General features: G+C 38.5%; 39 protein-coding genes and 1 tRNA gene (1 of these 40 running past the window's edge). 13 read left to right on the forward strand and 27 right to left on the reverse strand.

Annotation, left to right across the window (positions count from 1 at the left end; translation table 11 throughout):
* From LVD51_RS14455 to LVD51_RS14470, 4 genes are all read right to left on the reverse strand, one after another.
* A partial coding sequence (locus LVD51_RS14455) for a dienelactone hydrolase family protein (RefSeq protein ID WP_236972108.1) occupies window positions 1–866 on the reverse strand: 866 nt, incomplete at its 3' end.
* On the reverse strand, window positions 866–2,632 hold the full coding sequence (locus LVD51_RS14460) for a RagB/SusD family nutrient uptake outer membrane protein (protein WP_236972109.1): 1,767 nt from the start codon (window positions 2,630–2,632) through the stop codon (window positions 866–868). The genes LVD51_RS14455 and LVD51_RS14460, both read right to left, overlap by 1 nt.
* A 35-nt stretch (window positions 2,633–2,667) precedes the next feature.
* Window positions 2,668–6,078 carry a SusC/RagA family TonB-linked outer membrane protein gene (locus tag LVD51_RS14465; RefSeq protein ID WP_236972110.1) on the reverse strand — a complete coding sequence of 1,137 codons (3,411 nt, stop codon included), beginning with the start codon at window positions 6,076–6,078 and terminating at the stop codon, window positions 2,668–2,670.
* Between the two features lie 100 nt (window positions 6,079–6,178).
* Complete coding sequence (locus LVD51_RS14470) at window positions 6,179–7,171, reverse strand: FecR family protein (RefSeq protein ID WP_236972111.1); 993 nt, start codon at window positions 7,169–7,171, stop codon at window positions 6,179–6,181.
* 296 nt (window positions 7,172–7,467) lie between these two features.
* Here LVD51_RS14470 and LVD51_RS14475 point away from each other — a divergent pair, with 296 nt between their 5' ends.
* Complete coding sequence (locus LVD51_RS14475; protein WP_236972112.1) at window positions 7,468–7,782, forward strand: transposase; 315 nt, start codon at window positions 7,468–7,470, stop codon at window positions 7,780–7,782.
* Window positions 7,783–10,035: 2,253 nt separating this feature from the next.
* On the opposite strand, the gene LVD51_RS14480 is transcribed toward LVD51_RS14475, so the two are convergent.
* The 5 genes from LVD51_RS14480 to LVD51_RS14500 form a co-directional block, all read right to left on the reverse strand.
* Window positions 10,036–11,838, reverse strand: a complete 1,803-nt coding sequence (locus tag LVD51_RS14480) for a RagB/SusD family nutrient uptake outer membrane protein (protein ID WP_236972113.1) — start codon at window positions 11,836–11,838, stop codon at window positions 10,036–10,038.
* A 23-nt stretch (window positions 11,839–11,861) separates the two neighbouring features.
* Window positions 11,862–14,990: a SusC/RagA family TonB-linked outer membrane protein gene (locus LVD51_RS14485; protein WP_236972114.1), complete on the reverse strand. Its 3,129-nt coding sequence runs from the start codon at window positions 14,988–14,990 to the stop codon at window positions 11,862–11,864.
* A 413-nt stretch (window positions 14,991–15,403) separates the two neighbouring features.
* The gene (locus LVD51_RS14490; RefSeq protein WP_236972115.1) at window positions 15,404–16,735 is read right to left on the reverse strand and encodes an MATE family efflux transporter; all 1,332 of its coding nucleotides are present in this window, start codon (window positions 16,733–16,735) and stop codon (window positions 15,404–15,406) included.
* Between the two features lie 184 nt (window positions 16,736–16,919).
* Entirely contained in the window at window positions 16,920–17,291 is a 372-nt protein-coding gene (locus LVD51_RS14495) for a hypothetical protein (protein WP_236972116.1), read from the reverse strand.
* 60 nt (window positions 17,292–17,351) lie between these two features.
* Complete coding sequence (locus LVD51_RS14500) at window positions 17,352–17,777, reverse strand: RrF2 family transcriptional regulator (protein WP_236972117.1); 426 nt, start codon at window positions 17,775–17,777, stop codon at window positions 17,352–17,354.
* Between the two features lie 429 nt (window positions 17,778–18,206).
* Between LVD51_RS14500 and LVD51_RS14505 the strand changes: the two genes are divergently transcribed.
* The 4 genes from LVD51_RS14505 (at window position 18,207) to LVD51_RS14515 (ending at window position 20,903) form a co-directional block, all read left to right on the forward strand.
* Window positions 18,207–18,680 (forward strand): hypothetical protein, encoded by a 474-nt coding sequence (locus LVD51_RS14505; RefSeq protein WP_236972118.1) that lies wholly within the window; start codon window positions 18,207–18,209, stop codon window positions 18,678–18,680.
* A 206-nt stretch (window positions 18,681–18,886) separates the two neighbouring features.
* Entirely contained in the window at window positions 18,887–19,183 is a 297-nt protein-coding gene (locus tag LVD51_RS14510; RefSeq protein ID WP_236972119.1) for a hypothetical protein, read from the forward strand.
* Window positions 19,184–20,198: 1,015 nt separating this feature from the next.
* The gene (locus LVD51_RS20230; RefSeq protein WP_394803177.1) at window positions 20,199–20,348 is read left to right on the forward strand and encodes a helix-turn-helix domain-containing protein; all 150 of its coding nucleotides are present in this window, start codon (window positions 20,199–20,201) and stop codon (window positions 20,346–20,348) included.
* Between the two features lie 414 nt (window positions 20,349–20,762).
* Window positions 20,763–20,903, forward strand: a complete 141-nt coding sequence (locus tag LVD51_RS14515) for a hypothetical protein (RefSeq protein ID WP_236972120.1) — start codon at window positions 20,763–20,765, stop codon at window positions 20,901–20,903.
* Between the two features lie 422 nt (window positions 20,904–21,325).
* On the opposite strand, the gene LVD51_RS14520 is transcribed toward LVD51_RS14515, so the two are convergent.
* Together LVD51_RS14520 and LVD51_RS14525 are read right to left on the reverse strand one after the other, a co-directional pair.
* A complete protein-coding gene (locus LVD51_RS14520; RefSeq protein WP_236972121.1) occupies window positions 21,326–21,808 on the reverse strand; it encodes a hypothetical protein in 483 nt (160 codons plus the stop codon).
* 183 nt (window positions 21,809–21,991) lie between these two features.
* Window positions 21,992–22,432 carry a hypothetical protein gene (locus tag LVD51_RS14525; RefSeq protein ID WP_236972122.1) on the reverse strand — a complete coding sequence of 147 codons (441 nt, stop codon included), beginning with the start codon at window positions 22,430–22,432 and terminating at the stop codon, window positions 21,992–21,994.
* A gap of 395 nt (window positions 22,433–22,827) precedes the next feature.
* Here LVD51_RS14525 and LVD51_RS14530 point away from each other — a divergent pair, with 395 nt between their 5' ends.
* From LVD51_RS14530 to LVD51_RS14545, 4 genes are all read left to right on the forward strand, one after another.
* Entirely contained in the window at window positions 22,828–24,171 is a 1,344-nt protein-coding gene (locus LVD51_RS14530; RefSeq protein WP_236972123.1) for a site-specific integrase, read from the forward strand.
* Between the two features lie 453 nt (window positions 24,172–24,624).
* A complete protein-coding gene (locus tag LVD51_RS14535) occupies window positions 24,625–24,888 on the forward strand; it encodes a helix-turn-helix domain-containing protein (RefSeq protein WP_236972124.1) in 264 nt (87 codons plus the stop codon).
* 211 nt (window positions 24,889–25,099) lie between these two features.
* Window positions 25,100–25,552 carry a hypothetical protein gene (locus tag LVD51_RS14540; protein WP_236972125.1) on the forward strand — a complete coding sequence of 151 codons (453 nt, stop codon included), beginning with the start codon at window positions 25,100–25,102 and terminating at the stop codon, window positions 25,550–25,552.
* Between the two features lie 95 nt (window positions 25,553–25,647).
* Window positions 25,648–27,078 (forward strand): hypothetical protein, encoded by a 1,431-nt coding sequence (locus LVD51_RS14545; RefSeq protein ID WP_236972126.1) that lies wholly within the window; start codon window positions 25,648–25,650, stop codon window positions 27,076–27,078.
* A 25-nt stretch (window positions 27,079–27,103) separates the two neighbouring features.
* Here the strand turns inward: LVD51_RS14545 and LVD51_RS14550 are convergent, their stop codons facing one another.
* From LVD51_RS14550 to LVD51_RS14595, 10 genes are all read right to left on the reverse strand, one after another.
* The gene (locus LVD51_RS14550; RefSeq protein WP_236972127.1) at window positions 27,104–27,457 is read right to left on the reverse strand and encodes a hypothetical protein; all 354 of its coding nucleotides are present in this window, start codon (window positions 27,455–27,457) and stop codon (window positions 27,104–27,106) included.
* A gap of 824 nt (window positions 27,458–28,281) precedes the next feature.
* Window positions 28,282–29,013 carry a DUF3800 domain-containing protein gene (locus LVD51_RS14555; protein ID WP_236972128.1) on the reverse strand — a complete coding sequence of 244 codons (732 nt, stop codon included), beginning with the start codon at window positions 29,011–29,013 and terminating at the stop codon, window positions 28,282–28,284.
* 462 nt (window positions 29,014–29,475) lie between these two features.
* A tRNA-Cys gene (locus LVD51_RS14560) sits at window positions 29,476–29,549 on the reverse strand.
* A 172-nt stretch (window positions 29,550–29,721) separates the two neighbouring features.
* Window positions 29,722–30,378: an HD domain-containing protein gene (locus tag LVD51_RS14565; protein ID WP_236972129.1), complete on the reverse strand. Its 657-nt coding sequence runs from the start codon at window positions 30,376–30,378 to the stop codon at window positions 29,722–29,724.
* Between the two features lie 23 nt (window positions 30,379–30,401).
* Window positions 30,402–30,797: an HIT family protein gene (locus LVD51_RS14570; protein ID WP_236972130.1), complete on the reverse strand. Its 396-nt coding sequence runs from the start codon at window positions 30,795–30,797 to the stop codon at window positions 30,402–30,404.
* Between the two features lies 1 nt (window position 30,798).
* Window positions 30,799–31,275, reverse strand: coding sequence for a transcription elongation factor GreA (gene greA, locus LVD51_RS14575; protein ID WP_236972131.1), 477 nt, complete (start codon window positions 31,273–31,275; stop codon window positions 30,799–30,801).
* Window positions 31,276–31,396: 121 nt separating this feature from the next.
* Entirely contained in the window at window positions 31,397–32,446 is a 1,050-nt protein-coding gene (locus tag LVD51_RS14580; protein ID WP_236972132.1) for a PorV/PorQ family protein, read from the reverse strand.
* Window positions 32,447–32,458: 12 nt separating this feature from the next.
* Window positions 32,459–36,388 carry a hypothetical protein gene (locus LVD51_RS14585; RefSeq protein WP_236972133.1) on the reverse strand — a complete coding sequence of 1,310 codons (3,930 nt, stop codon included), beginning with the start codon at window positions 36,386–36,388 and terminating at the stop codon, window positions 32,459–32,461.
* A gap of 11 nt (window positions 36,389–36,399) precedes the next feature.
* On the reverse strand, window positions 36,400–40,002 hold the full coding sequence (locus tag LVD51_RS14590; RefSeq protein WP_236972134.1) for a TonB-dependent receptor domain-containing protein: 3,603 nt from the start codon (window positions 40,000–40,002) through the stop codon (window positions 36,400–36,402).
* A gap of 291 nt (window positions 40,003–40,293) precedes the next feature.
* On the reverse strand, window positions 40,294–41,238 hold the full coding sequence (locus LVD51_RS14595; RefSeq protein WP_236972135.1) for an NAD(P)-dependent oxidoreductase: 945 nt from the start codon (window positions 41,236–41,238) through the stop codon (window positions 40,294–40,296).
* Between the two features lie 347 nt (window positions 41,239–41,585).
* Here LVD51_RS14595 and LVD51_RS14600 point away from each other — a divergent pair, with 347 nt between their 5' ends.
* From LVD51_RS14600 to LVD51_RS14610, 3 genes are all read left to right on the forward strand, one after another.
* On the forward strand, window positions 41,586–42,350 hold the full coding sequence (locus LVD51_RS14600) for a hypothetical protein (protein WP_236972136.1): 765 nt from the start codon (window positions 41,586–41,588) through the stop codon (window positions 42,348–42,350).
* A 1,067-nt stretch (window positions 42,351–43,417) separates the two neighbouring features.
* A complete protein-coding gene (locus LVD51_RS14605) occupies window positions 43,418–45,508 on the forward strand; it encodes an alpha-L-fucosidase (RefSeq protein ID WP_236972137.1) in 2,091 nt (696 codons plus the stop codon).
* Between the two features lie 172 nt (window positions 45,509–45,680).
* Window positions 45,681–47,087: a Gfo/Idh/MocA family protein gene (locus tag LVD51_RS14610; protein WP_236972138.1), complete on the forward strand. Its 1,407-nt coding sequence runs from the start codon at window positions 45,681–45,683 to the stop codon at window positions 47,085–47,087.
* A gap of 2,064 nt (window positions 47,088–49,151) precedes the next feature.
* Here the strand turns inward: LVD51_RS14610 and LVD51_RS14615 are convergent.
* From LVD51_RS14615 to LVD51_RS14640, 6 genes are all read right to left on the reverse strand, one after another.
* Window positions 49,152–49,994 (reverse strand): phytoene/squalene synthase family protein, encoded by an 843-nt coding sequence (locus LVD51_RS14615; protein ID WP_236972139.1) that lies wholly within the window; start codon window positions 49,992–49,994, stop codon window positions 49,152–49,154.
* The gene (locus tag LVD51_RS14620) at window positions 49,978–51,459 is read right to left on the reverse strand and encodes a phytoene desaturase family protein (protein WP_236972140.1); all 1,482 of its coding nucleotides are present in this window, start codon (window positions 51,457–51,459) and stop codon (window positions 49,978–49,980) included. The genes LVD51_RS14615 and LVD51_RS14620 overlap by 17 nt, the downstream gene beginning before the upstream one ends.
* A 51-nt stretch (window positions 51,460–51,510) precedes the next feature.
* A complete protein-coding gene (locus LVD51_RS14625; RefSeq protein ID WP_236972141.1) occupies window positions 51,511–52,383 on the reverse strand; it encodes a MerR family transcriptional regulator in 873 nt (290 codons plus the stop codon).
* A 527-nt stretch (window positions 52,384–52,910) separates the two neighbouring features.
* On the reverse strand, window positions 52,911–53,582 hold the full coding sequence (locus LVD51_RS14630; protein ID WP_236972142.1) for an ABC transporter ATP-binding protein: 672 nt from the start codon (window positions 53,580–53,582) through the stop codon (window positions 52,911–52,913).
* Window positions 53,583–53,590: 8 nt separating this feature from the next.
* Complete coding sequence (locus LVD51_RS14635; protein WP_236972143.1) at window positions 53,591–54,853, reverse strand: ABC transporter permease; 1,263 nt, start codon at window positions 54,851–54,853, stop codon at window positions 53,591–53,593.
* Window positions 54,850–55,938 carry an efflux RND transporter periplasmic adaptor subunit gene (locus tag LVD51_RS14640; protein ID WP_236972144.1) on the reverse strand — a complete coding sequence of 363 codons (1,089 nt, stop codon included), beginning with the start codon at window positions 55,936–55,938 and terminating at the stop codon, window positions 54,850–54,852. The genes LVD51_RS14635 and LVD51_RS14640 overlap by 4 nt, the downstream gene beginning before the upstream one ends.
* A 424-nt stretch (window positions 55,939–56,362) precedes the next feature.
* On the opposite strand from LVD51_RS14640, the gene LVD51_RS14645 reads away from it, so the two are divergent.
* On the forward strand, window positions 56,363–57,671 hold the 5' portion of the coding sequence (locus LVD51_RS14645; RefSeq protein ID WP_236972145.1) for a TolC family protein. It continues 152 nt past the right edge of the window; only the first 1,309 of its 1,461 coding nucleotides appear in the window; it begins with the start codon at window positions 56,363–56,365; its stop codon lies beyond the right edge, outside the window.

Genomic DNA, 57,671 nt, shown 5'->3' on the forward strand with positions numbered 1-57,671 from the left:
AATGCCATTAGCGAATGTTGATCTACCGGCAATTTATCCTCTTTACCTGAAAATGCACGCAGTCTTTCGTGAAACCAATGGGGAATTTTTCTAGTAAGTTCCTCAAGTGATTCCGTATCAAATCTTTCGTCCGTATATCGAAATATACTTTCCCCTCCTGTACCTCCACTACTACAGATAACTGCATCTATTCTCGTATCAAAGGCAGCAGCCATAAGAGACTGCTTACCATTGCGAGAATGACCGGTCAATCCAATTTTACTGGTATCTACTTCTTCCATTGTATATAGATAATCAATTGCTCTACTCCCTCCCCATGCTCGTTTCATCAAGGTAGCAAAATCATAATCAGGATAAATATCTGAGTAGTTCCCCGTATCGTCTTTGGCATCGGCTCCTGCATACACACAGCCGATGTACCCCCTTCTTACCGCTATTTGGGCCCATCCTCTGTGATTCCACTGGGTCATAAATACAGGAAAAGGTCCACTGCCTGGAGGAATCATTAATTCTATCGTAATCTCTGCTCCTAGTCCAGGTCCAAATCGAATCTTGACCATCCTCAGAGTCACTCCGTTTTCTATGCGTTCCGAGATTATTTCGGATTCAAATTTATCTGGCGGTGGAGGGATAGAACCAGACACCCAATATTGATAATTTTTACTAATCCATTGACGTTTTTCTTCCCACTGAGCAGCTGTTTCGATCGGCTCCCCACTTTGTCCATTGCCCACCAATAACAAATCGGGAGGCAATGGATATTCGGGAAAAGTATCCACATTAGCCACATCAACACTTTGTGAATACAGGTGAGTAGTCCCCAAAACAAAAGAAATAAGGAAAAATAAGAATTTACTCATTTTCATTATTCAATAATTTGAATGGGTTCTACATTGTCTTCAGCACCGACATAGCCCGGATTCTGATTGACCACGGCTTGAGTATTGGCTTCAATAACACTTTGCGGAATAGGTAGCAATACATTGTGAGGAGAAATATATGCTATCGCTCCTCTCCATATTGGAGGATTGGGATCTTGATAGTGGTTATTCACTCTCATCACTCTATCGTAGAACCAATTACTTTGACTAAAACTATTCATATCGTAGCCATTTATGTTGCCTTGAGCCATGATATAAGATACCCTCACCATTTCATTGTGTCGTGGTTCTTCCATATATAGTTCTCTAGCTCTTTCGTCGAAGATAAAATCGATGGTTACATCTGAGCTTGAGATCAAAGAAGCGTTGGATCTATCCCGAACTACATTAATATCCTCTGCAGCAGCGGCCAAATCCCCCTTCCAATAATGGGCTTCCGCTCTCAACAAATAGGTTTCGGCCAATCTAAATATATACCAATCGGCCTCTCCTCCAACCGGCAAACGCGTATTGGGAGAAAGAACAAAAGTCTTGTATTGAGGCCAAGGATACCAAGTGTCAAAGGTGTCGGTCAGGTTACCATAAAATTCTTTACTCAAAGGCTGGCCATATTGTGGCGAATTTGGAGCATTGACCAATATTTCCTCCATTTCTATCCAATTGATATCGGTTCGACGAAGGTCAGTAGTTGTTTCCCAGTTTTTGTCGCCATCTCTCCAAAGACTATAATGAAAAAAAGCATTGGTTCTTACATCGGCATTTCCAATACCCAAGGTATCGCTACCTGGAGTACTCCAGTTGTGAGCGCGTTGACCGGTACTCTCCAAAACTTTCCAATATGAAGGGGTATACCTTCTACTTGAATAAACACCACCTGATCTCGATTCGATAGGACCGTCTGCGCGATCGATGGTCGCATAGATAGTCTCTTTGTTTGCTGAAATATTTCTATTCTGCCAGCGGTGAAGATCCCACTGTACATTGCGTTTACTATCTTCTGCATCAATACCAAATCGCTCCGTCATCAATGAATAGGGGCCGTCAATGACTTTATTGGCAGATGCGATAGCCATATCAAAATTGGAATTTGCCAAATAGACCTTAGCCAATAAATGGTAGGCGGCACCCTGGGGAACATCACCAGCGTTTATAGGCGACTCTGGCAAATGAAGACCACTCCATTCGAGATCTTCTTGAATTTTATTTAAAATAGCCGTTCTACTGTAGGTTTGAAAATCCAACTTTGGTCCCTCAATTTCTTGACCTACCCATGGAACATCACCATAGGTATGGACCAATCTATAGTACCAATAAGCTCTATGCCACAATGCTTCAGCTAGGATTCTATTCTTCACGGACTGATCCGCCCATTCTATATTGTCGATATTTGAGATCAAAACATTGGCGTTTTTGATAAAGCCATATACATCGTCAAACATGGTCAAATAAGGCCAAACAGGGCCACTACTCGGTGTCACTATTCTCAGATCTGAAGGAAAGATAGAAATCGCCAAATCCGAAAGGCTATGCTCCATCGCTATAAAATGATATCCTCCACTTCCACCGGAAACTTCTCTACGAATATCTTTCCTCATTTTAACCAAAATGGCTTCAAACCCATCTTCATTGACATAGGCATTTTGAGGAGAAAAAAAGGACAGAGGTTCGGGTTCTAACCACTCCTCTTTACAGGAAGTTAACAAAGTTGACAATCCTATAATTATATATATAAATTTATTAATTTTTATCATTTTCTTTTCATTTAGATTTTTGATCAAATCAATTATTAAAGAGACAAATTTAATCCTAGATTGAAGGTTTTAGCCAATGGTGTAGTTCCTGTTTCGGGATCCCAATTCGGCCATTTTGAAATTGTAAGAATGTTTCTTGTCGATGCAAACACTCTGATGCCTTCCAATCCCACGCGCTCAATAATGCTACTAGGAACATTGTAGGAAAGTGTAATATCTTGGATTCTCATAAACGAACGACTTCGATAAATCTTAATACCTCCACCGTATCCACCGGTGTGTAGGTCTAGACGAGCATAATCATTGATAGGATTCTCAGGAGTCCAATAAGGTAGAGGTCCGACATTTCGCGCTCTTCTGTCATTCGATTCAGCACCGGAGTTCAAAGCACCACTCTCTTCTCCGATATGTCCCAAATCCGCTCTGAGGAAGATAGAAGCCGTCCAGTTTTGCAAGAAAGTAAAATCATTGCCCAAGCCCAATTTATATCGAGGTTTTAAATAACCGATAAACTGTTTATCATCTTCCGCAATGTATTCTCCATCATTGTTGACATCAACCGATTTAAAATCACCTGGTCTCATCACATATTGGGCCGCTTGATCTTCCTCACCTTCTTGCCATACTCCTATGACTTCGTAATCCCATACCGCATCGATGGCATATCCAGGGAACCACTGATTGGTATAATCGGGCAATTCACCATTTTGAACCTCACCTAGAAGAGTGTAGTCCCCTTTGTCTCCAAATAATTCCAGTATTTTATTCCGATTAAATGAAAAAACAAAATTAGATTTCCAATGAAGATTTGAATTATTTATAATATTCGTTCCCAAAGTCAATTCCAAACCTTTGTTGTTCAACCGACCGAGATTCGTAGTTACGTTGGAAAACCCAGTCAAACTTGGCAAGAGTCTATTCATCAACAAATTCGTCGTCGTCGCATCGTAAATATCTATACTCAAATCGAATCGATCATCCATCAATCCCATATCCATACCTATATTAAATGATCTGGTTTTTTCCCAAACCAAACCAGAATTAGCCAGCGTTAAGTTGTACAAGCCCACTCTTGCATTGGTTCCATCAAACCATAGATCAGAATCCAAGGTGGCCAATGCGGAGTATATACCGATGTCACGATTTCCATTACTTCCCCATGAAAGTCTAAGCTTCAATCGATTTACGAATGATTCTTCATTGTACCATCCCTCTCTAGATATCTGCCAAGCTGCTGCTGCCGCAGGAAAAGTAGCTCGTGGTTCGTCTTGTCCAAAGGCGGAAAAACCATCTCTTCTGACCGACAATGTCAACAAGTATTTGTCCATCAAGGTATAATTCAATCGGGCCATAAAGGCTTCTCCAGTAAATTTTCTATCGTTGTTGTCTATAGAAGGATTATCCCCGAATTGCAAACCATGGAATCCCAATTCTTCATTGGGACTTACATTTTGATTAAATTGACTGGTGCTCCAAAACTGATTTTTCTCTGAACTGTGCAACAATGTCACATCGAAAAAATGTATCCCTACCTCTTTATTCCATTTCAGAATATTGTCAATGATCCATTCTTGACTCGAGTACTCTGATCTACTTCCCATACTATTGTCCTGCGCGGGATCACCCCCTAATTTTACATCAGTCGATCGAAAATACAATTCCTTCATGGTTTCATATCTCGGCTGGAACGAAAGTCTATAAGTAATGCCTAAAGGAAGCTTTACATCTGCGTATAAATTCGCAAATAAACTATTGACTTTTCTAAATTTGTCATCTCTATAATAATCCAATAGGGGATTGAAAGTATGACCGTGAGCCAAACGCTCCAAATTTCCATCAGCATCAAACACTCTTCCGAATGGACTATTGGAATATATATCATAACTGGCAGGTACTCCCCCTTCGTCTCTATCCGTAAATTGGGCATTGATACCTACATTTAACCAATCGGAAACTTCATACTCTGCATTCATTCTAGATCTGATGGCGGAATACTTATCTCCTAATCTCAGACCTTCATTGTCCACATAACCCAATGACCAATAATATGTCGTTCTATCTGATCCACCACCAATGCTCAAATCATGGGTTTGTCGAACGGCAGTTCGATATACTTCATCATACCAGTTTGTTGTCTGGCCGGCCTTGAATTGCTCTTGTTCGATGGGGAAAAAATTCAATCTACGCAGATATTCATCAGTTACATCTGGCAGAGGGCTTTGACTTAAATTGATCCATTCATCCAATCCAATATCACTAGGCAAATTGTTGGGATCGGTGTAATAATTATAGTCTTGTGTTGGATTTATCGTCCTAAAATAATCTGCTCTAAAATCGATATATTCTTGTGGGGAATAAGCCTCTCTTTTCACAGTGGGAGTGGACACTCCTAGTTTGGAAGAATAATTAATACGCGGCTTGCCTTTATTTCCCTTGGTGGTGGTAATTAGGATAACCCCTGAGGCTGCTTTTGCTCCATAAATTGCGGCAGAACTAGCGTCTTTTAATACGTCGATGGTTTCTATATCTGTTGGATTGATATCTTGTAAACTACCGTTGTAAATTACGCCATCTAATACGATCATTGGCGATGTACCCGCCGTCAATGAAGTCGGCCCCCTTACTTCCAAAGAACTTCCCCCTTGAGGAGAAGAAGATTGGTTGGCCGAAAAACCTGCAACTGTTCCCGTTAAAAATTCTCCTATCTGTGTTACGTTTTGATTTTTAAAATTATCGGCATTTAAACGATTTACAGAACCGGTCAAATCACTTTTTTTAACCGTTCCATAACCGACTACTACCAATTCATCTAATAACTCTGCATCTGAAACCAAGGTGATTATTAAATCAGATCGACCTTCTACAGGGACTTCCAATGTTTGATATCCGATATAGCTCAGGGACAAAACAGCATTTTCATCGACATCACTTAACTGAAATCCCCCGTCGAAATCGGTAGAAGTCCCGATATCTGTTCCTTTGACCAAAACGTTTACTCCGATTAAAGCTTCGCCTTCTTCATTAATCACCCGCCCCTGAATGTCAATGCCAGCTAGTTCTAAAACCTTACTTTGCAAGGTTTTGATTGCCTGGGGAGATTTTACCGCAGTTTGCAGACTGATCTTGCCAGAGGACTCGATCGACTGAATTTGGTTGATTTTACGTTTCAACTTGCGCATTGACTTTTTCCCATCGGAGTCATTTTTATACAACACATAATATTTTGTGCCTAAAAACTTAATACCCAAATTGGTTTGTTCTACTATTTTTTCAAATACCAGATTCAAACTAGAAAAATCGCCTTCGGTTATCGTTATCTTTACATCTTGCACGGACTGTGCATCGTATGTAAATATGATTTGATACCGCTCACTGATTTCTTGAATAACATCCACCAATTGTCTTTCCTCATCCAACTGATGAATATTGGCATACGACAACTGCATAGTAAACAGTAGAATTACTATCCAACAGTAAATAATCTTAGAGTAATTATTTTTACACATTTTAAAAAAATTATACATTAAAAAATTTATGAAACAGAGCTTACTTTACCACTAAAGTTTTGTCTATCAATAGTATATTAAGATTGTAAATAGTATTTAAGGTCCTTATACATATATCTAAATCATCACTCGGTACCCCGCCTTGTAATATTTTATTTTCCAAGTCCTTATTTTGGAAATCGATTTCCAAACCATAGGTCTGCTGTAGGAGTTTCATTGCATCACTCAAACTCAAATTATCTAAAAGCAGGACTCCATCCTTCCACGAGCTCACAACTTTTAATTTTTCTGGTCGATCCAATTTGACACGATCCGATCCCTTGGCATAAGTCAATAGATCACCTACGGCCATGGTAATGGACTCCTTGTCCTCTATATCAATTTTGACCTTTCCTTCTTCCAACATCACCTTGGTTTGATTTTCTCTGGTATTGACATTAAATTCCGTCCCCAAGACTTCAATATTTAAATCAGAGGTTCTTACATAAAATTTGTCCCCGGTTTTAGGTTTTTTCTTCACCTTAAAAAAGGCTTCTCCTTCCAATGCGACATTTCTCGGATTTTTTCGCAGATACTCCAATGAAGAGTTGGCATTGAGTACAACCTCAGTCCCATCGCTTAGCGTCAATTCCGTCCTTTGGCCGTATCCTGTAACAATCTTTTCAGATGAATTCCAATAAAAATTATAAGTAAAAACTGAAGAGACTACTAGGAGTACAATGGCGGCCGCCACCTTCCACTGTAGCGGAATAATGGACTTTTTAACAGATTGTCTTGATTTTTTATCGCCATCTAACTGCTGTAACAATTTTGCCAATTCCAATTCGACCTTTTCTTTAGATACATTGGGAATTTGAAAATTAATACCCTTGGCAATTATCTCTGCTTTATAAAAACCTTCTGCTTTTTCAGGATTATCTTCCAGCCATTGCTTCCAATATTGATCAGAATGAGGTGTTCTTTGCTTTGCCCATTCTATAAAAAATGGGTTATCGAGCAATTCTTTTATGGTTATATAGCTATCTACTGACATTGTAATGATTGTTATTTATGTGCTTACTTATATAGAGAGGGACAAAATCGAATTTGGTCTACCTTTTTTTTAACTTTTTTTTTGAAAATCTTACATTATGTTAATATTAATTAAGAATAACCTATCAGATGGGGCAAAATGGCGATAAGATATCGTGGATTAAATGATTGGTTTTTAATTCGCTCTCTTCACGGTTTTTGAGCAATGGTTGACTTATTCAATACAGGGAACACAAAGTGGTAGTATTATATTAATTAGAGCAAAAAATTAAGGAACTTAAGTTAACTTTGAAAAATATGACAAAGCAAAGAAAGAAGTATAGTTCAGAATTTAAGGAGATGATCATCTCTTTGATAAAAGGAGGCCAGAGTCGGGCAGAAATAGGCAGAGAATACGGTCTAAGCAAAGGTATGATTAGTCGTTGGGTGAAGCAATCTCAAATTACAGATCGGCCAATATTTACTGGTAATGGAAATGCAAGCTTAACAGAGGAGCAGAAAAAATATAAGGAATTAGAGAAGGCGTATTTAGCGGCGAAAATGGAAAATGATATATTAAAAAAAGCGATGGGCATCTTCTCCTTGAGCGACAGGACAAATACAAGTTCATAGAACAAAACAAAGGTATTTTTCCTGTTGATAAGATGTGTAAATCACTGGCTGTCAGCAGAAGTTCTTATTATTCATATATAAGAAAATCTAGATTGTCGTAATATATCTATCCGGATTTTGATTTATAATATTGAAATAGGTTATGTTCATGGATTTGTCACACTTTTTGCCCAAATAATCATATTATGTCTAGTATCGTTGGATTATAACATTTAATGCATCTGTCCAAGAAAGTCTATAGAGCAAAAAGTCCGCCAAATCAACATTGTTTGATGCCTTATACACCTCACCCACCCGAGGGAATAACCCCTCGGTTCCCTCATCAAATGCCTTTAGTAGGCATTTGGCTCTGTGAGCTGCATTCGGTCACCCACGGCTATGACATAACATCCCTTCAGGATGACTGAGTAGAGTCGCCAGAATAGCAACCAAATGCCCTTAATGGGCATTTGGTAGTCTTTCAGATTACTACACTCAGTCGCGGCTCTACACTGGTTTGATATAATAGCTCTTCTATCATTGTATTCTTAGTACAAATCTTTGTGATCTTACCGAATACCATTGTTTTTTTTGCGGTTAAATAGCCGTAAATAACAAATCTTCAAAAAGTTACTGGAAGCACTGCGCCATGGTAAACAAATGTAGAATAAAAAGAGAAAAGTCCTGAAAGGACGTAGTCTAATAGCATAGGGTGAAACCCTATGAGATGAATGCCTACCTAAATAAGTCCTAGAGGGACGAAGGAAATCTCTTCTTTTGTCAGAATTGCGAATTTATACAACTTAAATGCTGGCAATAATGAGATAAACATGAATTTGTCACACTTTTTGCCCAAATAATCATATTATGTCTAGTATCGTTGGCTTAAAACATTTAATTCATCTGTCCAAGAAAGTCTATAGAACAAAAAGTCCGCCAAATCAATCTGGGTTATCCATTTCGAGCCGCGCTAGTAGCACGGCTCTACACTGGTTTGATATAATAGCTCTTCTATCATTGTGTTCTTAGTGCAAATCTTTGTGATCTTACCGAATACCATTGTTTTTTTTGCGGTTAAATAGCCGTAAATAACAAATCTTCAAAAAGTTACTGGAAGCACTGCGCCATGGTAAACAAATGTAGAATAAAAAGAGAAAAGTCCTGAAAGGACGTAGTCTAATAGCATAGGGTGAAACCCTATGAAATGAATGCCTACCTAAATAAGTCCTAGAGGGACGAAGGAAATCTCTTCTTTTGTCAGAATTGCGAATTTATACAATTTAAATGCTGGCAATAATGAGATGAAAATGGATTTGTCACACTTTTTGCCCAAATAATCATATTATATCTAGTATCGTTGAATTAAAACAATGATTATCTGTCCAAGAAAGTCTATAGAGCAAAAAGTCCGCCAAATCAATCTGGGTTATCCATTTCGAGCCGCGCTAGTAGCACGGCTCTACACTGGTTTGATATAATAGCTCTTCTATCATTGTGTTCTTAGTGCAAATCTTTGTGATCTTACCGAATACCATTGTTTTTTTTGCGGTTAAATAGCCGTAAATAACAAATCTTCAAAAAGTTACTGGAAGCACTGCGCCATGGTAAACAAATGTAGAATAAAAAGAGAAAAGTCCTGAAAGGACGTAGTCTAATAGCATAGGGTGAAACCCTATGAAATGAATGCCTACCTAAATAAGTCCTAGAGGGACGAAGGAAATCTCTTCTTTTGTCAGAATTGCGAATTTATACAATTTAAATGCTGGCAATAATGAGATGAAAATGGATTTGTCACACTTTTTGCCCAAATAATCATATTATGTCTAGTATCGTTGGATTATAACATTTAATGCATCTATCCAAGAAAGTCTATAGAGCAAAAAGTCCGCCAAATCAATTTTGAATTATCGCTAATGGAATCTCGTCGCAGCGCAGTGGCGTACCCACCCGAGGTGCAGTGACTTTGGCTCCTTCATCCAATCCACATTTACTGGATTGGGTTGTCCTCCGGACAACTTCATTCTGTCATGCTCGTTCCCACCCAATGCGCGGAGGCATTGGTGTCTTCATCCTGGATGACTTCATTCAGTTATATTCGTTCATGCCTCTACAAAATGGCGTGACTGCAACGTAATTCGATAGTTTTTTTGCCACGGTCTCCGACCTGATTGTCTCAACAAATATTCTAGGAACAATCTATAAATCAACTCTACAAAAAAGACCCATCATATCGCTAAATATGATGGGTCTATAAAAAAAGGATACTTATGCAAATTATTCAATGGTCTCCAACGGTGGCTTGTTGTTTTGCGCCCCCGCGTAACCAATGTTTTGATTAATCGTCCCCAATGTATTGGAGTTGATAATCTTGTCATCTATCGGCCACAATACGTGATATGGCTCAAGATGTGGAGTTTGTCCAATAATTACAAACTTGTCTCCTACAGGTACGTCCAAGCCCAAGAAAGTCTTGGTTTTAGGACCAGTGTACTGAGGATAAAACATATTATTGGCCATTACTCTATCGAAATACCAGTTACTAGCAGAAAAATTATCTTCGCTATAACCATTTAATCCCTGTGCTGCCATAATGTATGACACTCTTACCATTTCATTCTGACGAGGTGACTCTGCCAACAACTCTCTCGCTCTTTCGTCAAAAATATAATCGATGGTCACTTCATTGGCTTCTATGGGCAAAGCGTTTGCACGCTCTCTGATCTTGTTGATATCAGCCGCTGCTGAAGCCAAATCATTTTTCCAATAGTAGGCTTCCGCTCTCAACAAATAAGTCTCGGCCAATCGGAAAACATACCAATCGCCATTACCTCCATATGGTCGAGCAGCTGGATCGTCTTGCAATACCATAGTTTTATATATTGGCATAGCATACATAGATCCCAAAACAGTATAAGGATCACCTGTCATCCATTGAAAATTCCAAGGCTTACCATAGTCAACTGATTCCACATTGTTGTACAACATTTCATCTAAATCTTTCCAGTTGGCGTCAGCTCTACGCAAATCCGGGGTATTGGTCCAATCATAACCGTCTTCTTCCCACACATCGTATTGGTACCATTCTGTCAAAGCTGCATCTGGGTTTCCTCTACCCAAACTATCGTACAATACACCAGCATCGATCATACCTCGATTACCTTCACTATCTCTGTGTCGCGAATGCCACCATGAAGGATGATAAGTTCTCATAGTATAAAGACCAGCACTCTTAGCGGCATCTGGAGCTTCGAATCGATCGACGATAGACAGAATATTTTCTGTATTGGTCGCAGAATTACGGTTAATTGGACGATGTAAATCCCAAATAACATTGAATTCACTATTGCCCGCATCTACACCAAATCGTCCTTCCATCAAAGCATAAGGACCATCTATAACTGCAGAAGCCGCAGCAATGGCTTTATCAAATTCCATATTGGCCAAATAAATTTTAGTCAATAAGTGGTTTCCTGCTCCTTTGGTTACAGCTCCGGGGATGGCGGTCTCTGGAAGATGCTGAACAGCAAACTCCATATCGGATTGGATTTTATCCAAAATAGCCCAACGACTATGAGTGTTAAAATCCAAACGAGCACTCTTGATCTCTTCTCCTACCCATGGCACATCGCCGTAATTGTGAACCATTCTGTAGTACCAGTATGCTCTATGCCAATAAGATTCAGCTAAAATAGCATCCCTTTCTGACATATCCTCCCATTCGATTTCGTCAATCCGAGAGATGGCCACATTGGCATTTTTTATGTTTTCATAAAAATTGTTAATCTGACTAACGTATTTAGAATATCGATCCGTACTAGGTGTCAATTGAGTCATATCCAATTGAACAAAAGGCACCGCTACTTCAGTAGTATTCCACTGATGGTGCATAAAGTTTCGATTACCCGTAAATTCGGGTACCAGTGACTTTCTCATAGTAACCAAGAGAGCGTCAAATCCCGAACGATCTATATAGATGTTTTCAGGCGCAAAAAACGACAGCGGCTCTGGTTTCAAAAAATCCTCAGAACATGAGAATGTAGATAGTAATATTGAAAAATATAGTATTATGCGTTTCATAATTTTAATATTTAAGCGAGTAATTAAAGAGTTACATTAAGACCCAAAGTATAGGTTCTAGGCATAGGTTCACTAATACCAGATTCTGGATCCCATCCCGGCCAGTCAGTGAAGGTAGCCAAGTTACGGATAGAGCCGAAGAATCGGATACTCTGTAAGTTAATTTGGCTAGCATAATCAGCTGGCAATGTATAGTTTAATGTAAGATCTTGAATTCTCACGAATTCTCTTGATTTAAATACCATTATACCGCCACCGTAAGGTGCATCATTTTGTCCCAAGCGAGGCCATTCATTGGTCTGATTTTCTTCTGTCCAATAAGGCGTCGGTGCAGTATTTCTTCTATCATAAGTTGAGTGACGGTGGATAGCATCAGAAAATGCACCCATGTGTCCCAAATCGGCTCTAATAAAGATAGAAGCTGAAAAATTCTTCAAGAATGTAAAATCATTTCTCAAGCCCAATCTAACTCGTGGCTGCTCATAACCAATAAAAGTTTTGTCGTCCAATGCTTCGTAACTGCCGTTACCGTTGAGGTCAGCTCCTTTTAAATCACCAGGCTCCAATCCGTATTCCGCCGCTTCAGCCGCTTCGTCTACTTGCCAGATTCCCAACAAATCGTAATTCCAAATTACATCAACCGCATATCCTGGGAACCACTCATTTTCAAAATCTGGAACTTCACCGTCGTATTGGTTTCCTTCCAAAGTATAGGTTCCAGTTTCTCCAAACAATGATTCGATTTTATTTCTGTTCAAAGACAAGTTAAAACTTGAACTCCAACTAAAGTTGTTGGTATTGATATTGGATGAACTTACCGTCATCTCAAATCCTTTGTTAGACAACTCTCCAATATTGGTCGTAATATTCTCAAAACCCGTAATTCGAGGCAATGATCTATCCACCAACAAACTATTGGTTGTCATATCATAGTAATCCAAACTTACGTTGATTCTATTCTCCAAAATACCCAAGTCTACACCAAAGTTAAGAGACTCCGTTTCCTCCCAAACCAAACCGGGGTTGGCCAATGAAGAAGTATATACACCGATCTGAACTTGTGATCCGTCGTAGTATTGATTAGAACTCAATTGAGCCAATGAAGAATATGCTCCAATATCTCTATTTCCATTCACACCCCACGAAAGTCTAACTTTGGCTTGATCAAGCCCAGGTACGTTAAAGAATTTTTCATCAGACAATTTCCATGCAAAAGCCATAGCAGGGAAGGTGGCTCGTGGGTTACTCTGACCAAAGGCAGAATATCCATCTCTTCTCACGGAAGCTGTAAACAAGTATTTGTCCATCAACGTGTAATTCAATCTGGCCATCATCGCATCACCAGTCACTTTAGTATCCTCAGACAACAATGCTGGATTAATACCAAATTGTAAACCCGAATAACCCAAGACAGGACTTGGCTGGAATGTATTATTCACAGAATAACTCTGCCATGTTTTATTTTCTTCTTTGTTGTATAGTAAGGTCACATCAAAACTGTGATCTCCATAGGTATGATTCCATTTGATCAAATTGTCAATCATCCATTCAAATCGAGTAAAATCAGTTCTATCAGCTTTACCATTAGATACATTTTGTCCACCGATAATGGTTTCTGGTGACCAGTAATTGTAATCTCTCAAATCTTCGATTCGCGGCTGGTAAGACAATTTATAGGTAATCCCAAAAGGCAAACCAACTTCTGCATATATGGAAGAGAACAAACTGTTGACCTTGCGATCTCTATCTTGTCCATATGTGTTGATCAATGGATTTTGTCCACCGATATAATCACCTGGATACCATTTCAAAGAACCATCTTCGTTGTACACTGTACCAAATGGACTTGATGTTTGCATTCCTGAGATACTAGCCGTTACAGAACTTTCATCTCTTACTGAATACTGGGTATTCGTCCCTACATTTAACCAATCAGTAACTTCAAAATTGAAGTTCAAACGAGAACGAATGGTAGAGAATTGGTCTCCTTTAATAATCCCTTCGTTGTCTACATAACCCAATGACCAGTAATACTGAGTATTGTCTGATCCACCTGAAATACTTAAATCGTATTCTTGTTTAATTCCTGTCTGCATGGTTTCATCGAACCAATCCACAGTCTCACCAGAAAGGTAAGATTCAATTTCCGTAGGGAAAAAGTTCAAACGAGATAAATATTCTCTCGTATCATCGGGGAGTGGATTAGGGTTAAGAGCTCTCCAGTCTTCGATGGTAAGTCCTTCACTCAAATTTGCTGGATCATCCCAGTAAGTATCTGGAAAAGGCTGAACGTTAGATCGGTAATACCCTTTTCTAAATTCAATATATTCCTCAGCATCACGCACTCCGTACTCGTCGGAAGTGGCTTGTGTAAAACCCAATTTAGAAGAAAAGTTAATGGTTGGTTTTCCTTTACTTCCTTTGGTAGTAGTAATCAACAATACACCGGAAGCGGCTTTAGAACCGAATACAGCAGCAGAACTGGCATCTTTTAAGATATCCACCGTCTCAATATCGTTGGGATTGATATCAGAGATACTACCGTTAAAGATTACACCATCCAATACCACCAATGGCTCTGTTCCAGCAGTCAAAGAGGTAGGTCCTCTTACTTCCAAACTAGATCCACCAGAAGCACCAGTACTTTGGTTGGCATTGAAACCAGCTACTGATCCCGTCAACATATCGGTCAACTGAGTCATAGACTGATCTTTAAATTTTTCAGCGTCTACACGTTGTACCGATCCGGTAAGGTCACTTTTCTTTACAGTACCATAACCCACAACCACCAATTCGTCCAACAATTGGGCGTCGGTAGTCATAGTAATAGTAATCTCAGTCTGACCTTCCAGAACAACTTCTTTGGTTTGGTAACCAATGTAACTCAATACCAATGTAGCGTCTGCTGCCACATCTTGCAATTGAAATCGGCCGTCAAAATCGGTAGAAGTACCGTTGGCAGTTCCCTTAACCAAAACGTTCACCCCTATCAAAGGCTCGCCTTCTTGGTCTACAACTGCTCCGGAGATATCCATAGGCAGCTGGGCATTTTCATTCCACTCGAAGTGAAATTTCGCATTTTCAGCATTAGATTCATCAGGCAATATCCATAGCCCGAGAACTAATAAGACAATTAGTCGAATTGTTTTCATCTCATAAGTTTTAATAATTGATCAAATTTTCTTCTGTATCCAAGTATTGGTTTTTTCTTCCAGTCAAAAGCTATTACACTCCTCGACTGGGGCAAAAAAACTATTTTTCACAATAGATTATTTCGGTAACGTTACCGCAAAACCTACAAAATTTAAGCTCGAATAGAACCCTTATTTGGCAAATTCACTCGGTAACGTTACCGAATTTAAGCATTCTCAGCTAATTAACCTAAATTTCACACAATAAATTATCATTTTAAAAATAAATTAAGGGTTGAAATTCACAAAATATGGGGTTTTAATAGTATTGGAATACTGATGATTATCTAAATATATCTAGATTTCGATTGGAAAAATAAAAAATATTCGCACTATTTAGCTCACATTCTACATTTAGCTATTTTAACCATCCTCTATTCATTATCCCTTCTTCCCCTACCGAGAGTGAAGAATCCCAGCTTAGTCTTTATAAAAAACATAGCCGTTAGATTCCATACCACCGTGGATATCGCCGTAGCACCAGCTGCACCGTCTATGCCATAGCGGGGAATTAACCAGTAATTTAAGCCAATATTAAGCACGACGGTGAAGAGAATGATATTTTGAACAGTCTTCTGATTCCCCGTCATATTTAACAATACCAGATTGGCCCCACAACAAGCCGTTATCAGGTTGGCGAAACAGAATAAATAGATGACGATTTTTCCCGATAAAAATGACTGACCATGACCAAACATTCCGAGAAAAAAGCCTGGAATGACTATCAATACTAGGATAATCGGCAAGCTCACAGCAATGCCAATCCAAGTACTGCGCTGTACAAATGATTTCAGAACCTGATGATTCCCCTGAGCATAGAGTTCCGAATATTTACTTTCGGCAATGGCATTAAATGACAACAAACCAAGTAGAGACAAATTTGAGATTCGCAGTGCAACCGCATAAATGCCCAATTCTTCGATATCTACAAGGAAACGCAACATCAACCGATCTGTCATACTAAACAACACAAAACCCAAACCACCGACTAGCATAGGAAAGAAATATTTAAAATCACGACCTATCCTACTAAGTGATATATTTAATACAAACCCATTGGATGGCAATTTAATCCATCCATACAGAGCAAAGGCGAAAGCAGAAACTACAACAGCCTGAATGATATCCAAAGGTGATTGACGAGACCAGACTGGAATGAGGAGGAACAAAAAAGCCAATATTTGAATCCAATTATTTTGCAATGCCGAAAACAAAACAAATTGCCCTTCGGTCTTATAATACGATGCGAGATACAACACCACAGCAAGCGGAAGGCATAGCAACGCACTATACTGCAATTCCCTTATCCATTCCCTATTGACCACATTGTCATCAAGCAAGCTCTCCATTCCAAATGTCCCACCGAGGAAAATTAAGGACAATAATAGAATAATCCACAGGGAAGATTTCACAAAGACATCAATATCTCGCCCTTTATCTTTAGACTTTAGATCGGGAATCAACTTCACCAAATAGGTATTTAAGCCGAGGTTGACTACAAAGGAAGCCAAGACAGCCACGGTCAACACAAAAGAAAGTACTCCATTGCCCTCCGCTCCATACACCTTTGATATATAGATATAGAATAAATAGATGCCCAATATCCCGAAGACCTTACTTATTAGAAATATTCCACTTCCCTTTAGCAAATCCCATAGATGTAAATCGGATTTGAGTTTAACTAAAATGGATTTGATTGGTTTCAACTTGAAAATTTTAAATAAATGTAACAAGGAAATACCAATCAAAAAAATACTAAATTTTAGGAATTAGAATGATCTTGGCAATAGCATTCATAGGTCGTCCTATCTCATACAAAATATAACAGCTACTGAAATGACGATGGCGTTAATAACCATCATGCATTTTTACTATTATATAATCTAGCTTCTATATTTTAATCAATAGAAAAGTCAATAGTGGAATTAATATAAACAGCAAGGTGGTAGCATGAAAGGCTATGATATAATATCGACTTTTTAAACCTGCTACATGTAAAGTTATATTCGTAAAAAACAAAATCATTGACAATGCCACAAACCACAGTATTGGAACGGCCATGATGTGCATTAATAACAATGACAAGGTCATATATACACATGGGATCACTATAATGGCCTTGACCAACCAATAAACTCGATCCGTCGGTTGACCATCCACATAATCCACATATTTCCTCCATAGTCCTATAGGTCTTCTTGAAATAGGCTGGTGTAATTCGCGATTGCTAGCCCTTGTTTTTCCATGTGATATCGTTGCCATAATATATAATTTTAAAATAAATATTAAATGATCTTTTTATCTTTTATTACTGCAAATTTTTTATCCCGCTTTCACCTCCTTATTGGATTGATGCAACAAGTCGGCCAAAGTATTTTTCATACACATCTCGTTGAGATTATTCCTCACCTTTTCAAACTGAAAATGTATGGCACAAGGATTGTTGGCATTACAGGCTGGCAAGCCCAAGCCACATCTTTTAAAAACTTCATCACCATCAATAGCTTCTACTATTGAATAAAGAGAGATTAGGTCTGGGCGTCGATCGATAAAAAATCCACCTGATGGACCTTTCTGCGAGGAAATAAAACCTCTTTTGACGAGATTCTGAAGAATTTTTGCCGTAAATGATTCAGGGGTTTTGGAAATTTCACATATTTCCTTAATCCCTATTTTATGATTCTTCTCCCCTGCCTCAGCGATAACGCAAAGTGCTCTAATACCGTATTCACACGCCTTTGAAAACATTTTTCTACATTTATATTGCAATATAATACAAAAAGATCTTTTATTCAAGTACAGAACAAATTCTTTCCCATACCATGTATTTCCAATATCCCATCAAATACCAGAGTATTTCCTTCCTTATTTTTCTCCACTAAAAACATACAACCGGGCTAAAAATATTTCATCATTCTTGCCCAAAGGATTACAAGACATTAATTATCATTGACAAAATCCAACCATATTCTAATAAGTAGAGAAGGTAATTGAAAAAATGCAGATAAAATCATAGGATAATTTGAAAAAAATCACTATTTTAATGGCTCCCAAAAAACAAGTTTAACCCTCTCTAGAAGGTGACCATATAAACGAGTTGCGTCATTGTCAGCTGGCTATATTTAAACATATAAAAGCAGGCAAAACCCCCTATTACTTAAAACTTAAATTTTAACCATGAAGAATGTAGTTAAAAATATACATCGTTTTGAGGGTTTGTTATCAGATGAAGCCTACAAATCTCTCATCGCTAACGCTAATCAATATAATAGTCAATCCAATATTTCATTTAAAGTTTTGGATGTAGATGCTGTCGACCGATTTCTTTTAATTGAAGTGAGACAGGGAAAAAACGCTAATGGTCAATATTGTGATGTAAAGGAATTAATTGATAAAACTCAATCACTATTCTCCGAGACATTTCCCAAATATCGCATCATCTGCCGCCCCAAAATATACCACAAGCCCCCAGTTGACGAAGTAACCCCCAAGTGGCTACAGGAAACTATGACTAAAAAAAGGATCTCGTCCAAACAGATTAGAGAATTAACAGGGATAGACAAAAGCAATATTTCCAGTTGGATCAATGGAGGTCGACCAATGTCACAACCAGTTAAATCCATGTTTTATTTTATGTTCAAGGAATTATAGACCTAATATTAGCGGATTCCTTCATACTATGTCCCTGTAGAAGGATTGTCACCCTCCTTAATTATAAGATCAGATAGTGACATAAGCCAAGCCCAAACAAACAAGTCGGAATTTAAGAATATTACAAGTGATAAATTGTTATCGAAACATAGAAAATAGGGTTCGACAATGATTTGAATTTGCTTAAACAACTAAATACTTTAATTATGGAAAGTGTAATTAAAAATGTCAACCATCTCAAAAGATTACTGACAAAGGATGAGCTCAACAAGATAAATGCTGCGGCTGCACTATTTGCGAGTCATGCTCAAGTATTTTTTAAAATTGAGGAAGTAGACAAAAGAAAGATTACCGTATCGGTACGCCAACATCAAACCTCAGACAATCAATATTTCACCAGTGAACAACTCACAAAAAGATGCAGTGATCTCTTTAAAAAATTCTTTCCCTACTACTTCATTGAAGTGAAAGCCTTTTCAGACAACCATTTAATGGCTGACTAATTCACGCAAAAAATGAATAAAAGAGTGTTGAATGAATATCGCAGCTACTTTTTATACGAAAATACGAATCAAACTAATGATTACAGTAGTGGCATTCCTTGCCAACTACCTATCTTACTATTACTTGCCGCAAGAGCATTGATAAAGTTTTTTCATCTACCACTATCCTTCTAGTTTACTACCATAGTCTGATTTTATGGTATATTAATCAAAGGTTTTATTACATTATCACCTGACAATTTTTCGAACAATAATTGATAAAATCAAATGGAAAGACATCTCTTTGAAAATTTGGAAAAAAAAGAACTATCTGAATGTCAGTTACACAGGTTCAGAAAAATGGATTAATAAAGAATCTTGTAACCGTCGCAAATTGAACACATAAGTATAAACCTATGAAGGTATTATACGAAACACATTTTCCTTGAATGGGGATAGTCTATATACCATAGTACCATCGACATATAAACACTTCAACTAACAATTTCTAGTAGAAATTTTCATTTTTTATTATTAATATATAAAATATATTATGAGTACAATCACAGGGTTATACAAACTAAACTTAGAGGAAGACCAATCTAACATCTTAGAGGAAAATGCCAAACTTCATAAAAGATTTTCGAGGATTACCTTCAAGGTAATAAAATTTAATCCAGGCGATCGGGTCTTAATGATCAGAGTTAGCCAAAATAAAAGTATTCATCAAAATCAAATGCTTGTCCAAGATTTGGCCCGGATATGCAGAAAGCTATTCATACCAAATGCGTTTTATAATGTCGGTTAATATTTTGAGAGTATTTGAATTTAGACGAGGCTAAAAACACAGGCATAGCCGTAGCTACGGCGAGTATTTTAAACAATGTATAAATTCAAATAAATAGAAATATTACTGACAATTATAAACGCATTTGGTATAAGTCCTATTTATCCTGATTACACTATCCATGTAGATGCACAAGAACATAAGCGACATCATACTGAAATAGTAACTCCTAAATGGATCCAAGATGAAATGACAAAGAGAGGAATCAACTCAAAGGAATTGGTGGAAATGACAGGGATAAACAAATCTAATATTTCGGCTTGGATTAATGATATTCGACCAATGAGCCAACCGGCAAAGGCCCTGTTTTATTTTCTATTTAAAAATTGGAAAAATTGAAGTCATCTTCCTGTCATACATCCATATAGCTTCGTAAATCCAAATGCATTATTAAGGGTTATCTCCTTAGAAAGATCAGCCTTATCAACCTGATAATCAAGGTGATTAATAATGCAATCTTATAGTAAAACAACTATAGATTGCAAACTTCTACACACAAAAAACACTTAACTATATTCTAACGTATTTTACTATTAACCTTTAACAAAAAGATTGAAATATGAAAGAAAAAATTTCTACCAACATAAACACTAATCAAAAAGAACCATTGTAGATAATCGGTCATATTTAAATTATATCTCAAGTGGACCAATAAAAATATTTTCATTAGATGAAATAAACCATATAAATATTTCATATTTCCTAGTCGAACTTGAATATATTGACACTCTCCATAATAAAGTTAATAATACTTTGAAGGATTTTAAAATTTTTGAATGGGAGAAACATAATAATGGAAACTGGCGTATTGATTCATTTTATCCATTTACACTTCCTTTAGATTCTGCACGTGAAAAAATTATTCAGAATGCCAAAGCCAGTTTAGGGAAATAAAACTGTTAGTGTAATCAATTCCAATATAGATTTATAGACTTTAGTATCAACTAAATTATTATTTACTTAAGGGCAGAATCGTCCAAAAAAGAAAAAAAGCCCTGAAGTAGCATAGTCCAATAGCATAGGGTGCAACCCTATAGAGAATAGATCTTCCAAAAATAAGTCCTAAAGGATTTAGGCAAATAATATAGATAATGCGTATATTATAAATAATGATATGGTAAAAATATTAATCTTAACAGTGTTAATGAATAGAATAATAGCGGTAGAATGAATTATGCAGGGCAATAATTAAAACGCCTTAATCGGATTTGTCATGATTTTTGCCCAATTTATCTTAATATGAAAATATATACGATTAAATCTAAATTTGTTTTAAAATAAAAATATATTATCGCAAAAATATCGCCAAATCAATTTCAGGTCACATCTCTACCGTGGGTTTTCAACTCACGGCTATGACATATCATCCCTGACTGAACGTAGTTGCCCTTTAGGGCAACCAAAGGTCGTAAATCGACCTTTGGTGAAGATGACCGAATGAAGTTGCTCAATAGAGCAACCCGATGGACTAAATGTCCATCGGATGAGGATGACTGAACGAAATACGAAGTATCCAATCGACAAAATGTCGATTGGGTGAAGGAACCGAAACCTCCGTGTTTCGGGTGGGTTGGCCACTGTGCTCCGGCATGACTGCAACGTAATACGATAGGTTTATAGCCACTGGCTCCGGCGTGACTGCAACGTATATCGATAGCGAATTTCATGGAATCTCGTCGCAGCGCAGTGGCTGCGACTTCTCTCGCCAGAGCCCGATTTACGGGCTCTGGTGCTTTGCACTTTGCTCGTTCACTCCGGCGTGACTGCAAAGTAATTCGATAGGTTTTTAGCCACTGCACTGCGACGAGACAGCATTTAAATTGACAGGTTTAAGTACTTGTCACAGTAATAATATAATTGTCTTGAAGGAACCGAAGCTTCCCGGCCGAGAATATTAGCAGTCTTAGAAAAAACGATGTAGACGAGATTCTGCAATGAAAATAACATTGTAGAAATTTTGAATCAATCAAATCTGATTATTATTAATAAGGTTCAATGTCCTTTAAGTGTAATATATAATTCTCTTCTATTGGCCAATCGTAACTAGCAATACCACAGGCATCATAAATATCTCCTGATATAATTACAGCTTTCGATACCCAATTAAAGCTATCTAAAAAAGAGGTAGGAATTTTTTGACAGAGATCGAGCACCATATTCGAATCGAAGGTCATAGTTACCGATATTGTAGAGTCACTCCCAATCCAACCAACAACCTTATTAGCCTTAAGCCTTTTCACTCTTTTACTTGAACACTTAGACAGAGAACAATCATTATCTTTAGACCGATTTACAACAGTAAACCCTTCGGGATACTCAAAACCAGCAAGACTTACTTGTTCTACTTTTTCACAAGAAAAAAATAAAAGAACTGAAATTAAAAATAGGCAATTAGGTAGGAATTGATTGTAGAATTTAGGCATAATTCTCTGAGATATGGTTACTTTAAAAATATTTATTCGCTTTAAAGACGGGTAAACATTAACAAATGTTGGAAAAAACAACCCTATAAAAATAATAATCCAGCACACAAACCAGCACTCAACGCAAACAAAAAAAGGTATCTCACTGAATCACAGCAAAATACCTTTACATATGGAGGTCGCGGGCGTACCTCATTGATTTATGTTTTAATTAATTTAATTTAACTTTCAATTATAGTGTGTTCTAGTATATATCTAGGTTTAATAGGCTAGTAAAGGGTCGTAGGAAATATTCAAAAATTAAAATAAATACAACTAGATGAATAAAAAACAACACTCAAAACAACACTCAATAAATAAATTGATATATTGGGAATGCAAGTAAACTATATATTATGAAAATAACAGCGTTACTAATCAGGGAAGAAGTAAGTAAGAAGACAGGTATAAAACTCCAATTTTATAAAAACAGAAATCGCTATACATGGGGTACTGGATTGTCCATCCTACCCAGCGACTGGAATTTTAAAACACAGCGACCAAAAATTAAAAAGAAAAAATCCAATCCAAACGAAAGACAGAAAGAATTAGAACTAATGGACATTACCAATAAGTTAGATATCTGTACTGTGGCAATCAAAAATTATATTACCAAAACTGAGGTGAATAATGAACACTTTGATTTCAACTTGTTAAAAACCGAGTTAAACGACATAACTAAGCCGGAGTTATCTCAATTAGCCAACCCCATAGAAAATACAGACGAGAAGTTAATTTTTATAAAAGATTATACAAAGGAATTCATAGAAAGAATGGAGTCCGGAGATAGAAGAAATCCACAGAATGAGAATATTTATTCATTCGGAACAATTAAAAACTACAGGCAATTTCTTAGTTTTTGGAAGACCTTTGAAAAATCAAAAAGGGAACGATATCGTTTTAAAGACATTGACCTTAACTTGCATAATAATTTAATAAGCTATTGCAACCGAAAAAATTACAAAACAAATTATACTGGGCGAATCATCAAACAATTAAAATCAATCATAAAAAACGCATATAGAGACGGCATCCATAATAATGAAATTTTTAAGGACGAAAGGTTTAAAGTACTTAAGGCAGAGACTGACTCAATCGCATTATCCGAAAAAGAAGTACAACTACTCTATGAATTAGACTTATCAAATGAAAAACGACTAGAGCGCCTAAGAGATGTTTTTTTAGTTGAGTGCTATACAGCGTTAAGATTTTCAGACGCTAGTAAGATAACACCTGAACACGTAGCCCACAATGAAGATACAAATAGAAATGAGATACATATGTTTACAAAGAAGACGAGCGAAAAAGTAATCATTCCAATTAGGCCGGAACTTGAACACATACTATCTAAATACGAATACCATATCCCAAAAGTATTTGAACAAGACTTGAATTCTGAAATAAAAATAATAGCCAAAAGAGCCGGAATACATGGCAACATCAATACAAAAGAAACCATTGGGGGCAAGGTAGTCTATGGAAACAAACAAAAACACGAGTTAATTACAACACATACAGGAAGGAGAACAGCGGCTACCCTTATGTACTTAGCCGGCATTAATCCAATAGACATAATGAAGATTACAGGCCACACAACGGAGAAAAACTTCATGAAATATATTAAGACTGACAAACAACAAACCTCTAATAAATTATCAAGTAATAAATTTTTTATGGGTAATAATTTGAAGGCTATATAGTAAATATAAAAACAAATTCAGCCTTTTCAGATATCGTCTTAAGTTTATAAATCTAACTCAGGGTGTTTTGTGCCCCAAGGGTTCTCTATATGCCTTTATCAGTCTCGAAGTGCAGATCTGCACCTATCTAACAATATCAGATAAAAATTCATATTAATGGTTTCTAGCTCTTATACAACAAAAAAACATCGTGTATTTACTTGTCGAATAAAAAATATTTTTAGTGATCTGAAATATTTTCAAATTCACCAAAAAAACAACTCATGGCAACGTGTGGCAATGTGTGGCAATGTGTGGCAAAACAATTAACTATTATAAACACCATTTTATGCAAGCAATTATTAATTAATTATACTTAATTGTTTAATTTTTAATGTAATTTTTAAAATATTTATTCTTATTAAAATTACATTATATACATTTGTATTATTGTTAACTCAAATCAATTTAATTATGAATGTAGAATTACTTACATCGGAAACAGTAAGGGAAATTGTAAGACAAGAAATCAATCAAGGTATTACGGAATTATTAGACAAACGTGCCAAAGAACAAAAGTACTTTTCAAGAAAGGAAACGGCCAATCGTTTACATGTTTCACTTCCAACACTTCACAACTACACAAAGAATGGTTTAATTAAAATGAAAAAAGTAGGGGGGCGTGTCCTTTATTCAGAAGGAGACATAGAAGATGCCTTACGCTGCCTTTCTAAATAACACGACCATACACCCACTTGATGGCCGACATACGGAATTAAATATACTAATGAGTCGAGTATATTAATCACAACCTATCTGACTCAACCTTTTTTATTGCACGTGAGAGAATCCAAAATCTTATTTGAATAGCGTTAGCTAATTCAACAAATCATTTATTTATTAAAATAGCTCATAATTAATTTAATGAGTGTGCAAATCATATTTAAAAATGAAAAAAATACCTACAATTAAATTAGTGTTAGAGCCTTCAAATGCATTCCCATCAAGGTACACTATTAGAAATACTATTGATCAATTAGATAGAGGATTACATGAATATCCTACAAGCCTAGTGTATGCCGGTAATACTATTCTTAACGGCCTAAACTCATTTGAACTGTCAGAACCGAACAGAGTGGATTACCGGCATAATGGAGTTTGGAAATTCCTAGAGAGTAATTCGTTTAATGGCAATCAAATATTTACAGGTCTATTAAGAAGTAGGCTTTATTATAGATTGTATATGGGTGACTGGAAAGACAAAACAGGGAATAAGTCTACTATTGGTTTAAGATCGTATAAAGAAACGTCTAACGTGCGATTAGTAGTGTTGCATGGATATTGTCCACGTAGTGTAGAAAAAAGAGAGGTGGCTATTTATAATGCCTTAATGAAAAGATAACCCCGCAGTTCATAGGATAGCGGGGCTATTACAAATGTTAACTCTAATGTAAATATACAAACATGTACGACTTTGTAAAATTAAAAATCAAATGTTTGTCCTTAGATCAATTAAGAGATGTTCGAAATATTGAATCAAAGGAAAGTGATATCAATGGAAAACTTAAGTTCAAGTACTTTAATTTCGATATAACGTATTCTGAACGAAATGGAGATATCGTATTAAAAGGATCTATCCATAAATATTGGAACTACATAAATGGGAGAGGTTACCAAAATTATAATGACTTCAATATGATGCAAGCCTACCACGCATTTATACATCTAAGTAGTAATTTTGGCGTTGGACTAAAAGATATGACACCCGAGAACCGAGAGACTGCGGTAAATCTAAGAGTAAGTATATCGCCAACGGAAATAATTAAGGATAACATTGTTTGCAATAGGCAATCTTTAAAAAAGGATACATTAGAAAATTTTGAAAATGGAGTACTAGGGCAATTGCGAGCCATGTGGAAAAGTACATACAGAATAAAGATGTACGATAAAGGAAAGGAGAGCGGGATATCTGGTTTTATATTCAGATTTGAAGTTCATGAGGATAGGACTAGTAGAATCAATACCATCAATTACGTACATGATTTATTTGTTAGGCATAATGTTGACAAAATAACCAAACATCTATTAGAGCAACTTAATGACTGCCTGATAGTGGACACATTCAATCCTGATAATATTACGGACGAAAAGGATGCAAAACTACTATTACAATATACTAATAGTAAGTTTTGGTCAAAATTGAGAGATGGAGAGAGGAAGACTTACGGTCGAACATGGAACAAGGCACACAAGTTGTTCGAGAAATACGGACTACTAAAAATAAGAAAGGAATTAACTAGCAAGGCGATACAGAAGATAAAAGAACTTACTAAAGAATTGCCATCAGTTGATCAATTAAACAAGGATTCTGACTCTAAAATGTCCCGATCTACTCGAATTTTAGATATAGATTCCAGTACTGAAAACAAGGTTTGCAATCATAGTAATTTCACCCCTCCAATATCGCATAAAAAATGTATTAAAATGTCATCTGTTTTAGAGCCTGTACAACTTCAAAAAGAGCCTAATAATAGAAGTAGCTGCAGACCTTTCAAATACAAGGGGTTAAGGGTTGAAATGTCCCGATATAAACATAGTATAGTAGTAGATCGGGACATATGCCTTTCTAGTACACTAGATATAACCCATCAAAAAAGGGGTTCAAAGTTCATTTCTGAGAAGACAGTAAATGGTCTCCGGATCAGCAATCCAAATGAACACAAAAGACTGGTTAAAAAATACCTGCCTAATGGAGTTAAAAACCTATCAAATGATACAATAGATTATCGGATTGCCCACAATGCAAGAAATGAATTTCATAACCCCAGAACAAGGAAAAGAAAAAAGATTCAGAGATTAAGAGAATCTAATCTTCTATTCCCTATTCAAGAAGTTGTTTCAAATCCAGAGTATAGAAAAATAATCTAATGTAAAACGAGATCAAAACGAGAAATTAAAGATGTGGGGCGTTCAATCGCTCACAGCCATCAATATACTTTCTCCAAACCTTCGCCAACTTGACGATAAACTCAGATTGATAATTCAGAACTCCAATTCTACTAATTAAATGATCATTTAGCGGCTGATCTCTAGTCTCCGGACTATTCAAATAAATATCCAATACCTCGTTATTTCCTTGAACTATATCGGATGGGTGGTACATTTGGAATAAAGAATTAATTACATTCTCTAAGTCTTCCAACATCGCAGCTCCATTGTCTTTGTCGGTTATGGAATCTGAACTACTCACTTGATTAGGTGTACTAGGACTTACAGAGTCCTGCACAAACTTATTTTCTTTTTGCATATCGGAAACGTTTGTAAAAGAGGTTGCCGTTAGGGCTGCAAAAATGTTCAAGGAACAGATTCTACACACCTTTCGGATAGTGTTACCCATAGGCAACCACATATTTTAAATAATAAATTTTTCGGATAACAAGATTACCCTTAAACATTTCTGCATACAAAAACATAATACATTCAGTCTTAAAATAAGAGGATTTGAGCGAATTTAATTGAAAATGTATATAATTAGGATGGTTCAGGAAGTAAACAGCCGACACGGTTCAGATATGGGGCGATTTAATTAAAATGCGAGTATTACCAACGGTATAGATAAAGTCAACCACTAGTATAAACGCATAGTGGAATGTTATCTTAATCAATTCAACAAGGGATATTGCACGAATGGAAACGGCACGAAACGGCATAGTAGTAGCTATTCTATCTAATAAGAGGATGCCGGTACGCATATTTCCACAGCGTGATAGGACCGCCAACATTTTTAAAGTGGGAATTCTTACCTTGGGTTATTGTAAGATCGAAACGGGAAATACCGAAACTAGACTAGTAGAGGTTTCTATGGTTAGGAATTAGTAACCCATTTTATTAGGACCAACGCAAATTTGCGCCCGTTAACCATTGCCCACCTGCATAAACATAAATTGAATATCGAAGCCGTATTTACGGCCTTGAGAATTTATTTCTATAATATATATACAAATAATCGAAAAATATCGTTATTTATCTTATATTGGTTGTAGCAGAACTGCAAAAATAAATTTACAATAAAACGGATTGGGGTGTCCTCGGTCGGCAAAAAGGTTGAGTATATACTCAACCTTTTTGTTTTTAAGGAAAAATCTTAAGCCCATAATTTGAACCATTCCTACTATAGAATTTATTTTTAAAAAGATCAAATGAACTATTTGTATTAGTTGGATTTATAACATGTTTTGCAATAGGATAAGCTAATAGATCAGACAATTGCAAACCATTAATATTATCCTTTTTAGATTGAAAGTATGGTTTAAACAACTTTGATTGAAATCTATCAAATGTAACATATTGAGTTCCATTGTAATATAGATTGGACATATGACTCAATAATTTATCATTTTCCTTTTTCCCTCTTTTTTCAATGCATACATGCACCTCTTCACAACCTCCTCTTTGATCTAGATAATAAATCACTCGTTCATAAATAAAAGATAATGATATATCATATACATCAAAATATTGTTGCCCGTATTTGTGTACATATCTTTCCTTTTGGATTACAGAAGAAAAAATTGTATAATTAAAATGAGTAATTATAGAATTTAAATGCTGGTAAAAGTCAAATTTCATGTTTTTGTCGAACAATATTTCAAAGTGATTTTCACACCTTCTTATATCCCTTGAATGTAAAACAATATCTTCATTTCCCCAAAAACGATACTTTAAATTCTTAAAATGTTGGTTAATTTCATTATAATCTTCATCCGAAATCAATACCCCACAAAGAACAAAAACAGGAAATTTTGGGTCAATATTCCGAAGGCCATGATCCCCACTTTCGTCTAAAAACAAATAATAATTCATACTTACATCTTTTTTTATTCAAATTTCCTGATTACTCGTAGTAATCAAGTCAACAACCCGAAGTAATTAAAACTTCAATTATTCAGCAATTACAAGTTGTAACTACTTTGGAAGGATACTTTAAAATAAAGAAATGATTTCTGAATTTTACCCATGCATTTTCTATTGTCTGATGTTCGAGTCCACGCAAAAACTTATTAAGAACTGATACTTGAAATAATCCCATTATTGAAAATTTGTAGCCTTTGAAATATTCAATGCCTCATTTGATCATCAAAAAACAATTCAATCACATGAAGTCTATTACTCTCAAATATAGTTTTCAGGTATGAGTCTATAAAATTTCAAAGATAGAAATATTGCAAAAGAGGTTAATATATGGGGAAAAACAACACTCAAAACAACACTCAACGCAAACAAAAAAAGGTATTTCATTGATTAACAACGAAATACCTTTAAAAATGGAGGTCGCGGGCGGATTCGAACCGCCGTACAAGGTTTTGCAGACCTCTGCCTAGCCACTCGGCCACGCGACCATAGATAAAAATTGGAATGCAAATATAATATAAAGTCTGTATTAAAACGAAATTATCTATATTATCTTTTACAGTAAAAATTCACTTAACCGCTCCACCATCCATTCCCACTAAAAATTCTTTATCCCCCAAACCATTCCTCAACCAATTAACTGCCCCATCTAAAACCATGTCAAAGGCCTTCAACATTCCACTCTCTAAAAAACTGATCTAGATATTGCTCCAAAAACACATGTCTCTCTTCAGCCAATAAACGCCCCGTTTCGGTATTCATCTGATCTTTGAGCCGCAATAACTTATCGTAGAAATGATGGATGGTCGGCGCTGTAGAACCGCGATATTCCTCCTTGCTTTGGTGACGAACAATGGGAATCCTCGGATCGTACAAAGGTCTATTCCTATACCCCCCATAATTAAATGCCCTCGCTATACCTATGGCCCCTATAGCATCTAATCTATCGGCATCTTGGACAATTTGCAAAGCCATAGACTTGTCAATGTCTCGCTCCAAACTCGATCGATAAGAAATATTTTTAATAATATACAACACCTCTTCCCGAACAGAAGGGGCAACATCAATAGAGGACAAAAAAGTAGACGTCTTCTCAATCGCTATATCTTCATTGCCATTGTGAAACTTGGCGTCGGCAATATCGTGCAATAATGCCCCTAAATCCACAGCTATATTCTGGTACTGTTCTCGGTCCGCAATATAAGACGACAACTTCCACACCCGTTCCACATGCCAGAAATCATGTCCACTTTCAGCCTCAGCCAACTCAGACTTGACATAGGATACCGTATGGTCCAGAATATTTTCAACTTCCATCTTTTTAATTTCTTCTGCCTTTATTACTGAAAAGCGGACTGAATCTCATCGGCAACAGCCTGAAACTCTGACGAGGTCAATTTGAGCTTGTCTTTTTTAAAATCCATGTCGTATATAGAATAGATAGGTATGAGGTGGATGTGAGCATGAGGCACTTCGAGACCAATGACGGTCATACCAATACGCTCACAAGGAATAACAGACTCAATGGCCTTTCCTACCTTTTTGGCAAACACCATTAAATCCCCCAACAAATTGTCGTCGAGATCAAATAAATAATCCGTCTCCTGCTTTGGAATAACCAAAGTATGGCCTTTTACCAAGGGATTGATATCCAAAAAAGCCAAAAATCGGTCATCTTCAGCAACCTTGTAAGCCGGTATGTCCCCTTGAACTATTTTAGTAAAAATAGAGCTCATATTATTTGATTCTAATATCCATGATCTCAAATTGAATAATGCCACCAGGAGTTTGAATTGCTGCAATTTCACCCACTCTCTTGCCCAACAATCCTTTTCCAATCGGCGATGTCACAGAAATTTTCTTAGCCTTAAGGTCAGCTTCAGATTCTCCAACTAAAGTGTACTCAATAGTCTTATTTACCTTAAGATTCTTCAGTTTCACCGTCGTTAAAATATTGCACTTATCGGTATTAATCTGCGAAGAATCGACAATTCTGGCATGAGCCAATTGCTTTTCCAATTCGTTGATCTTCATCTCCAATAGACCTTGAGCGTCTTTGGCCGCATCGTATTCAGCATTTTCAGAAAGATCACCCTTGTCTCTGGCTTCTGCTATGGCAGCCGCCGCTTCTTGTCGGCCCCTGGTTTTTTTGTCATCTAATTCTGCGCGAAGCTTATCATAACCTTCCTGCGTTAAATAGGTTGTTCCAGACATATCTAATTATTTTATATAGTGAAACCTCTCCCCTTTTTGCGGACTATTCATCTGCAAAAGAGTCGAGGTAAAATGTATTTTGAATTAATCTAATCTATTAAATGTAAAAATACGAAATTTATTATATGTTAAGTCGTAAAGATAGATTATGTGTACCATTCCATGGACTAGTGGTTCGATAGGCATAGTCAATACCCAGTTTTTTGCCTTGATTTTTCCCAAAAGGAATATCTACACCCATTCCAGCACTCAAACCAGTATACACCGATCCAGCCGAAGCTCCCGTCGCAGTATTTCCAACTTCGACCTTATAGGCCGTCCGGAGAAATAAAAGGTCTTTATACCCATATTCTAGCCCTAATCCCACTTCATCCTTTGAAAATGAATTGGAGGTGAAATTCCCAACAAAACTAAATCGATTGACCGTTAACCAATACAGATCATATGACATGCCAATATTTAGTTGAGAGGGCAATTCAAAACTAGCAGCTCGCTGATCGTAAGTCAATTCATAAGACACTTGTCCATCGGGATTTTCCGCTCGTGTGGTCAAACCTTCCCCGCCAAATTTCATTGGCGTGCCTACGTTGCGAATACTGACACCGAACTTAAAATTGTCCTGTGGTCCATTGACATATTGCACTCCAGCATCGATGGCCACACCTAAGGCACTGAGATCGGCCGTACTCTCAGAGATCACTCTCAAAGCCACACCCACCGATATTTTATTTTCGTACGTATAAGAATAACCGATTCCGAGGTTAAAAAAATTCGGAGAATAGGTCGCCCCAATTCCGTCGGGTTGATCGGTAGTCGTCACTTCAATGGCACCAAAATCCATGGCCGTCAAACTAATGGCCAATACGCTCTTGCCCATTCGCTGAGCCACTCCCAATGCATTGATATTGATATCCGTGCCTACAAGATACTTGGTATGGCCCATCAGGATATCGGTTTGATTTACACCAGACAGACCTGCCACATTGAGATTCATAGACTCTAAGCCCTTGATCATGGCCGTGGCAATATTGTTCATACCTGCGCTCTTGGCCCATGGAATCAACAACAACTCAGCAGCACCTGCCTCACCCTGTCGATCGGGATTACCCGCATATCCATGGTTCAATACCATCACCGAAAAAATAATATATAGAATACTCCTTAGTTTCATTGGATACTGTTTTTATAACCCGCTTGGGTCAAATTTTCGATTAACCCCAAACCATTTCAATGTTCTCTCTCCCAACTCATAGGCATTGACATGGATAATGTACAATCCACTGGCTATGGGTATTCCCTTACTGTTGTTGAGATCCCATTCCAAAGCCGGTGATACCTGCTTATACGATGTCCCCGGATTAATGCGACCGCTGTTGGACAAGGGTTGTTCATCTCGTTTGTATTGACGAATCAGTTTTCCATCCAAACTGTAGATAGTCACAATACACCTTGGAGGTAAATTGGTAATCTTTACCACATTGCTAAATTGAGTGGACTCATAACTGGAATAAGCAAAATAGGGATTGGGTACTACATTGATATCCCTTAGGGTAGAATCAACGCCTTCTTCCACCAAATCATTGGCTGCCACATTACTTAAATCAAATTCATAGGCTGGATGGCCACGATTGATTTCAGTATCCTTATACACCGCATAAGGCCGATTCACTCTCAATTGAATCGTAGTCTCATTGGGAATTAATCCCTCTGCATAGGAAGTCATCGTTCCGTTGGTCAATGGGATCCCCGTCCACATAAACTGTTCAATAGCCCGAATTTTCGAAAGAAAACTAGTTCCGGGTAGAAGTCTTGTCCTAATTTCCGCACATTCATCATAGGCAGAATTGGTCACATAGATATAATGTTGACCAAAGCTTTTGTAGACACTAGCATCGGGTTGACCATTTGGATAAATCAATTCACCATCTGGATTCCACATCATGTCCCCGCCAATTTCACCTGCTGAACTCAATGTAGCATCGTTGACCTCACTGTATACCGAGTTTTCACCAAATAATATATTCAACCTTTGGCCGGTTTCTACATCAATGGCATAACCGGGGAACCATCCCATACCAATGCCATCGCCATCGGGATCCGGCAGTCCATCGCCATTGTTATCTTCCTTCCCTACGGAAGGTGATCCTCGCATTTCCAAATTCAATGAATTGCCAATGGTTTTATAAACCCCTCCGAGGTCACTCTGATAATAATTAGGCAGAGCAGTTTCCAATACTGCACATCGCGACCACTTGGATTTATCGGAAGTAAATACAATATCTACATTATTCAGGGTTTCCAAGCTACTTCGTTCATGCATAATACTAGAACCCGTAAAATTAAACCATCCTGGACTGAGATAGAATTCTTCAGAAGAGCGATAATCGGCCAAGTAAAATGGAAATAGACCGTTAAAACTCGTTCCGAATGCCTTGTTGGGGTCTAATTTATTGTCTATTTCTCCCAAATCTGTTTTTAAGTAATTGTAGAAAGGTTGAACGTCGTCTTCTACCCAACCCAACCATGGATTGTTGTTGTCGCTAAAAATAATACTTCCTCCAATGACGCCACCATCTTCATCCTCAGTCTTACCTACTTGTTCTACTTGCCCTACGGTAATTGAAAAACCGTATTTTGACACCGCTTGCTCATTGAGTGCTTCAATACTTCGATCAGATACCAACACATCTTCGGGGTTATCGAGATTGATCAACTCCCATCTTGCATCCGTATCCAAAACATCGTCTTCCATATTACTATCGACAAAGCGCAATAAATATTGACCATTTTGTACTTCCAAAGGATTGTATATATTTACTTCAATCGGTGCTCCACCTCGTTCGTATTTCAACTTTCCATCATAACTGCCGTCCATGATGGCATCACGGGTCTCTTGACTTATATTTAAATAGTTTTCCCCTGTCCCTTGACCGTCAACTTTGGTAATCTGAATTCCCGAACCATATTCAGCATTGGTCTTGGTATAGGTCAATGGCCTTGGCAACGCGGTATATACTTTAACATTCCGTCGTCCTGCCAAATAGGGATTTCTTTGCCCCACTCCGGTTTTGAAATCAAAGTCCTCATAATTGTTATACCCATAAGCTAGGGCCATAAAGTAATATTTCTTGTGGTTGATCAAACTGCGATCTCCGCTAGAAAATTGATCTTCGGTTACCCGAAAGGTATGCCGCAATCCATTATTTTGGCCTAACACTTCGATGGTTGGTTCATATAATATTTCTCCCGGACTAGTCGGGTGAGGACTCGGTGCCCAATTGACGAGCTGATCGACATTGTTGGCCAAGTCGGTTTGAAATATCAATCGAGCTTTTTCTGGATTATCAATTTCTGAAGCAGACACATCTGCATTGGCCAATTGATATACTTGATAACCTTCAAACACGTAGCTCTTCTCCATCTCTGGTAAAGAAATGGGAGCTTTAAGGTCGATCTCTAGGTATTCTTCTTTATAATTATTAGACGTAATATCGTTGGACAAAATCAATATCAATTCCTCATCCAATTCCACTACATCGACGTCTGGTGCATCGGGACCATCGGTGATATCAAAACAGTTGTCGAATAATGCTTGTGCAGTTTCATCAGCCGCCAATAAAGGCTCGATGCTGGGACATGGATAATCCGTAATATCTGGAACCCAAACCACTCCAACGATCAATTCATTAACGGCCCCTGGATCCAATCGAAAAGGACCAGAAGCTTGAATGGTACGTCGATCACCAAAATTTAGATTGGCACTACACATAGACCATTCAGTAGAATTATTAGGGCGACCGGTAAAGGCGTAATCTATCGGTGTACCACCGATTTCATAAGCATCACCTCCTTGGGTAAAAGGAGAACCATCCTTCCATGAACCGCTCATATAGCGATAGTATTCTTGAGCGATTTCTGGATCCGTCTGCGCATCTGGCCATTCACCTACTCCGCCATTGTTGTAATAAGTGAATGAGGACATCCCTATTTCCACATTATTTTCATCCAGTGGTCCTCTAAAATAATCCACTCCCAACATAGGGATATCATTACAATAAGAATTGACTCCGTTACATTCACAACCTGTAATACCATCCACTTGATCTTCATTGTAAACAAAGGCCAAGCTTCGAGCTGTATCACAACCTATATAGTCATCTTGTGGACATCCAAGATCGGGATCTACCCACATGGCAAAAAACGTACTATCAATGCTCTGAGTGGCTCGATTAATCAATTTATACCGTTGAAAAGTCATATTGTTGATCTCATCATTGGTCGCATAAGCAAAGGCCTGTACCTGAACTTCCATTTGAATAGGATTACCCTGGGTTTGAGAGTGAATCGCACCAGCATCGTTATATATCCAAAATATCATTTCATCTGGAAACTGAGGGGTTGGACAACCTCTGATTTCAATTATTGGATAGTCACCATCTAAGGGATCGTATGCAAAATCGTTATTGAAATCAAAATAACCCGCCAAACCTTGAGAAGTATTGGGCAAATCAAATCCGTGAATTCGCTTAAAATGAGGATTGCCCCGAGCCGGCCAGCCCAATACATCTTCAGGGATATCGTCTGCCGTAAGAGTAGTTCCATTCAATTGAGCAATTTCAAAGTCCCCAATAAACTGTCGAATGTTATCACCATTGACTACAAAATGCTTATCCCAATTGGCACATACATCGCGATCTACTGTGCCATCGGTTGGATTCAATGGACCGGGCCAAAAATCATTGGCATTGGCCGTTCTAAATTGCTGAGCAGCCAATTTCAAATTCCCTACTGGATCGTATCCACCCAACCATACTGCACCAGCATAGATGGCCGACACTTCAGGAAGGCCAGATCCTGGCTCCACTTTGGGCACGATATATTTGCCATCGGTCAAATCCCACCATACGTCACCACCACCCAACAAACGCGCTCTAACGTTGTTGATCGACATATCGATTTCTGATTTAGATGGGGCACAATCGGCTCTGTAGGTAAACTCTATCTCTGCCTTCTTATTATTCTTTTTGTAATCCTCCTTCAGCCAGTCGGGATGTATGGCGTAACCATTCAGCCCCAAAGCCAAAAAGAGTATTAATATTATATTTTGCTTCATTGTATTTCTCATTAAAAGTCAATTCTACAACTGAAATAAATTCTTCGAGGTGCGTAAAACAAATTGGGATTATTTACCATAAAATTATAAGTATCGATATAAGCATCAGCATCTCGCCCAGCCTGAATAACTGAGGAGCCGGCATCGGAGATATTGGCCAAACTGGATTCTCCATCTGGTGATTGTAAATACCCACTATCATAAGGCGATCCTGTCACGGGATAAACTGCGCTAGCATTGGCAGTATTTAAAATATTCAACACTCGAACCGAAAAATTGAGGAAAAGAGGTTGTTCTTTTTTTGATGTTGGCAAAACAAAACTCTTGTCCACCCTCATATCCAAAGTATAAGTCCAAGGTTTTCGAGCTCCATTAAACGAACCCGCAAATCCTGTACCGCCAAAAGGCGTCGCTTGAATCCTCTGGGTATAGGGACGTCCCGAAACCATAAAAGCTTGAAGATTGATCCCCGCATCGGCAAAAATATCTTTATCAAACCATCGCGGACCGTTATAAGCCCGGCCATGTCCATATCTATAATCTAGAACAAGTTTTAGAGAATGTCTTTCATCGCGATCTACATAGGACAATGTCCTAATATTGCCTCTGGTGGTAAGACCGGCTTGAGAATTGGCATTAGATCCCGTCCCTTGAGCTATTTGCAAGGTATAATTGGCTTGCAAGGCTAGGTTTTGGGATTGTCGCAAATGATATTCCAGGGACATCCCTTTAATGGTTGCAAAATCGATATTGCTATAAGTGGTATATGTACTAATGGGAGAAGGCAAATAAAGATAGGTCCGCTGTTGGATCATATCTCTAGATTCCTTATAAAATGCATTTATTTTAACAGCTGACAAAGGCGTCAACAACTGTTGAAAACCTACTTCATAGTTTATGGTTTTCTCTGATTTTAAATTTCCGTTATTGATTGGGCTATTCGAATTATACACCCGGTCTTCAAAGTAATACCACTGTAGTGGAGTGGTAAAAGTATTGCTTGGTGGACGTTGAACCAATACATCATAATTGGCGAAGAAATTGGATTTTGCCGAGATGGGAAACGATACTGAAAATCTGGGCATCCAATTAAAGGTCGGTTTAAAATCTTCAAAAGAGTCGTCCGGATTATAGTTGTCACTTTTTATGTTATTGACTTTTTCATCGTAGTATTTGGGATAGACAATTTCTCCCCCAAAGATTAGATTGCCATCATTGGCCGGAGTTCCATTGGCATAATACCATTGATCTCCGTCTCTATAAGCCTTTATTTTATCCGAACTACCACTTTCCACATAGACTTTAAAGTCGTCACCAATGGTAGATGGATGTTCGCCTCCGATACGCTCTTGATAATCACTGGCCGTCATTATGGGATAAAGTGAATAGGGATCCTTTAAGACCCTTGTATTGGCATCGTAATAATCAACTCTTAGCCCCACTCTAAAAATAATATCTTTATAGGAAAATTTGTCCTGAATATACGCGGCACCATAAATGGGTTCAAAAGAAGGATTGAGAAAGGTTCTTTCACCATTGGCATCTCGCCCGGTAAAAAAGTCATTGAATGTCACATCTTTCACTCGATTCCCCAAATAATCATAGCCATTGTAGCTAATCAATTGATTGTCGTTGAGTTCTAATGGCGAAAACAAATCGAGAGTCAACATATCTGGATCCAGGCCATCTACATTAATATAGTCATCGAGAGGAGTATTGGTCAATTCTCGTACCGCCTTATAAAATTTGGATCCAGGCAAATCTGTGATAAGTCGTGCAAACTCGGGATATAGAACCCCATCAATTAAACCCTGAAATTCACCGATAATATTAGTGGTATCAATTCCTATAATATGTCGATTGGCCTGTTGTCTTGCCAACAACCATAAGGTAAACGGATTCACAGTATAACTACTCGAAGTTGTTTTTTCGTAATTCACCCCAATTTCTATAGCATGACGACCTTGATTGCCATTACCAGGGTATAAATCGAAACTTACACTGGCATTTAAATTTTGTTTTTCGGTTTCTCCATAACCGTAGCTATTGTATACCGTCCCTACGTTGTTGTAAAATCCCCAAGGGCTTGTATAATTACTAGAAATAAACCCATTATAGGTATTATACTGACCAAAATTGGACTGGTCAATATGGTTGTTGTAATTGGCCAGTACCGGATTGAAAATAGAAGGAGTAAAAGCCGACTCCATGATTTGCAGATAACCGGCATGTGCCACCCCATCCAATGCTCCAGAGTATGTTGACTCCCCTTCTGCTGGGATCCAATTGAAGTCAAAGTTACCCACATGGCCATATCGAAACAAATTGTCCTTATGTTGACTATCGTAAGAGGTAGATATACCGTATTCATATCCGCCATTGACAATAAAAGTTCCATTTCTTATAATGCCCTTATTGCCTTTGTTGTTGAGAAAGCGATGTCGGTACCGAAGGTTACCCCGATAAGTATCTCCCTCAGACTCGGGATTGTTGTTGCTGTTCAATACAGCGTAGCTCCTACTGGGATAAGTTGTATTTCCTCTTTTGGTATAATTTCCCGAAAAAGTAAGATCAATGTTCTTATTGATTCTACCATCGAGTTTTCCCGAAAGGTTATAGGAATTCGTTTGATTGTTGATATTGGCAGCATCGAAGTCGAAATCCTCATTATGCAAAAACTCTGCTCTAGAGAATAATGTCCCATCAATCATCACCAATGGATCGGCTTCCAACTCTGACAATACCGAGGATTTCACAGTTGCATTGGGAATAATCCCGGGATTGCCATCCAATACATCTTGATAACGCCCAGCTACACGATATCCCAATATCGATTGTCCTTCTTTATTTTTCCAAATTGGACCACTGGCGTTGACGTTAATTTCATTGTAACCGAAGGCATCTAAATATTGAGAAGTTTCCAATTCTGCTCCGATTCTAAACACCTCGGAAGGCCCTTTGGTGGTGATGGAGACAATCCCTCCAGTCACGTCACCATATCTGGCTTCTACCCCACCGGTAATCACCTGCAATTGATCGATTTCACTCTGAGGGATGGATTGACTACTCACTCGAATACCATCGATATAGTAATTGGTGGCATTGGTTCTCGAACCGCGAATAGCCAAGGACTCCCCTCCGAACGAAGACACTCCCGAAGCTGTGGCCGCAAGGCTGTTGATTGATTTTGTGGGAAGGTTTCGGATCTGCTCACCGGTAATAATACCTCCTGTGGTAGTGTTGTCTTGCTCTACCAGAGGAACTTTGTATTCCACTATCACAATTTGATCCAAAATTGTACCTGAACTAATGGCTATATCGACAACGGTATTTTTACCTGCCAATAGTACGACTCCTTCGATTTTTTTGGATTGATAGCCTACATAGCTAGCCACTACATCGTAATTTCCGGGATCTATATTGGACAAGACATAGCGTCCATTGTCGTCGGTTTCTGTACCCGCCACTAAAACATCATTTTTATATAAAGCCACCGTACCAAAAATAATGGCATCACCTTGTGTCTCATCGGTAACTTGCCCTTCTAGGGAAGTCTGAGCCGTCAGTCCGGTCGTTATTAAAAACAACAATATGGTTAAAATTCTATACATCATCTTTTTACTTTAATGCCGTATCAATGCATTTACTTTTATCGACATAACTGATACAGAATATCTTCAGTCATGACAATACATTTACAAAAATTGTCATCCTCCGAGACTACACCTTGGCAAAGCTCGCAATGCAAACACATAAAACATATAAAACACCACAAAACAGCATTTTACATATGATCCTATTCCAGTATAAGCATAAATATAGTTTAAAGATATAACATCTTTTACTAATCAAAACACAAACTTGCAATTCGAGTCCTAATCTAATAACGAAAAATAAGAAAAAATTTAAAGTTGATAATGCGTTAAAATTTTATCTAATAGGATTTTAGCTAACTTATATTTAGACTCTGCGGTCCATCCTGCCACATGTGGACTGACTAGGACATTGGACATGGAAAACAAATATTGAAAGCGCTCATTTTCTTCGGAAGTATAGGTATTGGGCTTTTCATTTTCAAAAACATCGAGGCAGGCTCCACCTACTTGATTCGAATCCAATGCATCCAATAAATCAACGGTATCGATGACACTTCCCCGTGAGGTATTGACCAATAATACTCCGCGTTTGCATTTATTCAATAAACTTTTGTTGCATAAGTGCACTGTTTCGGGATTGAGGGGCAGATGAAAACTCAAGACATCGACTTGACTACAAACTTCCTCCAATGAAGCACACTCTGTCACATGAGGCCATGGTTCTGCGTAATCGGTTTTGTACTTGTCATAGGCCAATACTTCCACTTCAAATCCAGACAATTTTTGCGCCAAAGCCGATCCTGTATGACCGAATCCTATGATGCCTACCTTCTTTCCCGACAATTCCACTCCTCTGTTTTTTTCGCGGTACCACAACATATTTTTCACTTCGGTATTGCAGCGGTACAAGTGATTCATCCACATCAATATCATACCCATAGCGTGTTCGGCTACCGCATTGCAATTGCCATTGGGAGAATTAAATACAGCAATATTTCTTTCTGCGGTTGCGCGTTGGTCGATTATTTCCATCCCGCTTCCCAGACGGGCTACAAATTCCAATTGACTGGCTTGATCTAGAAAATGTCGATCCACTCTGATTTTACTATTGATGACTATTCCGTGATAATCCTGCACTATAGTCAACACTTCGTCCAAGGTAGATTTTGGTCTATAGTCTACCTCAAATCCCTTTTTAATTAAGGTATTGAGTATAACAGAATGTACGCCATCGGTAATCAGTATATTTTTCATGGAATGTTTTTAAGGTGTTAGGGAATTGATTAAACCAAATTTAAAGATAGCATTTGAAATTTATTTAAAATCATGTAAACGATGAAAAACCGGGTTGACCACCATGTTGCCGCGCCCAAAGTGTGGTATATCACTTTAATGTAGCAGAGTAATGACCGGGCTAAAATCCCCAAATTGACGAAATTTTTCTACTTGTGCTTTTATAATACATTAAATTAATATGGCGTTTAGATATCACGAATTCACCATTCATTGACATAAAAAATCAATCGATTAAGGATTTAAGACAGCCATGGCAGTCAACGACCAAAAATAATTCAGTATTTTGCTGGCAAATTAAAAAGAGGGTGAAGAACAACAGCAAACCATACCACATACAACATGACGCAAACAAAGGGGCTGCGACCGTGTTTCGGACCGTCCTTTGGGGTATGGCCATAGTAGTGTCTCTATTGTTTTTTTCATGCCAGTCTAGACCACAGGTAAAACGATTGGGCAAACCTAAGATCACATCAAAATTTAGGTATTTAGAACACAATAAGGGTTTGGAAGGCCAGGTAGATGTCTATCAACGCAACAAATTGGATTCTTTGGTTCCCGACCCGCAGCTGTATACTTTTTACAGGTCGGACAAGAGATTGCATTCGCGAAATATCGACAACAACTATCACAGTTACAAGATCAGTGATACATTAACCGAATCGACCATAAAAATTCAACTCCGGCCTTGGAAAATCGATTTAAACCTCGAAATTCCCGAGACTCCAAAAATGACATTTGATTCCATTTCTATCTCGAATGTAATGGTAGTTGACTGGACAAGTACGGAAGTAAACCGAGTTCTTCTTGAAAAAATGAAGGTCAATGCCGATGAGTCTTATGAGATTTCCATAGTGTTTACCGATACGGAAAAAACCACTTTGCTAAAGACTTCGCCATTGAGTGAGGGTAAAATTTTAATCACCCCTGAGGAATTAATCAATTTCAAACCCGGCATTGGGTCTGTTTACACCATCATTCGAAAGCGAGAGCAAAAAGAATTGACTGCATTGGAATGGTCCAATGAGATAGAGACCTATTCATCGAGCACAAGCATTACTTTTACGGAATAGAATAATACAATCTAAGACTCCTTTATTAATACAAACTATACAGGTTATTCATAATAAAATTCTATAAATATTGAGATAGATTGCACTTGCTCGATTACGAATATGGTGCTGGGGAATGGCCACGGTCTCCGGCATGATTGAGTCTCTACGGTGAGGCGTGATTGCAACGAAATTCGATAGGTTTTAGCCATTGGCTTTCGGCAAAACAATCTAATATAACAAGAGAAAGTCCTGAAGGGGCGTAGTCTAATAGCATAGGGTGAAACCCTATGAAAAGGATGCATTCCTAGAAAAAAGTCCTGAAGGGACGAGGGAAATCTATTCTTTTGTCAGAATTGCGAATTTATACAATTTAAATGCTGGCAATAATGAGATAAACATGGATTTGTCACACTTTTTGCCCACCATCTCTTATGTCCCCCGCTGGCGGGATGACTGAATGTAGTTGCTCTTTAGAGCAACCCGATGGACTAAATGTCCATCGGATGAGGGAACCGGAGCCACTGTGCTCCGGGTGGGGAAGCCTCCGAATCGTGGGTGGGGAAGCCTGAAGGAACCGGAGCCACTGCGCTGCGGCATCGCTACCCCGTAAATCCACAACATACCTCATTTTTCTATTAAAATCAAAGAATGATGTGAATTGAATGATACCAAGAATGGTGTTCATCATGGATTTGTCATGATTTTTGCAATTAGATATTGTATAATGGTTGTTAATATTGTATCTAGGTTAAAATAACATTTAATTCATCCGTCCAAGAAAGTCTATAGAGCAAAAATCCCGCCAAATCAATCAGGTTTATCTATCCCGAGCCGCGCTAATAGCGCGGCTCTACAATGGTTTGAAATAATAGCCCCTTCTCTCTTTGTATCTTATGTACAAATCTATGTGTTCCTTGTGGTGAATATTACCACCAGGGCCGAATGAGACGCAAAGCATTGAGGCTCTAACTTGCTCCAAATCAACCATAAAAATTCGAAATATAACCGACAAATACAATTGTATTTGGATTAAAAAGATAATTTGCAATATATTGAGTTTTTATTTTACTAAATTTTCCCACCTCATGGCCAACAAAATCATAACTCTTCAACGCGGAATCCTCACAACTCTTCTTTGTTTAGCCCTCAGTACAGGGATGTTGAATGCACAAGGACCTGATCCATTTGGAGCATTGCCCAGTGAAAGACAATTAGATTGGCATGACCTCGAATTTTATATGTTTGTCCACTTCAACATCAATACCTTTACCGATATGGAATGGGGCAGTGGTGGTGAATCGCCAGATATATTCAATCCCAGCGACCTGGATTGTATGCAATGGGCCAAAATAGCCAAAGAAGCCGGCATGAAGGGCATCATCATTACGGCCAAGCACCACGATGGATTTTGTCTATGGCCATCAAAATACAGTGAACATACGGTGGAAAACAGTCCTTGGAAGGATGGAAAAGGCGATGTAATCCAAGAACTCAGGGAGGCCTGTGATGCTTATGGACTAAAGATGGGCATTTATTATTCGCCATGGGATAGAAATCATGCCGACTATGGCAGTGAAAAATACATTACTTATTTTCACAACCAGCTCACCGAGTTATTGACCCAATATGGAGATATTTTCGAAGTGTGGTTCGATGGTGCCAATGGTGGAGATGGGTATTACGGAGGAGCGAATGAGACAAGAAAAGTAGACCGCAAGACCTATTACAATTTTCCCGAAATATGGAACCTTGTACGTCGTTTGCAACCCAATGCTGTCATGTTTAGCGACGGCGGGCCAGATGTCCGTTGGATTGGGAATGAGCACGGCACGGCAGGGCGGACGAATTGGTCGACATTAAATAGAGATTTGGTTTGGCCGGGCTGGCCCTATGCAGAACAATTGCCCAGTGGACATAAACGAGGATCTCATTGGGTAGCCGGAGAAGTCGATGTATCTATTCGACCGGGATGGTATTATCACGCTTCGGAAGACCACAAGGTCCATTCTTTGCCAAGGCTCTTGGATATATATTATGAGAGTATTGGGAGAAATGCCTCTTTTTTATTGAATATTCCCGTCGATCGTAGGGGCAAAGTCCACGAAAAGGATTCGATCCAGCTCATGGCATTGTCCAATCAACTAAAAAAGGATTTTGCAAACAATTTGTTAGAGGGCAGTAATGCAACCAGCAGTACGGTCAGGCTAAATAGTCCTACATTTTCGGCAGACAAAACCATCGATGGAGATCCTCTGACTTACTGGGCCACCGATGATTTTACCCGATCTGGTTCAATTACCTATGATTTGGGAAGTCCTCAGTACTTTAATCGATTTTTAGTACAGGAATACATCGCCTTGGGACAGCGGGTAGACTCATTCACCGTAGATATAAAACAAGGTGATCAATGGATAAACATAGCTAAAGAATCTACGATTGGTTACAAAAGAATATTGAGATTTAACGATGTCGAAGCCAGATGGATTCGCTTGAACATTATATCCACTTTGGCGCCACCGACCATATCCAATGTAGAGATATATCGAGCCCCCAAAGTATTGAATGAGATAACCATAACCAGAGATCAAGACGACGAAGTGAATATCGAAGCGGGAGATCGCGACCTTGAGATCTATTACACCACCGATGGCAGCCCAGTGAGTACGGCATCTAATAAATACCATGGGCCTTTCACCTTTAGTCAGAGTGGGGAAATTCAAGCCTTGGCCGTTGATCATATTTCGATGGTAAGTAGCCCAGTAACTCGCCAGTGGTTTAGTGTAAGCAAGAAAAATTGGGCGGTCAAAGGTGAAGCCATCAAAGATTGGAAGAAGAGCATTGACGACAATGGTTTCACTACTATAAGTCTTGCCAAAGGCAGAGACCTAGTATTGGATTTAGGTCAACTACAAAAGATAAATGGATTTGAATATTTGCCCGACCAAAATAGATATGGATCAGGTATTGTATCTAAATATCGATTTAAAGTAAGCAGAGATGGAGTAAAATGGAAAACGGTGGCTGAGGGTAGTTTTGACAATATTAAAAACAATCCGATTATGCAGACGATTTCCTTTAAAGCCATAAAAGGAAGATATATTTCTTTTTCTCCATTGGCCACTATTGATGAAAGTGAAGTAATCAAAGTAGCCGAAATCGATGTTTTAATCAAATAAATATGTCCTCAAATGAAAAAAAGTCTTCACAAGTAATCATCTATTAAACGATAACAAAACCTTATAAATACTTTAAAATAGGGATGAAAAGGGAGTAATTCTTGTATTTTATAAAAAATTTTGTAATTTACAACGGTTAGCGATTTTTTTTATTAATTCAACTTGCGACAAAATGAGCAACAATAGAAGAGACTTTATAAAAAAGTCCAGTTTGGCCGGGCTGGGCCTGACAGGAGTAAATTTACTACAAACTAAAAATACAGAAATTTCTTCTGCGCTTTACAAGCGTGGGCGCACACAACACACCAACATGTGTGGTTATGCTGCACCAAAAATTGATACGGTAAGGGTGGGAATCATTGGCTTGGGACAACGAGGTCCTGGTGCCGTATCTCGACTGAGTAAAATACAGGGAGTAGAGATAAAAGCATTGTGCGATATTAGGCCTGAGAAAGCGGAGAGAGCCAAAGCTCGATTAAAAGGAACAAAGCACAATCCCGACCTATATTCCGGAGGGAGTATGGAGTGGAAAAAAGTATGTGAACGTACAGATATCGACTTAATATACATTTGCACCCCATGGGACTGGCATACGCCAATGTGTGTATATGCCATGGAGCACGACAAGCATGCTGTGACAGAAGTACCCGCTGCTACGACTTTGGAAGAGTGCTGGCAATTGGTCGAAACCTCAGAGCGCACCAAGAAACACTGTATGATTTTGGAGAATTGTTGCTATGACTTCTTTGAAATGCTCACCCTCAACATGATCAAGAAAGGTTTTTTTGGAGAAGTATTCCATGCTGAAGGCGCCTATATACATGACCTCTTAGAGCTGAATTTCAAAAAAGATGGGTATTACGACATGTGGAGATTGGACGAAAACGCCACAAGAGACGGGAGTTTATATCCCACACATGGACTAGGCCCCATTAGTTGGGCAATGGATATCAATCGCGGTGACCAAATGGACTACCTCGTTTCAATATCCACCAATGACTTTACCATGAGAGCCCATGCCGAGGAGTTGGCGGCCGAAGATCCATACTACAACACTTGGGCCAGTAAGAATTACCGAGGCAACATGAATACAACAACGATTAAGACCAAGAAAGGAAAAACTTTAATGGTCCAACACGATGTGAGTTCTCCTCGACCGTATTCAAGAATTCACCTCGTTACGGGAACCAAGGGTATCGCTCGAAAATACCCCTCTCCTGCTCGGATAGCCACTGGACACGAATGGAAAACAGAAGCGGAATTCAAAGAATTAGAGAAAGAATACACCCCGGAATTGATTAGTACAGTTGGTGAAATGGCCAAAAAGATAGGAGGCCATGGCGGTATGGACTTTATCATGGACTGGAGATTAATCGATTGTTTGCGCAATGGTATTTCTCTGGATATGGATGTTTACGATGCAGCCCTTTGGAGCGCCATTGCTCCGTTGAGTGAAGCTTCACTTCGCAATAGATCTACCTCCATTGACATTCCCGATTTTACGGCGGGATCATGGAAAACCAATACACCTGTTGACATTACCCTACGAGGGGTAGGAAATACCAAGGTTATAGAATAAAAAGTTTAATAGTATCCATATTTAGTAAAGAGACCAAACCTATCCAGTTTGGTCTCTTTTTTTTGTGTAGGATTGGGTAGAAATCGCGGTCATTGCACACGCGAGGTAATGATGCCCACCGTATTATGACGTGATTATATGGCATTCACCGATAAATGTCCTGACATTCAAATCGGAGTGAACTAGAAATTAACTACCTCCTAATTCACAGATATTACAACAACCCTTTTCATTATACTCATCACAAAAATCATGACAAATCCATGAACATCGCCGTTCATGGTATCATTCAATCCACATCAATCTTTGATTTAAATAGAAAAATGATGTTTGCTGACGATAGAAATGAATTCCCTCGTCCCTTCAGGACTTTTTTCTAGGAAGGCATCCTTTTCATAGGGTTTCACCCTATGCTATTAGACTACGTCCTTTCAGGACTTTCTCTTGTTATATTAGATTGGTTTGCCCAAAGCCAATGGCTAAAACCTAACGAATTACGTTGCAGTCGCGCCGGAGCACAGTGGCTCCGGTTCCCTCTGGCTTCCCCACCCACGACACAATGGTCGTGGTTCCTTCATCAAAGGTCGATTTACGACCTTTGGTACTTCGTACTATATTCAGTCATATTAAGGACATTTGGTTGCTCTAAGGAGCAACTTTGCTCGGTCATTCAGCCAGCGGGGGACATAAGAGATACTGAGCAAAAAGTGTGACAAATCCATAAGCATCGAAATGCTGCTCTACGCAAACATTTAATACCAATTACGTTTTATGAAAAGCCCAGAAAGGGCGAAATATGTCAGGGCAGGACGAAGTCCTGTCTAAGGATATGGTATCGAAAGAAGTCCTGAAGGGACGACATAATATTATTAAGTAAAATTTTCCAGATTTACATTCTAATCAGGTTTCGGCATGGTGGATTAAAACCTATCGACATACGGCGCACAAACGCCATTCAAGCTTAAAAAAGTTCTGAAAGGACGTAGTCTAATAGCCGTGGGTGACCGAATGAAGCTCGAAGAGCCAAATGCCTACTAAAGGCATTTGATGAGGGAACCGAGGGATTATTCCCTCGGGTGGGTGAGGTGTATAAAGCATCAAACAATGTTAATTTGGCGGACTTTTTGCATATTCAATCGTCTGACATGAAGAGATCATATATTTTCATTTATTGTAATGATATATTAGGATAAATTGGGCAAAAAGTGTGACAAATCCATGATGACCACCGTTCATGGTATCATTCAATCCACATCAATCTTTGATTTTAATAGAAAAATGATGTTTGCTGTGGATTTACGGGGTAGCGATGCCGCAGCGCAGTGGCTCCGGTTCCTTCGCCAAATGCCGATTTACGGCATTTGGTTGTCCTTCGGACAACTATGCTCAGTCACCCCGCCAGCGGGGGACATAAGAGATACTGGGCAAAAAGTGTGACAAATCCATGAACATCACCATTCATGGTATCATTCGATTCACATCAATCTTTAATTTAGATAGAAAAATGATATTTGCTGTCGATAGGAGAGAATTACCAAGCCGGAGCCAATGGCTAAAAACCTATCGACATACGGCGCAATCACGCCGGAGTGAACGAGCAAAGTGCAAAGCACCAGAGCCCGTAAATCGGGCTCTGGCGAGAACGACCGAATATAGTACAAAGTACCCAATCCACTTAATGTGGATTGGATGAGGGAGCCGAGGTCACTGTACCTCGGGTGGGTTAGCCACTGCGCTGCGACGAGATTCCATGAAATTCGCTAACGAATTACGTTGCAGTCACGCCGGAGCACAGTGGCCAACCCACCCGAAACACGGAGGTTTCGGTTCCTTCACCCAATCGACATTTAGTCGATTGGATACTTCGTATTTCGTTCAGTCATCCTCATCCGATGGACATTTAGTCCATCGGGTTGCTCTATAGAGCAACTACTTTCAGTCACCTCAGCACAGTGGCCTCACTTCCTTCATTCATTATAAAATGTATTCGCTAATAACTATACATACACTCCATTTTTCTGTAAAATATTACGCAGAAAAGTATAAATACTTATTTGTATTTTATCACAATAGATTCAACCTGTACCTGAGATATGATTGAGCCATTAGAGACAATTTAGTAAGATTGGATATGCGAATCCTGCCATCTAAAATTTCCGCTATTGGTGTGGCATTTATTTTATGCAACAATCGCTTGTAATACCTATAAGCTACATAAACCCCAAACTTGGCCTCTACTGGAAGTTTTAATATCCCATATCTGTAAGCATAATCAAAATCTGCCTCGATATCGGCGATAATCTCTTCCTTATTGTGATTGGCAAAATTTTGAAAGTCGATGTTGGGAAAATAAGACCGGTCCAAGATTTCCACATCATCCTTTAAATCGCGCAAAAAGTTAACCTTTTGAAATGCCGAACCCAATCTCATGGCCGCAGGCCTAAGCGCTTCGTATTTTTCATCCTCTCCATGCACAAATACTTTAAGACACATTAAACCCACTACATCGGCACTGCCATAAATATATTCATGGTATTGCTCTACACTATCATAGTTTTTTACCGTCAAATCGGCACGCATGCTCTTAAAAAACGACGCCACCATATCATGACTAATACCATAGGTGCGAACCGTGTGCTGAAAGGCATTGAGGATGGGGTTTAGACTTATTCCATCTTCTAGGGATTCATAATAATCTACTTCAAACTTATTTAGTAATTTCTCTTTATCGTAGTCGTGAAATGAATCCACTATTTCATCGACAAAGCGGACAAAACCATATATATTATATATGTCTTTGCGAATACTGGGCGCCAATAATTTAACGGCAATTGAAAAGGAAGTACTGTATTGACGGGTTACTAAGACTGCACATTTCTCGGCGGTTTGATCAAAAATATTTTTCATGGGCAAGTTGTTTTAAAATTTGATTGGCAGCTATTTTTCCCGATATCAAAGCAGGTGGTACACCGGGACCGGGCACGGTTAATTGCCCAGTAAAAAATAAATTTTTGACTTTTTTGCTCTTTATCTTAGGCCGCAAAAAAGCGGTTTGGGTCAAAGTATTGGCCAAGCCATAGGCATTTCCTTTATAAGAATGATAACGATCTTTAAAATCGTTCACACAGAAACTTTCAGCAAACAAGACCTGCGATCGAACCTCCTGACCAGTTAAAGTTTCTAGCCGATTCATGATTTCTTCAAAATAAAATGTCCGCATTTCTTCTGTATCTTCCAATCCGGGAGCCAGTGGAATCAGGATAGTTGCCGCCTCCTTACCACTGGGCGCAAATCCTTCATCGGTGATACTGGGAAAACTTGCATAAAACAAAGGCTTCTCTGGCCATGCCGGTTCATCGTAAATAGCATATGCATGACGATCAAAATCGGTATCGAAAAACAAGGTGTGATGAGAGACATGTTCCAGTTTTTTATCTAAACCAATATAAAACAACAAGGAAGAGGGTGCAAAAGTACGCTTATTCCAATAAGACTCACTATACTGTCGAAAACCCACATCCAACAATGACTCTGTATGGTGGTAATCCGCTCCGCTCAATAAGATGTCGACCTCAAACACACCTTGATTTGTACTTAAAGAGGATACACTTCGATCTGATCCTACATTTATCTTTTGGACTTCAATATTGGTTTTAAATACCACACCCAAAGAGTCGGCCAAATCGGCCATTCCTTTCACCACCTCATACATACCACCCTTGGGATGCCAAGTACCTAATCCAAAATCTGCCCAATTCATAAAGCTGTATAAACCAGGGGTCTTACTGGGCTTGGCACCCAAGAACAATACGGGAAATTCCAAGATCTTAATCAGCTTGAGACTCACAATTTTGGCTCGCACTTCATCCTTGATCGTAGTCAGGACTTGGTTGAGCCTAGTTATCGTATCCCAATTCACTAATTCAAAGGGGGAAATACCGGGTTGATAAACCAACGCACTGAGGGCTACATCGTAATTGCCTTGAGCTGTTTTTAAAAATGACCGCAAATGTTTTGCACTGCCAGGTTCTTCCTGCTCAAACATATCGTAAATAGCCTCCAATTGGTCAGAAACCAATAACGAATCCATTTTGTCAAAATATACTTGATAAGCAGGCGCCAATCGCTCCAAATGATAATAGTCAGAGGGCTGCTTACCAAAATCAGCAAAAAAACGTTCAAAAATATCGGGCATCCAATACCAAGTCGGCCCCATATCAAAGGTAAATCCATCCTTTTTATAGACAGATGCCCTCCCTCCAATGCCATCATTTTTCTCCAATATGGTTACTTGACAACCTTGTTGGGCTAGATAGCATGCTGCCGCTATACTAGAAAAACCAGAACCGATAATGTGGATATTTTTTTTCATTTTGTTTTACTTATTGGCAATTTAATAAAACAAAATGAAAAAATCAAGGATTTACAATATTTCTTTGGGGGAGGAATAGCAGATTGTCCTCTTAAATCCATTTTGATCCAAAGATTCGACGTGATGACATATTGCGATCAATTGATGATGGGTATCCACTATCATTTCTTCGAATTGAAGAATGTAATTTCGAATTTGAGCTGGATTGGGAAAGAAATTAAAATAGGTAACAAATTTGAGTTGATCGGAAAGAAACAATATATCTTCCAAATTATTCATTGGAACATCTCGGCCCAAATACACCGTTGTACAGCCAGACTTAAGTAACCAGTATTGGAGATAGAGCAGTCCTATTTCATGAATTTCATTTTCGGGCAAAAACAGTACATAAATATCTTTGGATTGGGCAGGCAAAGGCTGTTTGGCTATAGCCTGTTGTATCTTTTGAATAATCAGATTAGATATAAAATGCTCGTGAACTGGTTTTATAGCCGTTGTCTGCCACAGCATACCTATAAATTCTAAAAAGGGAAAAAAAACCTTTTCGAAACCCTGTTCAAATGAGGATTCAGCGACAATTTTGTGGTAGAGATCATGGAACATTGATTGATCAAACTGATACATAGACAATTTGAGATCGAGAATCAACTTATCATTTTGCGCTTCAGTCAAGACCAAGGTTCTGGCCGTCTGTTCGATGACTTCCTCAGACATGGCGGCAATCTTAGATATCTTATATCCATATTTATTGAGCAGGGCTACATTCAACAATTTATGAAGGTTATTGACATCGTAGGTTCGAATATTGCGCGATGCTTTATTGGGGCTCAACAAATTGTAGCGTTTTTCCCAAATGCGAATGGTGTGAGCCTTGATGCCAGAGATTTGCTCCAAGTCATTACTGGTAAATACCGTCTTTATCATAGACACAATTGCGAGTTTTGTTCTGTAAATATATTATTTTTTAGAACAAAATTTAAAGCCCTAATGCACGACCACCTAAATTGACATTCCCAAATTTAATACGAATTACATTTTATAATGACGGAAAAGATTTCGAGAATATTTGAAGTTTGACGAGGCTAAAAACACAGGCATAGCAGTAGCTACGGCGAGTATTTTAAACGAAGTAAAACTTCTAATAAATCGAAAGATTACCGTTAATTATAAATGTAATTCGTATAAAATATTCAACCAAGACATACTTTAATATTTACAGAAAATAGTGATGCATTTCTCACCAGAAAAAACCATTCAAATATTTTTATTAATCTACAACACAGCTCACAATTTATCTACTTCACTGAGATGACAAAACAGTTTTCCAATTTATTGAAAAATCACTACTTTCATGTCAATACCCAAGGAGACTCTATGCATTTGATACAAGAACAGCAGATCCTCAATCAAATAATTGAGCTTGCATCGGCCCAAAACCTCACTCCTGTTTTTCAAAAAACCATTCCATCCCCCATCTCGATAATTCGATCGGTTTTCTTGGCAAACTCTGTATCGTGAGTGACGACCAATAGCGACAACCCAAACTGATCACTGAGGTCTCGGAGGATATTGAATACATTTTCTGAATTCTTACTATCCAAATTTCCAGTAGGCTCATCCCCCATGATAATCTTGGGATCATTGATCAACGCTCTTGCTATTGAAACCCTTTGTTTTTGACCACCTGAAATTCGAGATGCCTTCTTATGAGCTTGTTCCTCCACTCCCAAAATAGCCAATTTATTCATCGCCTTTGCCTTGATCACGGCCTCACTCTCTCTACCCAATTTAAGCGCAGGCAACATCACATTCTTCAATACCGTGAACTCCGGAAGCAAATAGTGAAACTGAAACACGAATCCAATCTTTTCATTTCGAATCCTTGCCAAATCATTCCTTGTTTTTGTCGACATCAATTCCCCTTCAATGTACAACTCGCCTTCGTAGGCCGTATCCATAGTAGATAATATATAGAGCAAAGTCGATTTCCCACAACCCGATTTCCCCATAATAGACACAAACTCTCCTCTATTTATGGCGATTGAAATATCCTTGAGTACATGGAATTTCACTGGCTGCATAAAATACTTATTGATGTTTTTGGTTTCTAATATTGCCTCCATTTTTCTATTTATTGACCGCGAATGATTTCTACTGGATCTATTTTCTGAGCCTTTCTCGCCGGCAGATACCCCGCCATAAATGTAGAGACTACGGCAAACACCACGCCCATAATATAAAATGCAGGATCATAATTGATCGGAAAGGTAGTAACCGTAGGCAAGGCCTCTGTCTCAAAAGGGGTGTTATCTATCAATACCGACACCCCATATCCTAAGACTATTCCAAGTGCCCCTCCAATCAGACCGATAAACATCGCCTGTGTAATAAAAATCCATTTTACATCACTTCCTGTAAAACCTGTGGCCTTTAGAATAGCGATATCATTCATTTTTTCATAAATAAACATGTTCAAAATATTATAAATCCCAAAGCCCGCCACAATCAACAAGGTAATCGATACCGCATAGGAAATCATGGTCCTAATATCCGACCCAGTATCAAACTGTGCATTGGCCGTCTTAATATCCAAAGCCTCCACATCGTAAAGATCTTTAATGGTTTTGGACATCGGTACGGCCTCTTCAATATCCTCTAACTTCACATGAATCCTGCTAATGTAATTGCTACCCGCCCCCAAAATTTGTTGGGCCATCTTTAAATCGACAAAACTCTGAACATCGTCTACTTCCGCCAATCCACTCTGATATAATCCTGCAATAATCAATGAAAAAGTCGCCCCACTAGTACTCATCACCTGAACTCGGTCGCCTACCTGCAAAGAAAGTTTTTTAGCGATGCCCGCACCCAATAAAATGCTATTTTTTCTCCTCTTTATCCCCGTTACATCGCCCTCTACAATATAATCCTTAAAGTTAAACAACCTAATCTCTTCGTCTACTTCGATGCCATTGACTATTCCATTGAGCTTGTTGGACCCTGCGAGATAAAAAACCTTACATGTAGCTTGTGGGGTGGCACCCATGACTTTATCTTGCTGCTTTAACTCCGCCAATATCGGTATTGCATTGTGGATCCGTTCCAACCTCACTTTAGGTTTTATCGAGTGAATATAGTGGGCATCACTCGAATCCGCCCGATACCGATGTATGGGCTGAACAACCGTGGGATCTGTCTTATTGTATACCTGGACATGAGGCGTTCTATTCAACACCAGACCATCCAACAAACCATTCAATCCGGTCATAAAACTCATCATAATGATATAAGCTCCAATTCCAAAGGTCACCCCAAGGGCTGCGACCGCTGTTTGTTTAAATTTGGAGACCAAATGAGTTTTGGAAATGTCTAATATGAGTTTAAATCTACTCATTCTTCCGGTTTTAATAAGACATCAGAGGTATCGATTCCCGATAAAATTTCTACAAAATCTAAATTTGCCACTCCGGTGACCACGGTCTTTTCCCCCTCTTCCGTAATCACGATCTGATCTGATTTTAGGTAACTAGATGGAATGGTTAGCGCATGACTTCGCGTAGCCACAATAATATTAGCCTCTCCAGACAATCCATCATACAACTTGGGCACTTGATCTACGAAGTAACTTTCCACCGTAAATGTTTGGGTACTTTCATCCTTCTTAGGATAGATTTTTCCGATGCGCGCCCGAAACACCTTTTTGGGATAGGCTTCCAAACTAATGATTACCGTATCCGTCCTATTGATTCTCGTGATATCAACCTCATCGATATACATTTCTATTTTAAAGCTATCGACACTGCCTATTTCTGCAAATCGATCTTGTGGATTAATCACTTCTCCCACTTCTTTGAACACATCGTACACTTTACCCGACATCTCGGCCTTCAACTCATAATCCTTTACCGTACTACGTTCGCTGGCTACTTGATTTAGTGCTCGTTGGTAGTTGGTTTTTAGATTCTCTTTGGTCTGATCGTACTTTTTCTTTAGAGCGCTGTATTTATTTTCCGATCCTTGGTACTGCAATTTAGCGCGATCCAAATCGATCTTGGCTCCAATCTGTTGACTCCACAGATGTAGCTGCCTTTGGAGATTAATAGAATCCAAAGTCTTTTGTTGAGCTGCCGTTTCCATTTCCAATTGAAGGTTGGTCAATAGATTATTTTCACCGAGATAGTCAGACTTGGCTTGTTGTAAATTCAACTGTGCATCGACCAGCCTATTGTCCAAATTAGAAGTCAGAATCTTAAATAAGGTTTGCCCTTCCACCACCGTATCTCCTTTTTGAACGGCAACTTCATGGATGATACCAGATCGATTGGTCTGTACAAAATAGGACAATTCGGGCTTGACGACTACCGAAGCGTAAACGGATTCCGTCACTCGACTGATTTTCGGTTTAATCTTGGAATCTGTATTATTCAATTGGCATGAAAAACAACTTAATATAAGATATACATATACCATCTTGCGCATACAAATATTTTTTGGGTTCTATGGATACTAGAATAAAATTCAACCATTTTCATCATTGACTCCATAAACCTAAGGTATCTAAAAAATATAATATATCCGTATTTATAATTGACCTTCTAAAAATTTGCAAACAAAGATCTGTATAACATGATAATCTATTTAACAACTCAATCAACATCGCCTTTAAATCAAAGCAAAAAATAGACTTATATCGACATGGGAATTCAATTTTATAGCCTACATTTTCCACTATTCAACAATTGGACAAAAAATTCAAAAAAATCCCTAATGAATCGAAAGCCACTGCCACAGAAAAAGCCCACCCTTTCTCTGTATTATTCAAAACAATTCAATATTTTAAACACATTTTTATACAAAAATCGTAATTTACGCAGGCCATCTCTTACAATTACAAATTATTCACATGAATATATACTGTTATCCAACTCGGCTGATTCAGATCATCTGCATGGTCTTTTCGATCCACATCAGCCCTACCCTCATACCGGCCCAATCATTGGATCAACTCATCCAAATTGCCCATGGTCATTCCCCTGAGAACGACATTTCAGCCAGTCGATTACTCAATGCCCAATTTCAACACCAAGTCTATCGTGCCAGCCTTCGTCCCAATATTAGTTTTGATGCCACCCTACCCAATCTACTCCGGTCCATCTCCTCTGTAACCACAGACGATGGCCGTGAAATATTCATCAACCGATCCCTCCTCACCAACTCTTTGGACTTAAGTCTCAATTACAACATTCGAAAAACAGGAGGTTCTATCTTTGCTCGGACTGGTCTAAAAAGACTCGACGTCTTGTCCACACCCACCAGCCGATCCTATTACGCCACTCCCATTAGCATTGGAATCATCCAACCCTTGAGTCGTTACAATCCATTTACTTGGGAAGATAAAAAAGCTCCCCTCCAACTCAGCATCGCCGAAAAAAAATATTATCAGGAGAAAGAAAACATTAGTCAAGCCATTGTCAATGCTTATTTTGATCTAATGATGGCTCAAATCGATGCCAAATTTGCCGATGATCGACTACATCAAAATACCGAGTTATTGTCAATTGCCAATCAGCGATTCCATCGTGGACTTATTGGCCGGGAAGAAATACTTCAATTAGAAATCAATGTAAACACCAATCAATCAGCCTTAGCCAGTGCTCGCTTAGCCATTGAATTGAACAACGACAAGCTCAATAGTGTCCTGGGCAATCAGAAAACCATATCCTACCAAATGGACATCATCGAATTTCAAGACCTTTCTATTGAAGATAGCCTTGCCTTGAGAATGTTTAGAGCCCATCATCCCCTCTATGAGGAAATAAATTACAGCGAAATCGAAGCCATGCAAGAATTGGTAGCCGCCAAAGCCGAAGGCAGAAAAGTTGATCTGATTGCCCAAGTAGGGTTTTCACAAACCGACGCCCAATTACCCGCAGCCTATTCCAACTTGGATGACCAAGAATTATTTAGGCTTGGCATTAGTATGCCCATAACAGATTGGGGATTGAGCAAGGCACGTGTGCAAACAGCCACCGTCAATTGCGAATTAGTACTCAAAACCAATGCGTGGAATATCATTGAAGAGGAGAGAAATCTCCTGTCGACCATTAAACAATTTCATCTTTTAAAACAACAGTTAAATCTCTTGCAACTATCCTTGGATTTGGCTCAAGAGCACGTTGGCCTTAGTAGAGAAAGATATCTTAAAGGATCCG

The sequence above is a fragment of the Membranihabitans marinus genome (assembly GCF_021729155.1).
Lineage (GTDB): Bacteria > Bacteroidota > Bacteroidia > Chitinophagales > Saprospiraceae > Membranihabitans > Membranihabitans marinus.

Coding starts and splice junctions, on each gene's coding strand:
- LVD51_RS14460 (WP_236972109.1), bottom strand. CDS start 2,632: ATGATAAAAATTAATAAATTTATATATATAATTATAGGATTGTCAACT.
- LVD51_RS14465 (WP_236972110.1), bottom strand. CDS start 6,078: ATGCAGTTGTCGTATGCCAATATTCATCAGTTGGATGAGGAAAGACAA.
- LVD51_RS14470 (WP_236972111.1), bottom strand. CDS start 7,171: ATGTCAGTAGATAGCTATATAACCATAAAAGAATTGCTCGATAACCCA.
- LVD51_RS14475 (WP_236972112.1), top strand. CDS start 7,468: ATGACAAAGCAAAGAAAGAAGTATAGTTCAGAATTTAAGGAGATGATC.
- LVD51_RS14480 (WP_236972113.1), bottom strand. CDS start 11,838: ATGAAACGCATAATACTATATTTTTCAATATTACTATCTACATTCTCA.
- LVD51_RS14485 (WP_236972114.1), bottom strand. CDS start 14,990: ATGAAAACAATTCGACTAATTGTCTTATTAGTTCTCGGGCTATGGATA.
- LVD51_RS14495 (WP_236972116.1), bottom strand. CDS start 17,291: ATGGCAACGATATCACATGGAAAAACAAGGGCTAGCAATCGCGAATTA.
- LVD51_RS14500 (WP_236972117.1), bottom strand. CDS start 17,777: ATGTTTTCAAAGGCGTGTGAATACGGTATTAGAGCACTTTGCGTTATC.
- LVD51_RS14505 (WP_236972118.1), top strand. CDS start 18,207: ATGAAGAATGTAGTTAAAAATATACATCGTTTTGAGGGTTTGTTATCA.
- LVD51_RS14510 (WP_236972119.1), top strand. CDS start 18,887: ATGGAAAGTGTAATTAAAAATGTCAACCATCTCAAAAGATTACTGACA.
- LVD51_RS20230 (WP_394803177.1), top strand. CDS start 20,199: ATGACAAAGAGAGGAATCAACTCAAAGGAATTGGTGGAAATGACAGGG.
- LVD51_RS14525 (WP_236972122.1), bottom strand. CDS start 22,432: ATGCCTAAATTCTACAATCAATTCCTACCTAATTGCCTATTTTTAATT.
- LVD51_RS14530 (WP_236972123.1), top strand. CDS start 22,828: ATGAAAATAACAGCGTTACTAATCAGGGAAGAAGTAAGTAAGAAGACA.
- LVD51_RS14535 (WP_236972124.1), top strand. CDS start 24,625: ATGAATGTAGAATTACTTACATCGGAAACAGTAAGGGAAATTGTAAGA.
- LVD51_RS14540 (WP_236972125.1), top strand. CDS start 25,100: ATGAAAAAAATACCTACAATTAAATTAGTGTTAGAGCCTTCAAATGCA.
- LVD51_RS14550 (WP_236972127.1), bottom strand. CDS start 27,457: ATGCAAAAAGAAAATAAGTTTGTGCAGGACTCTGTAAGTCCTAGTACA.
- LVD51_RS14555 (WP_236972128.1), bottom strand. CDS start 29,013: ATGAATTATTATTTGTTTTTAGACGAAAGTGGGGATCATGGCCTTCGG.
- LVD51_RS14565 (WP_236972129.1), bottom strand. CDS start 30,378: ATGGAAGTTGAAAATATTCTGGACCATACGGTATCCTATGTCAAGTCT.
- LVD51_RS14570 (WP_236972130.1), bottom strand. CDS start 30,797: ATGAGCTCTATTTTTACTAAAATAGTTCAAGGGGACATACCGGCTTAC.
- greA (WP_236972131.1), bottom strand. CDS start 31,275: ATGTCTGGAACAACCTATTTAACGCAGGAAGGTTATGATAAGCTTCGC.
- LVD51_RS14580 (WP_236972132.1), bottom strand. CDS start 32,446: ATGAAACTAAGGAGTATTCTATATATTATTTTTTCGGTGATGGTATTG.
- LVD51_RS14585 (WP_236972133.1), bottom strand. CDS start 36,388: ATGAAGCAAAATATAATATTAATACTCTTTTTGGCTTTGGGGCTGAAT.
- LVD51_RS14590 (WP_236972134.1), bottom strand. CDS start 40,002: ATGATGTATAGAATTTTAACCATATTGTTGTTTTTAATAACGACCGGA.
- LVD51_RS14595 (WP_236972135.1), bottom strand. CDS start 41,238: ATGAAAAATATACTGATTACCGATGGCGTACATTCTGTTATACTCAAT.
- LVD51_RS14605 (WP_236972137.1), top strand. CDS start 43,418: ATGGCCAACAAAATCATAACTCTTCAACGCGGAATCCTCACAACTCTT.
- LVD51_RS14610 (WP_236972138.1), top strand. CDS start 45,681: ATGAGCAACAATAGAAGAGACTTTATAAAAAAGTCCAGTTTGGCCGGG.
- LVD51_RS14615 (WP_236972139.1), bottom strand. CDS start 49,994: ATGAAAAATATTTTTGATCAAACCGCCGAGAAATGTGCAGTCTTAGTA.
- LVD51_RS14620 (WP_236972140.1), bottom strand. CDS start 51,459: ATGAAAAAAAATATCCACATTATCGGTTCTGGTTTTTCTAGTATAGCG.
- LVD51_RS14625 (WP_236972141.1), bottom strand. CDS start 52,383: ATGATAAAGACGGTATTTACCAGTAATGACTTGGAGCAAATCTCTGGC.
- LVD51_RS14630 (WP_236972142.1), bottom strand. CDS start 53,582: ATGGAGGCAATATTAGAAACCAAAAACATCAATAAGTATTTTATGCAG.
- LVD51_RS14635 (WP_236972143.1), bottom strand. CDS start 54,853: ATGAGTAGATTTAAACTCATATTAGACATTTCCAAAACTCATTTGGTC.
- LVD51_RS14640 (WP_236972144.1), bottom strand. CDS start 55,938: ATGCGCAAGATGGTATATGTATATCTTATATTAAGTTGTTTTTCATGC.